The 40,980-nt window shown below is 38.4% G+C and carries 46 protein-coding genes and 2 tRNA genes (1 of these 48 cut by a window edge); 28 read left to right on the forward strand and 20 right to left on the reverse strand.

Going from position 1 to position 40,980, the window contains the following annotated elements; all coding sequences use genetic code 11:
- Positions 1-342, reverse strand: the start of a protein-coding gene (locus BFL47_RS11710) for an LruC domain-containing protein (protein WP_083257143.1). Its footprint begins 2,091 nt before the window's first position; 342 of the gene's 2,433 nt are visible here — the first part of the coding sequence; its start codon is at positions 340-342; its stop codon lies off the left edge, out of view.
- 292 nt (positions 343-634) lie between these two features.
- On the opposite strand from BFL47_RS11710, the gene ypfJ reads away from it, so the two are divergent.
- From ypfJ to BFL47_RS11730, 3 genes are all read left to right on the forward strand, one after another.
- Positions 635-1,513: a KPN_02809 family neutral zinc metallopeptidase gene (gene ypfJ, locus BFL47_RS11720; RefSeq protein ID WP_069659986.1), complete on the forward strand. Its 879-nt coding sequence runs from the start codon at positions 635-637 to the stop codon at positions 1,511-1,513.
- 174 nt (positions 1,514-1,687) lie between these two features.
- Positions 1,688-2,353 (forward strand): outer membrane beta-barrel protein, encoded by a 666-nt coding sequence (locus BFL47_RS11725; protein ID WP_069659987.1) that lies wholly within the window; start codon positions 1,688-1,690, stop codon positions 2,351-2,353.
- A 109-nt stretch (positions 2,354-2,462) separates the two neighbouring features.
- Positions 2,463-3,008 (forward strand): hypothetical protein, encoded by a 546-nt coding sequence (locus BFL47_RS11730; RefSeq protein WP_069659988.1) that lies wholly within the window; start codon positions 2,463-2,465, stop codon positions 3,006-3,008.
- A 10-nt stretch (positions 3,009-3,018) separates the two neighbouring features.
- On the opposite strand, the gene tamL is transcribed toward BFL47_RS11730, so the two are convergent.
- The gene (tamL, locus tag BFL47_RS11735) at positions 3,019-5,403 is read right to left on the reverse strand and encodes a translocation and assembly module lipoprotein TamL (RefSeq protein WP_449371654.1); all 2,385 of its coding nucleotides are present in this window, start codon (positions 5,401-5,403) and stop codon (positions 3,019-3,021) included.
- Between tamL and BFL47_RS11740 the strand changes: the two genes are divergently transcribed.
- From BFL47_RS11740 to BFL47_RS11750, 3 genes are all read left to right on the forward strand, one after another.
- Complete coding sequence (locus BFL47_RS11740; protein WP_069659989.1) at positions 5,388-6,134, forward strand: TrmH family RNA methyltransferase; 747 nt, start codon at positions 5,388-5,390, stop codon at positions 6,132-6,134. The genes tamL and BFL47_RS11740 overlap by 16 nt on opposite strands.
- Positions 6,135-6,198: 64 nt before the next feature.
- Positions 6,199-6,269, forward strand: a tRNA-Cys gene (locus tag BFL47_RS11745).
- A 31-nt stretch (positions 6,270-6,300) separates the two neighbouring features.
- Entirely contained in the window at positions 6,301-6,483 is a 183-nt protein-coding gene (locus BFL47_RS11750; RefSeq protein WP_069659990.1) for a spore protein, read from the forward strand.
- A 178-nt stretch (positions 6,484-6,661) separates the two neighbouring features.
- Here BFL47_RS11750 and BFL47_RS11755 read toward each other — a convergent pair whose 3' ends face one another.
- Positions 6,662-7,708, reverse strand: a complete 1,047-nt coding sequence (locus BFL47_RS11755; RefSeq protein ID WP_069659991.1) for a quinone-dependent dihydroorotate dehydrogenase — start codon at positions 7,706-7,708, stop codon at positions 6,662-6,664.
- 105 nt (positions 7,709-7,813) lie between these two features.
- Between BFL47_RS11755 and mnmD the strand changes: the two genes are divergently transcribed.
- Positions 7,814-8,494, forward strand: a complete 681-nt coding sequence (gene mnmD, locus BFL47_RS11760; RefSeq protein ID WP_069659992.1) for a tRNA (5-methylaminomethyl-2-thiouridine)(34)-methyltransferase MnmD — start codon at positions 7,814-7,816, stop codon at positions 8,492-8,494.
- On the opposite strand, the gene BFL47_RS11765 is transcribed toward mnmD, so the two are convergent.
- Complete coding sequence (locus BFL47_RS11765) at positions 8,486-9,679, reverse strand: BaiN/RdsA family NAD(P)/FAD-dependent oxidoreductase (protein WP_069659993.1); 1,194 nt, start codon at positions 9,677-9,679, stop codon at positions 8,486-8,488. The two genes, mnmD and BFL47_RS11765, sit on opposite strands and share 9 nt — an antisense overlap.
- A gap of 207 nt (positions 9,680-9,886) precedes the next feature.
- On the opposite strand from BFL47_RS11765, the gene hisG reads away from it, so the two are divergent.
- The 9 genes from hisG to BFL47_RS11810 are packed head-to-tail and all read left to right on the forward strand — an operon-like array spanning position 9,887 to position 17,919.
- Positions 9,887-10,738 carry an ATP phosphoribosyltransferase gene (hisG, locus tag BFL47_RS11770; protein WP_069659994.1) on the forward strand — a complete coding sequence of 284 codons (852 nt, stop codon included), beginning with the start codon at positions 9,887-9,889 and terminating at the stop codon, positions 10,736-10,738.
- The gene (hisD, locus tag BFL47_RS11775) at positions 10,738-12,036 is read left to right on the forward strand and encodes a histidinol dehydrogenase (RefSeq protein ID WP_069659995.1); all 1,299 of its coding nucleotides are present in this window, start codon (positions 10,738-10,740) and stop codon (positions 12,034-12,036) included. Before hisG ends, hisD begins: the two co-directional genes overlap by 1 nt.
- A 12-nt stretch (positions 12,037-12,048) precedes the next feature.
- A complete protein-coding gene (gene hisC, locus BFL47_RS11780) occupies positions 12,049-13,104 on the forward strand; it encodes a histidinol-phosphate transaminase (RefSeq protein WP_069659996.1) in 1,056 nt (351 codons plus the stop codon).
- 15 nt (positions 13,105-13,119) lie between these two features.
- Positions 13,120-14,271 carry a bifunctional histidinol-phosphatase/imidazoleglycerol-phosphate dehydratase HisB gene (gene hisB, locus BFL47_RS11785; RefSeq protein WP_069659997.1) on the forward strand — a complete coding sequence of 384 codons (1,152 nt, stop codon included), beginning with the start codon at positions 13,120-13,122 and terminating at the stop codon, positions 14,269-14,271.
- A gap of 14 nt (positions 14,272-14,285) precedes the next feature.
- A complete protein-coding gene (gene hisH, locus BFL47_RS11790; RefSeq protein ID WP_069659998.1) occupies positions 14,286-14,876 on the forward strand; it encodes an imidazole glycerol phosphate synthase subunit HisH in 591 nt (196 codons plus the stop codon).
- 6 nt (positions 14,877-14,882) lie between these two features.
- The gene (locus BFL47_RS11795; protein WP_069659999.1) at positions 14,883-15,641 is read left to right on the forward strand and encodes a 1-(5-phosphoribosyl)-5-[(5-phosphoribosylamino)methylideneamino]imidazole-4-carboxamide isomerase; all 759 of its coding nucleotides are present in this window, start codon (positions 14,883-14,885) and stop codon (positions 15,639-15,641) included.
- Positions 15,642-16,397, forward strand: coding sequence for an imidazole glycerol phosphate synthase subunit HisF (hisF, locus tag BFL47_RS11800; protein ID WP_069660000.1), 756 nt, complete (start codon positions 15,642-15,644; stop codon positions 16,395-16,397).
- Positions 16,398-16,408: 11 nt separating this feature from the next.
- Positions 16,409-16,996 carry a bifunctional phosphoribosyl-AMP cyclohydrolase/phosphoribosyl-ATP diphosphatase HisIE gene (gene hisIE / locus BFL47_RS11805; protein WP_069660001.1) on the forward strand — a complete coding sequence of 196 codons (588 nt, stop codon included), beginning with the start codon at positions 16,409-16,411 and terminating at the stop codon, positions 16,994-16,996.
- An 8-nt stretch (positions 16,997-17,004) separates the two neighbouring features.
- The gene (locus BFL47_RS11810; RefSeq protein ID WP_069660002.1) at positions 17,005-17,919 is read left to right on the forward strand and encodes a WD40 repeat domain-containing protein; all 915 of its coding nucleotides are present in this window, start codon (positions 17,005-17,007) and stop codon (positions 17,917-17,919) included.
- Here BFL47_RS11810 and BFL47_RS11815 read toward each other — a convergent pair.
- On the reverse strand, positions 17,912-18,697 hold the full coding sequence (locus BFL47_RS11815) for a C40 family peptidase (RefSeq protein ID WP_069660003.1): 786 nt from the start codon (positions 18,695-18,697) through the stop codon (positions 17,912-17,914). The two genes, BFL47_RS11810 and BFL47_RS11815, sit on opposite strands and share 8 nt — an antisense overlap.
- A gap of 104 nt (positions 18,698-18,801) precedes the next feature.
- Here BFL47_RS11815 and BFL47_RS11820 point away from each other — a divergent pair, with 104 nt between their 5' ends.
- Positions 18,802-19,278, forward strand: a complete 477-nt coding sequence (locus tag BFL47_RS11820) for a universal stress protein (protein ID WP_069660004.1) — start codon at positions 18,802-18,804, stop codon at positions 19,276-19,278.
- 225 nt (positions 19,279-19,503) lie between these two features.
- On the opposite strand, the gene BFL47_RS11825 is transcribed toward BFL47_RS11820, so the two are convergent.
- Positions 19,504-19,857, reverse strand: coding sequence for a 4Fe-4S binding protein (locus tag BFL47_RS11825; protein ID WP_069660005.1), 354 nt, complete (start codon positions 19,855-19,857; stop codon positions 19,504-19,506).
- A gap of 96 nt (positions 19,858-19,953) precedes the next feature.
- Between BFL47_RS11825 and BFL47_RS11830 the strand changes: the two genes are divergently transcribed.
- The 6 genes from BFL47_RS11830 to BFL47_RS11855 all read left to right on the forward strand — a co-directional run bounded on the left by BFL47_RS11830 (position 19,954) and on the right by BFL47_RS11855 (position 24,767).
- Positions 19,954-20,994, forward strand: coding sequence for an acyl-CoA reductase (locus BFL47_RS11830; RefSeq protein WP_069660006.1), 1,041 nt, complete (start codon positions 19,954-19,956; stop codon positions 20,992-20,994).
- A 24-nt stretch (positions 20,995-21,018) separates the two neighbouring features.
- The gene (locus tag BFL47_RS11835) at positions 21,019-21,222 is read left to right on the forward strand and encodes a hypothetical protein (RefSeq protein WP_040300169.1); all 204 of its coding nucleotides are present in this window, start codon (positions 21,019-21,021) and stop codon (positions 21,220-21,222) included.
- A 1-nt stretch (position 21,223) separates the two neighbouring features.
- A complete protein-coding gene (locus tag BFL47_RS11840; RefSeq protein ID WP_069660007.1) occupies positions 21,224-21,907 on the forward strand; it encodes a cell division ATP-binding protein FtsE in 684 nt (227 codons plus the stop codon).
- 122 nt (positions 21,908-22,029) lie between these two features.
- Positions 22,030-22,626: a nucleotide exchange factor GrpE gene (locus tag BFL47_RS11845; protein WP_069660033.1), complete on the forward strand. Its 597-nt coding sequence runs from the start codon at positions 22,030-22,032 to the stop codon at positions 22,624-22,626.
- A gap of 5 nt (positions 22,627-22,631) precedes the next feature.
- A complete protein-coding gene (gene dnaJ / locus BFL47_RS11850) occupies positions 22,632-23,786 on the forward strand; it encodes a molecular chaperone DnaJ (RefSeq protein WP_069660008.1) in 1,155 nt (384 codons plus the stop codon).
- Positions 23,787-23,840: 54 nt separating this feature from the next.
- Positions 23,841-24,767, forward strand: coding sequence for a Ppx/GppA phosphatase family protein (locus tag BFL47_RS11855; RefSeq protein WP_069660009.1), 927 nt, complete (start codon positions 23,841-23,843; stop codon positions 24,765-24,767).
- Here the strand turns inward: BFL47_RS11855 and BFL47_RS11860 are convergent.
- The 12 genes from BFL47_RS11860 to BFL47_RS11915 all read right to left on the reverse strand — a co-directional run bounded on the left by BFL47_RS11860 (position 24,756) and on the right by BFL47_RS11915 (position 34,264).
- Positions 24,756-25,340 carry a Maf family nucleotide pyrophosphatase gene (locus BFL47_RS11860; protein ID WP_069660010.1) on the reverse strand — a complete coding sequence of 195 codons (585 nt, stop codon included), beginning with the start codon at positions 25,338-25,340 and terminating at the stop codon, positions 24,756-24,758. The two genes, BFL47_RS11855 and BFL47_RS11860, sit on opposite strands and share 12 nt — an antisense overlap.
- Positions 25,341-25,348: 8 nt before the next feature.
- Positions 25,349-25,885, reverse strand: a complete 537-nt coding sequence (locus BFL47_RS11865; RefSeq protein ID WP_069660011.1) for a KdsC family phosphatase — start codon at positions 25,883-25,885, stop codon at positions 25,349-25,351.
- Between the two features lie 36 nt (positions 25,886-25,921).
- Positions 25,922-26,686, reverse strand: a complete 765-nt coding sequence (locus tag BFL47_RS11870) for a Rossmann-like and DUF2520 domain-containing protein (protein ID WP_069660012.1) — start codon at positions 26,684-26,686, stop codon at positions 25,922-25,924.
- Positions 26,687-26,688: 2 nt separating this feature from the next.
- Entirely contained in the window at positions 26,689-29,136 is a 2,448-nt protein-coding gene (locus BFL47_RS11875) for a heme lyase CcmF/NrfE family subunit (RefSeq protein ID WP_069660013.1), read from the reverse strand.
- Between the two features lie 8 nt (positions 29,137-29,144).
- On the reverse strand, positions 29,145-29,558 hold the full coding sequence (locus tag BFL47_RS11880; RefSeq protein ID WP_069660014.1) for a cytochrome c maturation protein CcmE domain-containing protein: 414 nt from the start codon (positions 29,556-29,558) through the stop codon (positions 29,145-29,147).
- Between the two features lie 127 nt (positions 29,559-29,685).
- Positions 29,686-31,107 carry a Glu/Leu/Phe/Val family dehydrogenase gene (locus BFL47_RS11885; RefSeq protein WP_069660015.1) on the reverse strand — a complete coding sequence of 474 codons (1,422 nt, stop codon included), beginning with the start codon at positions 31,105-31,107 and terminating at the stop codon, positions 29,686-29,688.
- Between the two features lie 10 nt (positions 31,108-31,117).
- A complete protein-coding gene (locus BFL47_RS11890; RefSeq protein WP_069660016.1) occupies positions 31,118-31,330 on the reverse strand; it encodes a CcmD family protein in 213 nt (70 codons plus the stop codon).
- 5 nt (positions 31,331-31,335) lie between these two features.
- Positions 31,336-31,995, reverse strand: a complete 660-nt coding sequence (gene ccsA / locus BFL47_RS11895) for a cytochrome c biogenesis protein (RefSeq protein ID WP_069660017.1) — start codon at positions 31,993-31,995, stop codon at positions 31,336-31,338.
- A gap of 111 nt (positions 31,996-32,106) precedes the next feature.
- Positions 32,107-32,394 (reverse strand): hypothetical protein, encoded by a 288-nt coding sequence (locus BFL47_RS11900; RefSeq protein WP_069660018.1) that lies wholly within the window; start codon positions 32,392-32,394, stop codon positions 32,107-32,109.
- 505 nt (positions 32,395-32,899) lie between these two features.
- Positions 32,900-33,289, reverse strand: coding sequence for a DUF2721 domain-containing protein (locus BFL47_RS11905; RefSeq protein ID WP_069660019.1), 390 nt, complete (start codon positions 33,287-33,289; stop codon positions 32,900-32,902).
- Between the two features lie 2 nt (positions 33,290-33,291).
- Entirely contained in the window at positions 33,292-33,696 is a 405-nt protein-coding gene (locus tag BFL47_RS11910; RefSeq protein WP_069660020.1) for a DUF2721 domain-containing protein, read from the reverse strand.
- 28 nt (positions 33,697-33,724) lie between these two features.
- The gene (locus tag BFL47_RS11915; RefSeq protein WP_139125813.1) at positions 33,725-34,264 is read right to left on the reverse strand and encodes a hypothetical protein; all 540 of its coding nucleotides are present in this window, start codon (positions 34,262-34,264) and stop codon (positions 33,725-33,727) included.
- 84 nt (positions 34,265-34,348) lie between these two features.
- Between BFL47_RS11915 and BFL47_RS11920 the strand changes: the two genes are divergently transcribed.
- The 4 genes from BFL47_RS11920 to BFL47_RS11935 all read left to right on the forward strand — a co-directional run bounded on the left by BFL47_RS11920 (position 34,349) and on the right by BFL47_RS11935 (position 36,972).
- Complete coding sequence (locus BFL47_RS11920; RefSeq protein ID WP_069660022.1) at positions 34,349-35,971, forward strand: ABC-F family ATP-binding cassette domain-containing protein; 1,623 nt, start codon at positions 34,349-34,351, stop codon at positions 35,969-35,971.
- A gap of 61 nt (positions 35,972-36,032) precedes the next feature.
- Positions 36,033-36,105: transfer RNA gene (locus tag BFL47_RS11925), tRNA-Lys, on the forward strand.
- A gap of 1 nt (position 36,106) precedes the next feature.
- A complete protein-coding gene (locus BFL47_RS11930) occupies positions 36,107-36,394 on the forward strand; it encodes a hypothetical protein (protein ID WP_139125814.1) in 288 nt (95 codons plus the stop codon).
- A gap of 134 nt (positions 36,395-36,528) precedes the next feature.
- On the forward strand, positions 36,529-36,972 hold the full coding sequence (locus tag BFL47_RS11935; RefSeq protein WP_069660024.1) for a site-specific integrase: 444 nt from the start codon (positions 36,529-36,531) through the stop codon (positions 36,970-36,972).
- A 378-nt stretch (positions 36,973-37,350) separates the two neighbouring features.
- Here the strand turns inward: BFL47_RS11935 and BFL47_RS11940 are convergent, their stop codons facing one another.
- Both BFL47_RS11940 and BFL47_RS11945 read right to left on the reverse strand, forming a co-directional pair.
- Entirely contained in the window at positions 37,351-39,270 is a 1,920-nt protein-coding gene (locus BFL47_RS11940) for a cytochrome c/FTR1 family iron permease (RefSeq protein WP_069660025.1), read from the reverse strand.
- Positions 39,271-39,502: 232 nt separating this feature from the next.
- Entirely contained in the window at positions 39,503-40,198 is a 696-nt protein-coding gene (locus tag BFL47_RS11945) for a haloacid dehalogenase type II (RefSeq protein WP_069660026.1), read from the reverse strand.
- Between the two features lie 634 nt (positions 40,199-40,832).
- Here BFL47_RS11945 and BFL47_RS19300 point away from each other — a divergent pair.
- On the forward strand, positions 40,833-40,980 hold a 148-nt coding region (locus tag BFL47_RS19300; RefSeq protein WP_139125796.1), incomplete at its 3' end, for a DUF2249 domain-containing protein.

Genomic DNA, 40,980 nt, shown 5'->3' on the forward strand with positions numbered 1-40,980 from the left:
GGATCCGTCAGGAGATGTTTTAACCACATACACTTCGGTTAAAGTGGATGGTATATAAATCTTGGTATTAAAAGCAGCGATTAATGTTGCACTTCCTTTTGATAATAAGGAACCGCCATTTGCCGGATCGCCTGCATATATGGAGATCACATGAATGCTGTTTGCGAAACGTGAATCGGTAATGGAGATATTGAAGCTGACATCTCTGGATGTTCCCCAATTGAATGATGATGGAACAACAAGTACGGTTGTGTTTTCTACCTGGTCAGTAATATCGCTTTTCTGGCAGGAGGTGATGAAAACAACAAATAGTATTAGGATTGAGAATAAATATTTGTTCATGGTAGAATTTTACAATTTTATAGAAAGTGTGCAACATATGTGCCAACAGTTATTTCACAGCTTTAAATAACGTAATACCTGTTAATAAGATGAATGTTAACTTTATATGAAGTAAAGATACACAAACTGGGAAATTAATTTCCCTTCAGTTTTTAATTATTTTCCTAACCTACTATTTTGTTTTGAATCGGTAAAGCTTTGATTGACAATAGAAAATTATAAATTTCCTTTTTAGCTTTTCTTAAAACTATACCTTTTAAGTGGTTGTTGCTAACTTTAAAATGAGCTAATTATGAAATGGATGGGCAGACGCGAAAGCGGGAATATTGATGATCAAAGAGGTAACGGAAGGGGACTTGCTGTAGGAGGTGGATTAACAGCTGTCGTAGCAGTTGTTTTTGCTCTTCTGACCGGGCAGAACCCACTGGAATTTATTGGCATGGCCCAACAAGGGGGAACTAGCTCTTCTTCGGAACAGAAAGATCTGTCTACAGATCTTCAGAGTGACGCGAATGCGCATTTTGTAGCCACTGTGCTGGGTGATACGGAAGAGGTATGGGATAGTATCTTTACTGCCAATCAAATGCGTTATGAAAAACCAGTGCTAACTTTATTTACTGATCAGATCAGTTCAGGTTGTGGGGCCGCCAGTTCGCAAACTGGTCCTTTTTATTGTCCGGCGGATAGTAAAGTTTATATCGATCTGAGTTTTTATAATGATTTAAAGGAGCGGTTTGGTGCTCCCGGAGATTTCGCCATGGCTTATGTTGTAGCACATGAAGTGGGACATCATATTCAGCATCTATTAGGTACAACAGACAGAATAGATAACATGCGGGGCAGATTGAGTGAATCGAAATTGAATGAGCAGTCAGTTCGTTTAGAGTTGCAGGCAGATTTTTACGCAGGCGTATGGGCCCATTATATTCAAAAGAAAACTATATTGGAAGATGGGGAAAGGAAAACTGTACTGGAAGAAGGGGACTTTGAGGAAGCATTGAATGCGGCTAATGCAATTGGAGACGACAGACTTCAAATGGAGGCTCAGGGTCATGTTGTACCTGATGCTTTTACACATGGAACTTCTGCACAGCGAATGAAGTGGTTCAAGAAAGGCTTTGACACGGGTGATATGAGTGCGGGTGATACATTTTCTACCTCATCGTTGTGAAATTGTATGGTATGAGGTACAATATGACCTGCAAACGAAACATATTTGCAACATGAGCATTTGTGTATACCTTAAGTAATGCCCTCATTTTTAACTCTTTCTTTATTATTTCGCATTTAGGCTGTGTATTTGCCATACAGGGTAACATACTTAATATGTTAAAAAGTAAATAACATGAGAAAAATAATTCTACTAGCAGCTGTAACCCTTATAGGAGGTGCTGCGATTGCACAGTCTACATCACCAACTAAATTTGGTTTAAAGGTGGGTATAGCTTTACCGAAATATCATTTCACCAATACGGATGGTGATGATTATGAAACAGAAGCTAACACTAATTTTAATGTAACCGGTTACGCTGATCTTCCTATTGCATCTGGCTTTTCTGTTCAACCAGGAATTTCTTTACAAGGAAAGGGTAGTAAAACAACAGGATCCGCTTTTGGTGTAAATGGTGTGTCTAAGGATAATTCTTTATATGTCGAGATTCCTGTAAATCTTGTTGGAAAGGTTCCTTTAGGAGTAACAGGAGCTAGTTTGTATTTAGGCGCAGGCCCTTATGCAGCATTTGCAGTTTCAGGAGAAAGAAAGCTAACTGTAGAATCTGGTGGATCTAGTTCAGAGTCAACAAGTGATCTTAATTTTGGTAATGGTGATAATGATGACTTTAAAAGTGGTGACTTCGGAGTTAACATTTTAGGAGGAATCCAGTTAAATAGTGGTTTTAATTTTGGAGCTAACTATGGAATAGGTTTATCTGATATACGTCCTGGTAATAATAATGACAATGGTAAAATAACCAACCGGGTTTTGTCTTTTAACGTGGGTTATTCATTTTAGAGATTAGGTTAATTTAAACAATCTAAAGCCCTCAAATATTATTTGGGGGCTTTTTCTTTTTATTGCTGATGCTGATTATATTTGTCGGTGCTTTTATAGCACCATAATCATGATAAAAACAAGAATTTTACTTTTCGCTTCTCTGCTCCTTTTGGGCTTTAATAGTATGGCACTGTCCAAAACAGATATTATCAGCAACTTTATTGTAAAAGAGAATCTGTTAAAGAATGATAAGCTTGCTATTATAGCTGCTGATGATCAGGAAAGGCCTGTAGAATCCGTAAATGGGACATTTTTGTTCAGTATTAATGGGTTCAAGCAATCGTTGATTTTTCATGATGGTGTGGCGGTTGCTCCGCAGCAAATTGATAAATCAACGTTCGTGTACCTGAAACATACCAATGAATCCTCCACTCCTGCTAAACTCTATTATGTACTAAAAAAGGATGGTGGACTTAATCCGATCAAAATTAATTGGATGATGCTGGTTATTATACCATTGGCCTTAGTTGTTTTGGCCAGTGTCTTCAGGAAGTTTATTGTATTTGCAGTTATTATCCTTGTGGTTTTAATGGTATTTAACTCCAATAAAGGTTTAGGGATCCCCACCGTTTTTGAGACCATCTTTGATGGTATTAAGAATAGTCTGTTTTAATCAGCTGTTTTTAAAAAGGCATTCCAATTCCGAAGTTGTATTGTAAAAAGCGGTAGGTATCCGGAGAATTTGTAAGATCATACTGGTCTTTGAAATCCTTCCTATCGCTGCTACTGAAAAAATGTTTAATCACCCAGTTATCAGACCCGGTAAATTGTGGGTCTTTTATTTTTGCCCCGACATCAAAGCGGAATACAAAGTATTGAAGATCAAACCTTAGCCCTGCTCCTGCTCCTATAGCCAGCTGATCGAGGAATTTGTTAAATTTAAACTGTCCGCCTGGAACTAAAGTGCTTTCATTGAGTCGCCAAACATTACCGAAATCAGTAAATGTAGCGCCCTTCAGTTTAGAGCCGAAGAAATTATTCATAAGCTTGAAACGATATTCAAGGTTTCCTTCGATTTTTATCTCTCCATACTGATCCAGATAGGTCAGGTTTTTACGTGTTTCTTCGTCAGAAATGGAACTGCGGTTGTAATTTCCGGGACCGATTGTTCTGGCTTGCCATGCCCGTACTCCACTTGATCCACCTGCATAGAAATTGCGCTCGAAGGGAAGTTCAAGGGATTTAGAGTTGCCATAGGGCAATGCTATTCCTGGATTAATGCGTGCCACAAGTTGTCTTTCTCCTCCAAAAGACCGGTAGAGCCGTAAATCTATTTCTGTTTTTGCATATTGCAGGTAAGGAAGTCCTAAAATGTTACGTGATCCGTCTTCGTCTCTATGAAACTTAAATACATTACTCAGTAACCCTAAGCTATTTCCTGCGATGTCTAAGAATCCCCTGAAGTAGGTGAAATTGGTATAGGTGCTTAATTTAGGTGCATTTAGCGTAAAGTTGTATTGGGTTCCCAGGTTTAAAAACTGGCGGTCATTAGTGCGGACATAAAGGAGATTTCCATTATTCTCCAGACTGTCTTTAAACGCTTGAGCCAGACGCCCATCCCGATATTCCAGATTAAAAGGAGTTAAACTATGCAGCTTATTTTTACTTTGTACCCAATCGTAGGTAATAGAGTTAATGAATATGCGGTTTCTGAAGGCACCGGGTTGATCAAAAATCTGCATACTACTGGAAAATGTGGTATGAGGCACACCTGCGCCAATTTTTTCAGGGATGTTTAGGGGACTCACGATACGTGGTATAGTTAAAGTCGCGCCAATTTGAATATCTCTGTTGAAGACATCACTGAATAACTTTTGGTTTTGCCTTGAATCAAACAAGATCCCGTATCTGAATTTTATATCTAACCTTTCAGCGCCACCAAATAAATTGCGGTTGGTGTAGGTGTTTCCTATATTAAACCCATTTCGACCAGAATTGAAAGTGTACTCCCCTTCTATCCTGTTACTGTTCCTCTTTAGCGGGGTAATTTCCATTCTGACATTCAGACTGGTGCTATCAGGGTCTTTCTCGTATGAGATCTTAATATTACGGAATACGTTTAACTCATATAAGCGATCGTAGGTGAGATTTTCTTCTTGTACACTGTAAGGTCTTCCATAATTAAAAAAAATATAATGGGACAGTGCGTTGAAGTTGAATCGGTGCGAATAGTCGCGAAAGAAATACTGCGAATCAACCATTGCGCTGTCGGGCAATCTTCTTCCATGTTGAAGATTACTGTTCGTGATATCTATCTCGGTTTTATTATTGATGAAGTAGCGGGAATGAGTTGACTTTCCAGGGGGATTGTAAATGTGTAATTTCATGTCAACCTGGTTAGTCGACAAGGTGCTATCTGCATCCAGATGAATATAGGGTTTTAGAAAGTCGTAATACCCATTTGACTTCATCAGATTATACACACTATTAATTCCATTCATAATGGAATCTACATCATAACGGCTACCTGCTCTGATCTTCGTTAAGCTTTCCCGGTTTTGAATATAAAGATTTTTTACTGCGGTATCTGAAATGCTGTAAGTCACGTTGCGGACGTGAAATGAAGGCCCCTGAACAGCTGTAAAGGTAATATGCGCCTTTTTGTTTTTAACCCGAATGTCACTGGTCACTTTTGCATTAAAAAAGCCTTTATACACCAGGTATTTCTGAATTTCCCGATTGGAGATGTCTACTAATGAACTGTCCAGCAGATGAGGTGCCTCACCTATATTTTTGATCCGGTCGGACCTGTATTTATTTTTATGGGTATTCAACAGATTATATAAGGCGAGGTTCACCCTTGAATTCGGGCGAATGTCCTGCTGTACATAAAGATAAGAAGCTTCAGCGAACTCGTTATCAATTCCTTTCAGCTTCACGTCTTTAACAAGCGCCTGATCCTCATTCAAATATTTTGTAGCCGAACATCCGCTCATAATAACTGTTAAAAACAGTATACTTGCACGCAAAAAAATACCAACACTATTATTATATGCTTTCAAAATCACAAATCAGTTTTGTAAATGCATTACATGTAAAAAAAAACAGAAAGGACCTAAGTCTTTTTCTGGTTGAAGGGGTTAAATCAATTTCCGAATTCCTGAACTCAGCTTTTATAGTAGAATCAATTTATTGCTCTTCTGCAACGCTCATCAAGTTTAGTAAATTATCTCCTACTGTCAAATTTTATGAGATAACAGATGCTGAGTTAAAAAAGATCAGCACACTTAGCACTCCTCAGGATGCAGTTGCAATTATAAGGATTCCTGTTAAAACCCCGTTACGTCCTGAAAGTTTTAAAGATAGATTTACTATTATTTTAGATGGGATACAGGATCCGGGAAATATGGGTACGATTATCCGGACAGCAGATTGGTTTGGTTTTTCGGAAATAATCTGTTCAGAGGATACGGTAGAAGTATATAACCCAAAGGTAGTTCAGGCTTCTATGGGCTCTCTTTCCCGGGTAGCTGTGCATTATACAGATTTGTCACAATTGGTTTCAAACAGTGGAATTCCCGTTTATGGTACTTTGCTGGCAGGTGAATCGATCTATGAAACTTCTTTTACTGATCCTGGGTTTATTGTATTAGGTAATGAAGGTAAGGGGATTTCAGATGTTGTTATTCCTTTGATTTCCAATCGGATTACCATTCCACGGTTCGGAAATGCAGAGTCATTGAACGTTGCCATATCTGCTGCAATAGTGTGTTCAGAAATAAAAAGAAGAGGGATTTAAATTGTTTTTTCAAATAATTGTTGCGAGGATACAATTAATTATTATTTTTGCACTCCTTACAAAGGGTCGGATGGCCGAGTGGCTAGGCAGAGGTCTGCAAAACCTCCTACAGCGGTTCGAATCCGCTTCCGACCTCACAGGATAAAAAAATATTAAAAAAAAAACAATGGGAGTTACACGTTTAAAGAGAAAAGACAGAAAAAATAAAACGGTTGCACGCCTTGATGTTCAGTTTTTGAAGATTGGCAGCAATATTGAAATTGGTAGCCGTTCTAAAGAATCTGCAAGCAGTCAGGTAGCTAAGAACAACGCCGTTCTTGCACAAGTAATTGCGGCTCAGGCTAAATAAGAATAAGTTCGTCTCTATGGCCGATACATAAAAAAACCAGATAATTAATTGTCTGGTTTTTTTATGTTCTTTATTTTTAAAAATGCGGATCAATTGTATTTGATTTCAGGGAAATGATCGAAACTTATTTTATCTTTTAAATAAGCTCTGATCAAATTTATTACATTGAGTCCCTTAGTTACGCTGATTCGCCTTCTTGTATCCGTTTAAGCAGTGCCTGGTTGATCTTTTTAACCAACAGTGGTCCTTCATAGATAAAACCGGTATATATCTGCACTAATGATGCTCCTGCATCCAGTTTATCCAATGCGTCCTGCGCGGAATGGATTCCCCCTACTCCTATTATTGGAAATGCTTTATTTGACTTTGTCGCTATGTACCGGATTACTTCGGTAGATCGTTTAGTTAGTGGTTTTCCACTCAATCCACCGGTTTCGGATGTTAACGCAGCGGGTGATTGCAAGTTTTCTCTGGATATCGTAGTATTGGTAGCAATTACTCCGGCGATTTTAGTTTCGGTGACAATTTCTACTATGTCGTCCAGTTGATCATTAGTAAGATCTGGCGCGATTTTTAATAGAATGGGACGTGATGCTCCATTTTTATTATTACGTTCCTGTAGGGTGTTTAAAATGTTCTTCAAAGGCCCTTTCTCCTGCAGTTCCCTTAATCCTGGTGTATTTGGAGAGCTGACATTGACAACGAAGTAATCCACCACATCAAATAAGGCATCGAAAGCTTTCACGTAATCATTGACGGCTTCTTCATTGGGCGTTACTTTATTCTTGCCGATATTGCCACCTATGATCAATCCTTTACGTTTTAGAAACTTTAAACGGGTAGCTGCAACATCTGCACCCTCATTATTAAAACCCATTCGGTTGATTAAAGCTTCATCCTGTGGCAACCTAAACATCCTGGGTTGGTCATTTCCCGGTTGCGGCAATGGAGTAACAGTACCAATTTCTATAAATCCGAAACCGAGATGGGATAATTCTTCTACCAGTGTGGCATTTTTATCGAATCCGGCACCAAGACCTACTGGGTTTTTGAATTTTAGTCCGAATACCTCTCTTTCCAGTCTTGGATCTTCCAGTTGGAAAATACTCTTTTGTATATAAGCAACGCCCGGTACCCGATTTCCGTTTTTTAACAGAGAGGTAACCACATGATGTATATTTTCTGGAGCGAACTGAAAAAGTAAGGGTTTTAATAATTGATACATAGCGCAAAATTACAGCAGTTTTAGGGAATATTTCTTTCTTTTTTTATTTATTTAAGGGCAAAGGACTTTTATAATAGTAGTTTTATGGCTTAAGAAGATGGCTTGATGAAAAATTATTTATCACTGGTACAGACAGAAGATGGCTCAACGACAATTTTTAATGCATTAGTTGGGGAAAACTATCATTCTATGCATGGTGCGGTACAAGAGAGTCAGCATGTTTTTATCCAGGCGGGGTTGAATTATTTTATGTCGCAGCATCCTGAAAAGTGTATTTCTATACTGGAAGTTGGATTTGGTACTGGTTTAAATTATTTGCTAAGTGCGGATTATTGCCTGGAGAAAGGAATTGAGTTGTATTATACGGGAATAGAAGCTTATCCCCTTCCTGATGAATTGATCTTTTCTACGGCTTATAATGAGTATGTATCTGAAGCTGTTTGGGAAAGTTTTAAATCTGCTTATCAAAAAGCTTTACTAGCTCCTATGCAAATCAATACAGATGATACGCTGGAAGTAGTGCCTATTATGTTATCGGAATTTTCAACAGAAAAAGTATACGATATTATCTATTTTGATGCGTTTGCAACAGCAAATCAGCCCGAAATGTGGTCGTTGGAAGCACTCACACATGTCACCAGATTTATTAAACCCGGAGGAGTTCTGGTAACTTATGCCATCACCGGAAATTTAAAGCGAATTATGAAGTCATTAAATTTTTTTATTGAAAAGGTCCCCGGTGCGCCTGGAAAAAGAGAAATGCTAAGGGCCACAAAGCTACTCTAAGCTATTGGCGATGACATAACCGGATGCCCAGGCCCATTGAAAGTTATATCCGCCAAGCCAGCCTGTAACGTCTACACACTCTCCGCCAAAATATAAACCTTTAACTTTCTTTGATTCAAGGGTTTTGGATGAAAGCTCATTCGTATCTACTCCTCCGCGCATCACTTCTGCGCGATCGTATCCTTTATCACCTGCTGGTTTTACCTTAAAATAATGAATCTGCTGTTCAACCAGCTGCAGATCGACCTTATTTAATGAGGATAAATTTTTCTCTACAGGAAGGTATTTAGCCATTGCATCTGCAATTTTGCGGGTGTATAGCTGCGACAAGAGATTGAGTAAGGTTTTTTTACCATTCTGCTTTCTCTCCTGCTCAATGAGCTCAAGAATGTTTTGTTTAGGTAAAAGATTGAGTTCTATGGATTCTCCCGGACGCCAATAGGATGAGATCTGCAAGATGGCAGGTCCACTTAATCCCCAATGGGTAAACAGAATATTCTCTTCGAAGCTGATCTGGTCATTGCTTACCCTGCAGAAAATGCTGTTTCCAGATAAACTGGCAAACCAGTCTGCCTCTTTTCCTGTAACCGTTAAGGGCACTAGTGCCGGAGCAGTGTTTATAATATCCAGACCGAACTTTCTTGCCACTTTTAATCCGAAATCAGTGGCTCCAAGTTTTTGGATGGGTAAACCACCAGAAGCGATCACTACGGCAGCTGAACGGATGTTTTTTAACTTGCCCCGCTGTTCATACTGAATGGTGAAGGTGCCATCGGCATCTTTATCTACGGCTTTTACCTCGGACAGTGTCAGGATTTGTTGTCCCAACTGCTCACACAATTGGGTGAAGACTTCGACAATATCTTTTGCCTTGTTACCTTCGGGGAATAACTGGCCTAATGTTTTTTCTTTTCCTGAGATGCCGTATATTTTAAAAAAGCTGATGGTATCTTCGACAGTCCACTGGGAAAAAGCTGATTTACAGAAGTGTTCGTTCTGGGAAATGAAATTGGCTGAAGTACTAAAAAGGTTGGTATAGTTACATCTTCCGCCTCCGGAAATGAGAATTTTGGCTCCGGGTTCCTCATTCTTTTCGAGGATAATTACTTTTTTACCCAAGTATCCGGCCTGGACCGCACACATTAATCCGCAGGCACCAGCTCCTATTATAACAGCATCAAACATGGGGCAAATATAAAAGTTTTGTTTTCATGCTATGATATGTATATTTGTAATCCCGGTTTTAATCAGGAATCCAGTATATGACAACTATGTTTACATGCCATCATCGTCTCCATCATCGCTCCGAAGCGATATAACCAATGCATGGTTTCGAATGAAACAGATGATTCCTGAACAATCCTTATTGGACTGATTAAATAATAAAATATCTTGAAAACACTCAAAATCGCTATCCAGAAATCGGGTAGGTTAAACGAAAAATCGGTAGAGCTTCTTAAAAACTGCGGCCTTAGTTTTGATAATTACAAAAGCTCCTTAATTTCTCCTGTATCAAATTTCCCATTAGAGATTCTTTTTTTAAGAGATGACGATATTCCTGAATATGTACAGGATGGTATTGCTGATCTTGGAATTGTAGGAGAAAATGTCATCAACGAAACAGAAGTTGATGTAGCCTACCTTCAAATGCTGGGTTTTGGTAAATGCTCATTGAAGTTGGCCATTCCAAATAATGGAAAGATTACTAAGCTGGAGGATCTGAATGGTAAAGCTATTGCCACTTCTTATCCAGTTATTCTGGAGAAATTTTTGGCTAATAATAAGATCACGGCAGATATCAGAACCATCTCCGGATCTGTAGAGATTTCTCCGGGACTGGGATTAAGTGATGCAATATGCGACCTTGTTTCTACGGGTGGAACGTTGAAGAGCAACGGATTAATTCCATTTGGTGATGTCATGCATTCGCAGGCGGTATTAATCGGACGAAAAGGTGAGGAAGAAAATCCCCTTATCGTTGAGTTAATGCAACGTGTTCAATCTGTTTTAAGGGCAAAGGAAACTAAATATGTGGTTTTAAACATTGAACGTAAAAATCTTGAAGCCATTAAATCATTGTTAGACGGAATTAAAAGCCCTACGGTAGTGCCATTGGCAGACGAGGGTTGGGTAGCCGTCCACACTGTTATTGCTGAAAAAGATTTTTGGAGTAAAATTAGCCAGCTTAAAGCTGTAGGTGCCCAAGGAATTGTTGTTATGCCTATTGAAAAGATCATTTTATAGTGTTATTAAAAACGTATTCATATTCAGACTTATCAACTGCAGAAATTAACAGGTTAATTTCGCGGAATGCAGATGCAGATAATAGCATCACTGAGCAGGTTGAACAGATTATCTCGATGGTTAAAATTAATGGAGATGAGGCTTTAATTGAACTTGCTGAGCGTTTCGATGGGGTTAAACTGGACAAGCTTTTTATTGATCAGGAAGAGATTAAAAGTATTGCAGCGACTATCGGTGCGGAGCAAAAGGCGGCTATTGATACTGCGTTTAAAAATATTTTTGCCTTCCATCAGAGTCAGCGTCAGCAGGAGAAGCCTGTTGAAACGATGCCTGGTGTAACCTGTTGGCGGGAAGCCCGAGCAATTGAGCGTGTGGGCTTATATATTCCAGGTGGATCGGCTGTACTGCCAAGTACTTTTTTAATGCTGGGGATCCCAGCCAGGATTGCAGGATGTCAGGATATTGTGGTTTGCTCACCTCCACAAAAGGATGGAAGGGTTAATGTATACCTGGCTTATGTAGCCGTTTTGCTCCAGATTGACCGGATTTATTTGGCAGGTGGTGCTCAAGCAGTGGCAGCGATGGCATACGGAACCGCCAGTATTCCTAAAACGGATAAGATTTTTGGCCCCGGTAACCAATATGTCACCAGGGCTAAGACTATTATACAGTCCAGCACCCAAACGGCAATTGATATGCCTGCAGGACCTTCAGAAGTGTTGGTTATTGCGGATGAGCAGGCAAATATTGAATTTATTGCTGCAGATCTGCTTGCGCAGGCAGAACATGGTCCAGATTCGCAAGCTATTTTGGTAGCTACATCCCAATCCGTTATTGACCAAACAAATTTGGCTCTGGAAAGACAAATGCAGGTTTTGCCAAGGAATAAGATAGCAGCAAAGGCTATTGATAACTCTTATGCGGTGCTGACTGCTGATTTAAATGAGGCAATTGCATTTAGTAATTTATATGCTCCTGAACATTTGATACTGGCAACAGGAGATTGGAAAGCACTAATTCCAGGTGTAAAAAATGCCGGTTCCGTATTTTTAGGAAATCTGACACCTGAAAGCGCCGGTGATTATGCATCAGGAACGAATCATACCTTACCTACCAGTGCTTATGCCCGATCTTATTCAGGTGTTTCATTGGATTCCTTCATCAAAAAAATTACTTTTCAGCATATTTCTCCTGAAGGTATTCAGCATATTGGTCATACTGTAGAAGTGCTTGCTGAACTGGAAGGTTTGCAGGGACATAAAAATGCAATGACATTGCGCATGAATCAGGAAGATTAACCAGCATAAAAAATGGAATTTGACTTAAAGAAACTTCTTCGGACGAATATATTGAACCTTGTTCCTTATTCGTCGGCACGAGATGAATATAAGGGAGAGGCCTCCGTTTTTCTGGATGCGAACGAAAATAGCTATGGATCACCATTAAGCAGGAATTATAACCGATATCCCGATCCAATGCAACAAGCGGTAAAGGCAAAATTGAGTTTGATCAAGGGAGTTCCTATTCCGAATATTTTTCTTGGAAATGGTAGTGATGAAGCGATAGATATTCTTTTCAGGGCTTTCTGCAGACCGGGAATCGATAATGTGATCCTGTTACCCCCAACCTATGGGATGTATGAAGTATCTGCCAATATTAATGATATACAAACGAAGAAGGTACTCCTGACGCCTGAATATCAGATTGATATGGAGGGTGTTGCTGAGGCAATTGATGAGTATACGAAGATTATATTTGTGTGTTCGCCAAATAATCCTACGGCTAATTCGATCAACAGATCAGATATTGAAACACTCATTGCAAACTTCAGTGGTTTAATAGTGGTGGATGAGGCTTATATTAATTACTCCAGACAAAAGACATTTATTCAGGAACTGACAGAATATGGCAACCTGGTAGTTTTGCAAACGCTTTCAAAAGCTTGGGGTCTTGCAGGAATACGAATGGGGATGGCTTTTGCAAGTGAGGAGATCATTGAAGTATTCAATAAGGTAAAACCACCCTACAATATTAATGAAGCATCTCAGCAGTTAGCACTTGAAGCTTTAAATAATGTAGATCAGGTAAACGATTGGATACGTGAGCTGATTCTTCAACGAGAGCAGGTTATTTCTAAACTAATTGAGCTTCCCTTTGTCTTAAATATCGTTCCTTCGGATGCAAATTTTATACTGGTGAAGATGGTTGACCCATTGGGAGTTTATAGGTATTTGGTTAATAATGGAATTATTACCAGAGATCGTTCGAAAGTGCAACTTTGTGAAGGCTGTATCCGTATTACTATAGGTACTCCAGAAGAGAATGTGTTGCTAATTAATACGTTAATGGCTTATTTGAAGAGCTGAAAAAGAATAAAAAAAATGGATAGCAACGCTAAACGCAAGTTACTTTTTATAGATAGAGACGGGACACTCGTACTGGAGCCAGAGGATTATCAGGTAGACTCTTTTGCGAAGTTGAAGTTTTATCCAGGTGCTTTTAAGTATATGACCAAGATTGCTGAAGAGTTGGATTTTGATCTGATCATGGTTACAAATCAGGATGGATTAGGAACAGATTTACATCCGGAAGCCAATTTCTGGCCTGTTCATCACTTCATAATGAATTCATTTGAAGGAGAAGGGGTTGTTTTTAAGGAAGTGATCATTGATAAAAGCTTCCCTCATGAAAATTTGGCAACCAGAAAACCCGGTATAGGTTTATTGACCCATTTTTTTGATAAAGAAAAGTACGACCTGCTTAACTCCTTCGTTATAGGGGATAGAATTACAGATGTTTTATTAGCTAAAAATCTGGGAACAAAAGCGATATGGATTAAACAAGACGACGCTTTAGGGATCGAAGAGATAACAGGTAAAGCAGCGGAATTGGATCCATATATTTCTATATCCACTACATCATGGAAGGACGTGTATGAGTTTCTGAAGGTAGGGAAAAGAATAGTTGAACATAGACGAACAACGAAAGAAACGGATATTCTGGTTAAGATAAACCTGGACGGAAAGGGCGATGCAAAGATCAATACAGGTATTCCCTTTTTTGATCATATGCTGGATCAGATTGCACGTCATGGTAATATAGATCTGGAGATTGAAGCCAGAGGTGATTTGCAAATAGATGAACACCACACAATCGAGGATACAGGGATAACTTTAGGAGAGGCAATAGCTCAGGCTCTTGGCGATAAAAGAGGAATTGAACGGTATGGTTTTTGTCTTCCAATGGATGACTGTCTTGCACAGGTGGCTATAGATTTTGGTGGAAGGAACTGGATCGTATGGGATGCACTGTTTAATCGTGAGAAGATTGGAGATATGCCTACTGAGATGTTTTATCATTTTTTTAAATCTTTTAGTGATGCCTCCAAATGTAACCTGAACGTGAAAGCTGAGGGGACAAATGAGCATCACAAAATTGAAGCAATATTTAAGGCTTTCGCAAAAGCAATTAAGATGGCAACCAAGAGAGACGTGGATAATATGCGGTTACCAAGTACAAAGGGGCTTCTCTAATTTAATATTTGTACATGATAGGAATCATTAATTACGGAGCTGGAAATATTTTCTCATTGACTGCCGCCTTGGACAGGCAGTGCATTTCTTATGAAATGGTGGCTTCGGCAGTAGATTTTGATAAATACGACCATTTTATCATTCCTGGAGTAGGACATGCAGGAGCAGCAATGCGGAAGCTGGAAGAAAGCGGGATGGTGGATGCAATTAAAGCTATTGATAAGCCTGTATTAGGGATCTGTGTTGGTATGCAACTGATGACTGAGTTTTCGGAAGAAGGTAATTCTACTTTATTAGGAATTATACCGGTTAAGACTCTGCTTTTTACAAATGACCTTAAAGTAAAGGTTCCGCACATGGGATGGAATCGTGTTTATACGCAATCTGATAATCGCTTATTTAAAGGTATTCAGGATGGAAGCTACTTTTACTTTGTACATTCCTATTTTATAGAATTTAATTCTACTTTTACAGTCGCTTTTGCAGATTACGGTTTGAAGTTTTCTGCCGCATTTAGCAAAAATAATTTTTATGGTGTTCAGTTTCATCCTGAAAAATCAGGAGAGGCTGGAGAGCAGTTACTTAAAAACTTTTCAGAATTATAGAAAAATATGTACATAATCCCTGCAATTGATATTCTGGACAAGAAAGTTGTCCGTTTACGTGAAGGAAACTACGAGAGTGCCACATTCTACGATGTTACTTTAGAGGAAATGATAGAGCGTTATCAGTCAAATGGAACTGAATTCGTTCATATTATTGACTTAAATGGAGCAAAAGGAGACTTCAGTAATCAGGAATATTTGTTTGATATTATCAGGAATACTGAAATGAAGGTTCAGTATGGTGGTGGAGTGAGAAGTATTGATAAGGTGAAAGAACTTATTGATGCAGGAATCCATCGGGTGATCGTAGGAACGCAAGCCATTACTAATCCTGATTTTTTACTTGATTTAAGCAAGGCTTTTAACGGAAAGGATCAGGCAGCGAGTTATCAGGATCAGATCGTGGTTGCTATTGACGTTCTTGATGAGGTGATTAAATATTCTGGATGGATGGAAAGCTCCCCTATTAAACTGATGGATTACGTTGATACGTGTTTGAATCTCGGTTTTTTTCGTTTTTTATGCACAGACATCAATAAAGATGGAAAGCTAGGTGGTGCCGGAGTGGAGCTATATCAGAAATTGCTGGATCATTCACCATTTATCAAGCTTATTGCTTCCGGAGGAATCAGTTCAATGGAAGATATCAAAGCCGTAAAACAATATAAAGTGGAAGCTTGTGTGGTTGGAAAGGCTATATATGAAGGTCATATCTCTATTGATGAAATAAAAGACTGGAATTTAAAATCATTAATTTCTTTTTAGTTGGTATCAAAACGAATCATCCCTTGTCTGGATGTCAAAGACGGCAGAACCGTTAAAGGCGTTAACTTTGTGAATTTAAGAGATGCGGGTGATCCTGTAGAACTTGCTTGGCAATATTCCAGACAGGGTGCAGATGAACTGGTATTTCTGGATATTACGGCTACCAATGAACGTAGAAAAACAATGGTAGAGTTGGTGAAATCAGTAGCCAGACAAGTAAATATTCCTTTTACAATTGGTGGAGGTATAAATGAGTTATCTGATGCTGACGTTCTTTTAAATTCAGGAGCCGATAAAATTTCAATTAATTCGGCAGCAGTACGGAATCCAGATTTAATTAATCAATTAGCGGCTGCTTTTGGTAAGCAGTTCGTCGTGATTGCTATTGATACCAAATATGTAAACGGAAAGAATCTGGTTCATTTAAATGGCGGTCGTATTGCAACAGATATAAATACAGAACAATGGATTAAGGAGGTTGAAGATCGTGGCGCCGGGGAGATATTACTTACTTCCATGGATCATGATGGAACAAAAGCCGGTTTTGATACTCATTTGCTAAAAAAAATAAATCAAACCTTATCCATTCCGCTGATTGCCTCCGGAGGTGCAGGGAGTATGCAACATTTTGCTGACATCTTTTTAGAGGCTAATGTAGATGCTGCCCTTGCAGCATCAGTTTTTCACTACGGTGAGATTCTAATTCCTGATCTCAAAAGGGAGCTAAGGAAGCAAAATATTGAAGTAAGATTATAATAATTATACTAATGTCTATAGACTTTAAAAAAGGTGATGGTCTCATACCAGTGATCATTCAGGATGACAAAACACTTGAAGTGTTGATGTTGGGTTACATGAATGACGAGGCCTTCGCAAAAACAGAAACTGAAGGTAAAGTTACCTTTTTCTCACGTTCAAAGAATCGTCTCTGGACGAAAGGAGAAGAAAGTGGAAACTTCCTATATGTAAAAAGTATCGATATCGACTGTGATCAGGATACGGTGTTAATTAAGGCCGATCCGATTGGCCCAACCTGTCATACCGGCTCAAGAAGTTGTTTTGCTACTTCATACAATCAAAACTTTATCTTTAAATTAGAACAGGTCATCGCAGATCGTTACGACAATCCGAAGGAAGGTTCTTATGTAAACAGGATGCAGGCCAAAGGCTTGAAACGAATTGCACAGAAAGTTGGCGAAGAAGGTGTTGAAACTGTAATTGCTGCTCTAAGTGAAACAGAGTTTGATTTTATAAACGAATCTTCCGACCTGCTATTCCACTTGCTTATGCTGCTTCGTGAAAAGAATATTACACTTGAAACGATAGCGAAAAATTTGGAAGGCAGACATAAGTAGTTTTTTTTATGATAGAGATTGAACAATTCGCTTTATTACCCGGACATCAGAATTCAATTTACAGTGTAGAGCCGGGAATTGAACAAGGGGTATTTTATACTGCCGGGAATGATAAAGGAATAGTTCAATGGAATCTGGAGCATCTTAACCCTGCAGTTTTGCTTCCTGTGAAGAGTTCTGTCTATGCAATGCATGTTTCTGAAAAGAATAGACTTTTAATTTTTGGAGAGCGGAGTGGTCAGATTAGTATCTATAGCTATGATAAAGCTGAGGTAGTAGCCCGGATTACGCATCATCTTAAACCTGTTTTTTGTCTGACAGAACTGACAAGTAAGAACGAAATTATTGCTGCTTCTGAAGATGGAACGGTCTCTGTAATAAGTAGTATTGATTATACTTTGAAGTATAATTTTAAGGTTTCAGAAGATACTGTACGGTGTATGGCACTAAGTTCAAATGAGCAGATTATTGCTTTTGGATGTAAAGACAACACGATCAGGATTTATAATGCAACAAATTATTCCTTTATAACAAATTTAAATGGACATACAGGGCCAGTGACATCATTGGCCTTCTCTCCTTCTTCAGACGATCATCTGCTTTCGGGGGGACGTGATGCAAAACTTATTCTTTGGAATGTCGCTAATTTTACTCCTTTAAAAGAAGTGATAGCTCACATGTCTACGGTATATGATATCAAATTTCATCCCTTTGCTCCCATCTTCGCCACCTGTAGTCAGGATAAAAGCATTAAATTATGGGATTTAAAAACTCTAAAATTACAAAAGATCATCAGCAAAGAAAAAGGATTTATAACCCATTCACATTCTATAAATAAAATTGCATGGACTAAAGATGGTCAATCTTTAGTATCAGTGGGTGATGATAAATTGGTGATAGTATGGAGTGTAAAGGTTAGTTAAAAAACCTTTTTATAATTCTTAACCGATGAGTATGGCGGTTAAGATCTTTGCTAAAGATTCCCTGACCATCGATTAAATCTATCTTTACTCTACCCGAAGCATGAATAATTTCTTGTTCGTTTAGTAAAATCCCGACATGAATGATGCGCCCTTCTTCATTGTCAAAGAAAGCAAGATCTCCCGGTTTAACTTCCGGTAAAAAGTCAACTATTCTTCCCTCTTCTGCCTGTTGCCATGCGTCTCTGGACAATTTAATTCCAAGCATTTTAAATACTATTTGCGTGAATCCTGAACAATCTATTCCGAAGGCTGACTTGCCTCCCCATAGATAAGGCGCATTTAAAAACAGATAAGCATAGGGTTTAATGTTTTGATAAAAAGAATCTGATTCTGCTAATATGTACGGTTTTGTAAACTGGTAACTGGTACTGTTTATGGAAAACTTATTATCACTAATTACAGGTAAGGTACTTCCAGGCAGCAGATGTATAAAATCGCCATGAGGTATTCTTTCAATCGTTTGGTAAAGAACTGGTCCTGTTATCACGGAACTAGCCTGTGCCTCCACGAAACTATAGGGTACATCCTCATACTGCTTTGAATCGATCCATCCGGTATAATCGTCTGATAGGGTCTGTATCTGTGTCCATTTACTGGTGCTTTCTAAAATTTTAAAACCATCACCAAATAATAAAAAAGATAAGATTTCGCTTTTATCTGAGGCTTCTGCCCTTAAGGGTACCAGAGACAGATTACAAATACCAAATTCTGTAGTCATATTTTAATACAAAGAAATTAAAAAAATATCTCTCCACATAAAAAAACTAATACTATCTCATAAGTGTTTAAATTAGTACAATAAATATCATAAATCTTATAATTATGAAAACCCTCAATCAAATAACCAAAATATTAATTGCTGTAGAAGATAGTCAGTACTCAAATCATGCAGCCGGATATGGCTTAGACCTGGCGGAAAAGCTACATGCATCAGTTGCTCTTCTACATGTAAACGAGGTTCCTATTAACACCCCATATATTACAGATCCTTTACTTAATGAATCACAGGTTGTTATTCCAGATTTGATGGAGTTGCAGGAAGAGTCAAGTAAAAAATTATTGGAACGTATCTCTGAATCTTTCGAAGATAAAGTTCCAGTGTACACTTTTACTAAGGTAGGAAGTCCAAAGGATGAGATCCTAGCAACAGCAGAGGAATGGGGAGCCGATCTGATCATTTTAGGAACCCATGGAAGAACAGGTTTTGATCATTTTATTTCAGGAAGTGTTGCTGAAAAAGTAATTAGAAAAGCAAAATGCCCTGTATTGATCATTCCAAACAAGGAAACTGCGCAATAACTAGGAGCAATAGCTGGTGATAGTACTAGGTATAACTGGTGGTAGTAATAAGTAAAACTAGCCATATTACTAATTGAAAATCCTGCTTTAAGGTGTGAAAATTTAGCAATGATATATTAGTTCTCGTAAGAAAAGGAACATAAAAAGAAAGGATATCGATATAAAAGAGAAGAAACCATATAATGATCTCTTCTCTTTTATATCGATATCCTTTAAATTGCTTTTTTAAGCTTCAGAGTGAAGCCAATTCTTTTTAGCCAAAAGCTCTTCTTCAGTTTCTCTAACATCTTCATCATCAATACAACAATCCACCGGACATACCGCAGCGCATTGAGGCTCATCATGAAAACCTTTACATTCTGTACATTTGTCTGAAACTATATAATAAAACTCTTCAGAAATTGCTGCCTGAGTTTCTTCAGCATCCAACGTTGAACCGTCCCCAAAATCTATTACACCCTTTAATGTTGTTCCATCAGAGAAGCGCCATGCAGCACCGGCGTCATAAATAGCATTGTTAGGGCACTCAGGTTCGCAGGCTCCGCAGTTTATACACTCATCTGTTATTTTTATTGCCATGGTCTAAATGTCTTTTCCTTAACTTACTTTTGCAATGTTATATCTGCAAAAACAACGCAAATATAATACAATACTTGATTTTAACATACGACTTACATGTCAACACAACAAATAAAACAAGCTTTTACACAGTTAGGACACTATTTACGCTCAGATGATGCTCAGCTAAATGAGCTCATTAACTCTGCACAGGGTTACAATGCCTGGTTTACCCCCGAACAAGTAAATCATGCGGTACAAGCTTTGGGTAAAATGCTCAATCCATCCGACATTGAACAATGGATAGACTCAGCTTACGTTACTCATCAGCAAGAACATCAGCTAGTTACCGTTGGATTAGTTCTCGCAGGGAACATTCCTCTTGTCGGTTTTCATGATATATTGACCGTGCTGGCTAGCGGAAATAAGGCGATGATTAAGCTTTCTTCACAGGATAAACACCTGACTCCTCACATCCTTTCACGTCTGATTGAATACATGCCCTCACTTCAGGAACACATTATTTACGCCGATCGTTTGAAGGATTTCGATGCTGTAATTGCAACCGGAAGTAATAATACATCCAGATACTTTGAGTATTATTTCAAAAACGTTCCACATATCATCCGTAAAAATAGAAATAGCGTAGCCGTACTCAATGGTTCGGAAGCTAAGGATGACTTTATTGCCTTAGGCCATGATATATTTGATTACTTCGGATTAGGCTGTAGAAATGTTTCTAAATTGTTCGTTCCGGAAGGGTATAACTTTGTTCCATTTTTTGAAGCAATAGAGGAACCTTTTAAAAACATGATTAATCATCATAAATATGCAAACAATTACGACTACAATAAGTCGATATATTTGGTGAATGGAGAAAAGCATCTGGATAATGGATTTTTATTGCTTAAACAGGATGTTAGCATGAGTTCACCTTTAGCTGTATTATTTTATGATACCTATCCGTCAACTACGCAGGCAGAAGAGAAGCTCAATATTCTTAATGAGCAAATTCAGTGTGTTGTGGTTAAAGAAAAACTTGATCTTCAGAATCAACAGGTCATGTTTGGTGAAAGCCAGACTCCAAAGTTGTGGGATTATGCAGACGGGGTCAACACATTTGAATTTTTGTTAAATTATAATCCAACATTGATTTAAATGGAAAATATTAACTTTGGAGCTATGTATATCATCAAAGTAAAGGGAATAGCTAAAATACCTGATTATGTTCAGCTCCGTGATGATGAGTTTACTTTATTGGCCTACTTTAGGGTAGATCGTCCGGATAAAACACTGGATAAAATTGGATTAAGCAGTAAGAAAGAATATATAGTGACGCTGATAGAGAGTCTTCCATTTGGCAAAATAATGAAATTAGAATTGTAATATGATTGGAAATTCGATTGTAAAACTCCATAACGTAGATGTATACCAACAAAAACACCTTGTTTTATCATCTGTGAATCTGCACATTGATAAAGGCGAATTTGTATTCCTTATTGGACAAACCGGTTCAGGAAAAAGTAGTTTGATGAAAATCTTATACGGTGAGCTTCACATCACAGAAGGAGAAGGTCATGCCGGAGGCTATGATTTAAAAAAGCTTTCCGATCACGATATCCCTTTCCTAAGGAGAAAACTTGGGATTGTATTTCAGGATTTTCAGCTCTTAACCGACCGTACGGTAGAAGAAAACTTAGCATTTGTATTAAATGCAACTGGTTGGAAGGATAAAAACCTCATCAATGAACGAATTCGTGATGTACTTGAAAAAGTTGGGTTACGATCTAAACTCCGGAAGATGCCACATGAACTTTCCGGTGGTGAACAACAGCGTGTTGTAGTTGCCAGGGCATTGTTAAACAACCCAGAGCTTATATTGGCCGATGAACCAACAGGTAATCTGGATCCCGAAACCTCAGAAGAAGTGATGCTTTTATTAAAAGATATCAGCAGATCAGGGACAGCTGTCCTGATGGCAACACATAATTATAATCTGATCCGCACCTTCCCTTCCCGTATTGTAAAATGTGAAAATGGAAGAGTGATTGAGGATGTGAAAATGGTTTAATAGGGCTAAATGTCTGATTTAAGTCGCTTGTTGCTGACATACCTCGTATTTTGCTGACACCTTGACTGATTAATTAACTTGGCAAATAATTTGCCTATTCCATAAATATGAACTTTTCAGACATGTTGAAAAACAAGAAGAAAACTACCGAAGAAGAAAAAGTAGCTTTAGAAAATCAGACGCAGTCTGAGATAGAACAAGAAATAGAGCAGGTAAATGAAGCGAGAGCTTCAGAAGTCGACAGCGAAGTTGAAGCAGTGGAAGAGATCTCTGTAGAAGAGAAACTTCAGGCTGAATTAAAAGAAGCTACCGATAAATACCTGCGCTTATATGCTGAGTTTGATAATTATAAGAGACGTACCACAAAGGAACGGATCGAATTGTTGCATACTGCAGGAAAAGATGTTCTATTAAGTTTTCTACCAGTTGCTGATGACCTTGAACGTGCAATAAAGGCTATGGAATCAGTTTCTGACGTCAAAGCCATTAAAGAAGGTATTATTCTGGTAAGTAGTAAACTTAAAAATACCCTTAGCCAAAAGGGAATAAAAGAGATGGAATCTATAGGAACTGTCTTTGATGCAGATATTCATGAAGCTATAACAAACATTCCCGCCCCTTCAGACGATCTGAGAGGTAAGGTTATTGACGAAGTTGAAAAAGGATACTATCTCAACGACAAAGTGTTAAGATTCGCGAAAGTGGTGGTTGGAAGTTAATAATTATGGCAAAAAGAGATTTTTATGATATTCTGGGTGTTACCAGAAGTTCTACTGCGGATGAAATAAAGAAAGCATACCGTAAGCTTGCAATCAAATTCCATCCGGATAAGAACCCTGGTGATAATGCAGCCGAAGATAAATTTAAAGAAGCTGCTGAAGCATATGAAGTACTCAGCAATCCTGAAAAGAAGCAACGCTATGATCAATATGGTCATTCTGGTAATTCACCTCAGGGCGGTGGTGGTGGCCATATGAACATGGACGATATCTTCAGCCAGTTTGGAGATATCTTTGGTGGCGGTGGCAGTCCTTTTGACAGTTTCTTTGGTGGTGGCGGTGGACAGCAAGGTGGAAGCCGGCGCATGTCCCGCGGTAGTAACCTACGAATTAAAGTAAAGTTAACCCTGGATGAAATTGCTAAGGGTGCCGAAAAGAAAATAAAAGTTAATAAACTTATCGTTTGCCGTACTTGTGATGGTACAGGAGCGAAAGATAAATCTTCCGTTCAAACTTGTAAAACTTGCGGTGGCAGTGGAGCGGTTAGGCGTGTAACCAATACGATTCTTGGTCAGATGCAGACTAGTGCAACCTGCCCTACTTGTAATGGAGCCGGAACGCAAATTACATCTAAATGCGAATCATGTCATGGTGAAGGTGTTATTCGTGGTGAAGAAACTATTTCCATTAACATTCCAGCAGGAGTTAGTGAAGGAATGCAGCTTTCTATGAGCGGAAAAGGTAATGCTGCCCCTAATGGCGGTATCTCCGGAGATCTGATTATCCTGATTGAAGAAATCCCGCATGAATCCCTTCAGCGCGAAGGTAATAATGTAGTTTACGACCTTCATATCAGTTTCATAGATGCAGCTCTGGGTGCTTCTGTTGAAGTCCCAACCATAGACGGAAAAGCGAAGATCAAAATTGAACCCGGTACTCAAGGTGGTAAAATCTTACGCCTTAAAGGAAAAGGCGTACCAGAAGTAAACTCGTATCATCGCGGTGATCAATTGGTATATATCAATATCTGGACTCCCAAAGCTATTTCTAAGGATGAGAAAGAAATGCTTGAAAAACTTCAGGCTTCTCCTAATTTTAAACCACAACCTGGTAAAAATGAAAGAAGCTTCTTTGAAAGAATGAAGGAATACTTCGAATAAAAAATATAATTTCTAATTAAACCACCGTATGGTGGTTTTTTTTTATCTTTTTTTATGAAAAAACAAATTGCAGTCCTTGATCTTGGTACGAATACCTTTCACTTATTAATTGCTGAACTCGACTTGGAGCAATCCATAAAAGAGATCTACATGGAAAAAAAAGATGTTAAATTGGGTGAAGGCGGAATTACGGCTGGATTCATCACAGCTGCTTCTTTTCAAAGAGGTGTTGATGCGATGATAGCCTTCAAAAAGGTAATTGACAGCTATTCGATCCCTTCGGTTTATGCTACCGGTACAGCAGCTTTAAGAACGGCCAGCAACGGAAATGATTTCATTAAGAAGGTTAAAGAAGAAACAGGTATTACTATCGAAATTATTGACGGCGATCGGGAAGCCTCATTAATTTATAATGGCGTAAAACAAGCGGTGTCTATTGATCAATGCTCCCTGATACTAGATATTGGTGGAGGAAGCGCAGAGTTTATTTTATGCAACCAACAGGAAATTCTTTTTAAGAAAAGTTATCCTCTTGGTGCAGCCCGGTTAATGGGGCTTTATCATCATTCTGATCCGATCCAGGAAAGCGATATCACGATCATCCATCACTATCTCCATGAGCAGCTTGCTGATTTAAAATTAGCAGCAACAAAATACAAACCACAAATATTAATCGGTTCTGCGGGGGCTTTTGAAACATTCGTAGACCTTGCGATAAAGAAATTTCATCTCTCAGGTCGTCAATCTCTAATTGGATACACACTATCAGTGCTGCATTTTCAATCCATTATAAATGATCTAATCGGGTCTAATCATCAGGGAAGAGCAGCTAACGTAACCATTAGTCCGGTGCGGGTAGACATGATTGTTGTTGCGGCAATTTTAGCGATATATGTATTGGATGAATTAAAGATCCCGGCTGTTGCGCTCTCGACTTATGCGCTTAAGGAAGGATTGCTTTATGAAAAATTAAGCGCTTAAAAGCTTTTGAAGTTCCATAGACAATCTGAAGGTTGGTAAGCCTACCACATTGGTATATGATCCGTCAATTTTTTCTATTGCGTTGTGCCCAATCCATTCCTGGATTCCATAAGAGCCGGCTTTATCAAAAGGCTTATAGTTCCTGATATAAAATAAGATCTCATCGGCACTTAATTCCCGAAAGTATACATAGGTGATGTCGTGAAAAACATTGATCTGGTGTTTATTTAACAAGGCTACAGCAGTAATTACCTCATGTTTCCGTCCGGATAAAAGAGTAAGCATGTCGAAGGCATCCTTTTCATCTTTGGGCTTACCTAGAATAAGACCATCAATGGTGACAATGGTATCCGCTGTAATTACAATTTCTGTTTCATGCAGCACGTCGTCAAATGCCTCTGCTTTCTTCCGGGCAATATACAGGGCAACATCTGCAGGTTTAAGATCTTCAGGATAGGATTCATCCACATCTTTAAGAACCACTTTGAAATGGACATCCATTTGTTGCAAGAGTTCTTGTCTACGTGGCGACTTTGAAGCTAAAATAATAGTTGGCGAAGGAGTTTCAGGCATAGCAAAAATTAAGAAGAAGTAATGGTATCATCCTGTGCAGATGGATCAGGATCGTACCATTTACCCTGAATTTTAAGCACCTTTTCAATCACATCCCGCACACACCCTGTCCCCCCTGATTGAGCAGATATATAGTCACTAATCATCTTTACCTCTTCAACGGCATCCTCCGGACAAGCACTTACACCCACCACTTTCATCACTGGGATATCTGGAATATCATCTCCCATATATAATATATTCTCAGGAGCCAGATTATGCTTTTCTATAAATTGTTGGTAAACTTCCAGCTTTTTGTCAATACCCAAATGGATTTCAGTAATGCCGAGTCCGTTTAAACGAAATAAAACACTTGCCGAATTTCCTCCTGATATTATGCAAATCTGAAAACCGCGTTTCACCGCCAGCCGCATTGCATATCCATCCCTAACATTAAACTTCCTCAACTGGTCGCCCGATTCAGTAACCAGAACAGTTCCATCTGTTAAAATGCCATCAATATCCAGGATAAAGGCTTTAACGGCTTTAATTTTTGTTAAAAACATAGATAAATGAAAATTAAGTAAAAACGTGAATATAGCTTATAATTTGGAACGCATTATACTGTTACTCAAGATTTCGTAAATATCTTTGAGATCAGGATAATTAGTTAACAGTTCTTTATGCTTGGCTAACGTAAATAAGTCATTCCGTATAGCTGGACCTGTTTGAACTTCATTAGGTGGATGATTTTGAATTTTAGCAGCTGTTTCTGCAATTAATGGCTTCAACAAATTAAAGTCCAGGCCCCTTTGCTGAAGTATTTCCGATGAAAGAGAATACAGATGATTGCTAAAGTTACAAGCAAACACGGCAGCCAGGTGGAGTACACTCCGCTCTTCTGAAGACATCTTGTAAGCATGGTTACTTATTGTGCCAGCTAAAGTAAATAGCAGCTCCCCGACCTCCTTAGTGCTACCCTCCACAAGAACAGGAACGGATAAGAATTCCACACTCTTGTTTTTACTAAAAGTTTGTAGAGGATAAAAAACACCGTAATGAGGAGTATGCACTGCTAGCTCGTCTATAGAAACCGTACCAGAAGTATGAACAACTAGTTGATGATCAAAATTGAGTTCTGCAACTACTTGGGAAATAAAGTCATCTTTTACTGCTATAATATAAATTTCTCCCTCAGGATCAACTTTTGTTAAATCATCAGTTGCAGTAGTATGCAAAACATCAGCCAAAGCCTTCCCATGAAGAAAGGTTTTACTCCAAACCTGTAGAATCTCATGACCAGCTTCTTTAAGCGCAATTCCAAGATGAGTAGCTACATTTCCGCTACCTATTAGAACAACCTTCATTTCTAGATAACTTTAATCTCTTTATTTCTTCTGAAAATTGAAAGCAGAAATCCTACCATCATCAATATGTTTCCTGCCCAGAAAAAATTGATGAATGGAAATTTAATGGCTTTCAGTACCACCCACTTCTTCTCAGCCAAAGGTTTTTGATAAACCATTAATTCTAGTTTATTCTTATCAGGATGAACATCAGTGAAACGGAACTTAAGACCCACATCGGCTACTGTTTTTCCAAAATCAAACTTATTTCCACCTTTAAGTAAAAAGATAGGCTCTATTTCGTAGGTCTTATTTTTAGCTATTACTTGAAGTTTAAGAGCAATAGCCACATCATTTTTCCCTAAAGGGATTTTTTCAACAGTGGCATTCCGATTAATTCCTTTAACTATAATTATCCCTTCCCGATATCGAATGGTATCCCCTTGCGCTACCTCGTAAGTCGCAGGTTGGTCATATCCCTCATCTTCCGAATGACCGGTATGGTCATCATGTTCAGCAGTCTCCGTTTTCAAAGGAACACTGCTTACATGGGTATAAATATCATGCAACAGATAATGACGTGTATCAGGAGAAGCTACAATGGTCTGCATTTTTGCATTCTGTTGCGCATTCGGATAAAGATCAAACTCCTCCATCACCTTACGGGTAGTCTGATTAATAGTTTTATAGTTGATTTTATAATACGTATTCACTCCTACCGTAGAATCTCCTTTATAAGTAACAGTATACTGATCCATGCGGACCGGCTCATTTTCATAAAGAATAATATTTTCCTTCGCATTATTGCTTTTGTCAAACTCATCGCCAAAACCAACACCCGAGGTATTAATGGACACTACTTTACTTGTTGCAGCAGCCACAAGAGCCCCCAGCAAAAGGAAAGCAAACCCTATATGTGCAATGGATGCCCCTGCCAATTTCCATTTACCTTTTAGGGCATCAATGAGAAAAGGAACATTACAACACAGCGAAAATACAGCAGCAAAAGTAAGTATCACATACATCACATTATGATACACATCAGCAATATAGGCAAATGCGCTTGTAATCATAACAGCAATGATTATGATCATAACCAGCTTGATGTAAAGCTTACGCGGATCCGTATTCTTGTATTTCAGATACTGAGCGAAACCCGAAATTAAACTGATTACAATAGCAAACGGCACCTGCCATTGATGATAATGCTGAAAAACATTTGCTGGTGGAGCTATTTTTGTTCCAAAAATAGCATTGAATACCGGAATGGAGGTTGTTGCAATCACCTGAATACAGGAAACCGTTAATACCAACGCACCAATGAAAAGCCAAAACTCACGTGAGTAAGTCTCTTCATCCTTTTTTGTAATCGGTAAATCTTTCCATCGTGCAATCAGAAAACCAACTGCCAAGATAAAGAACACGAGCAGATAGGTCAACAAATGCCCAAACATGCCCAGATCGGTAAAGGAATGAACCGACGTTTCACCCAGTATTCCGCTTCTGGTTAAAAAAGAAGCATACAATACCAGGACAAAGCTGATCAGCACCAAAAAAGTAGCCGTGAAATAAGAATGTCCGGAGTTTTTATAGGCAATCATCACATGAACTGCAGCAATCAACGTAAGCCAAGGAATAATGGAAGCATTTTCCACAGGATCCCATGCCCAGAAACCACCAAAGTTTAAGGCTTCGTATGCCCAGAAAGAACCCATGATAATCCCTGTACCCAATACCATCACCGCAAACAAGGCCCATGGTAAGGCTGCAGTGACCCATTCCTTATATCGTTTTTGCCAAAGACCAGCAATGGCATAAGCAAAAGGAACGATCATAGAGGCAAAGCCTAAAAATAAAGTAGGGGGATGAATAACCATCCAATAGTTTTGTAATAATGGATTAAGTCCATTTCCATCAGGAATTAAACTTAAATAATCGGGCCTCGAAAATATTGGTCCTTCTACAGCATCACGTAAAAGAATAAATGGAGAACTTCCAATTCGTAATCCAAGGATCTCAACTCCCAATAACATAGATGATATAAATACCTGGGAGAGCATGATGATGGTCATCACCGGATTTTCCCATGTACGGGCACGCTGTATTAAAACGTTTGTAAGTACCGATTGCCAAAACATCCACAACCAGAAGCTTCCCTCCTGTCCTTCCCAAAAACTTGATATAATATAATAAACAGGTAATGAGCGTGATGAATGTGCCCATGCGTAGTTATACTCAAAGTAATGACTGTAGATAATATAAAAAAGAGAAGCACCAATTCCAACAACGGCGAAGGTATTGACCCAGGCAGACAGACGTGCAATACGCTTCCAGGAATCGTCATTCGTATCTTTTACAGTAGCAAAATAGTAAGAAATGGCTGATATGAGCGCAGAACCAAAAGTAAGTATAATGAAGAATTGCCCAAGTTTCCCTGGTAGCAGGTGTTCTCCCGCAAATTGTATATCCATTTAAAAAATTATCTGTTTAAGGCAGCTGTGTGTTCAACTTCCTGAACCTCCATTTTGTCCTTATTGTATTTGGAAGGACATTTCATGAGAATTTTAGAGGCACTAAACTCATCACCAATCATTTTTCCGGTAAGCACAACTTCTTCGGATCGTTCAAAATCCTGAGGTTTGGCACCTGAAAAAACTACTTTACATTCTTTACCCTGTTTATCTACTAAATAAAAAGCAAAATAATTAGCGTCAACTTTAGGATTGTATATCAAGTCCTTACTCTTGTTTAGCGTTCCCACCACATGGAGCTCAGTTTGACTTTCTCTGGCATCAGTAAAAGAGCCATAAGTACTTGAATCTGCGTACGTACTTATAATAACCCCTATAGCGATGGCAATAATTATAATACCAACAATAGCACTTTTTTTCATTGAATCCCCGATCTAACTATTCATTAAATAGAATAATGTCAAAAATACAAAACAGGAATCATTTGTACCAAATTATTGATCCTCAATTGTCATCTGAAATCAATACTCCTAAAAATTTTACATTAAACTAAGGCCATATTCCCATATTCATGTAGGAAACAGCAACTTTATTAATCGCCCCAACAAAAGCAGCTGTGCGCAAATCGTTTATATTTTTATTCGACATCTTGATCTCTCTGATCTCATGATAAGAACGAACCATCGTTTCCTCTAACCCAGAATTTACTAATTCCAACTCGGAAGGACCTTTAACAATTAGTCCCCTTTGTTCTAATGTTAAATTCATACCCGTCATTTTCTCCACCATCGTTACCAGGTTTGAATTGGCATTTTCCTCATAACGTTTGTCCATCCTGCCAAAAGCAACATGTGAAAGGTTTTTTAACCATTCGAAATAGGAAACAGTTACCCCTCCTGCATTGCAATACATATCCGGAATAATGATTCCTCCATTTTTTACAAAAATAGCAGCAGCTTCAGGTGTAGTAGGCCCATTTGCGGCTTCAGCAATAATTTTAGCTTTAATCCGGCCTATGTTGGTGATCAGAATCTGATTTTCCAATGCTGCAGGTACCAGTATATCGCATTCCTGCTCTAAGCCTTCGCCTGAAGTTACAAACTCTTTTTTTGCCCCTGCAAAACCTAATATAGTACCTGCCTCTTTTCGATGAGCAACAACAGCTTCTAGATCAAGGCCATTTTCATTATAAACAGCACCTTCATATTCGCAAAGGCCTACGATTATAGCACCCAATTCAGCTAAATATTTAGCTGTATGATAACCTACATTCCCTAATCCTTGAACAATTACACGTTTGTTGACAAGTCCGGTTGTGAGCCCTAATGCCTTCATATCCTCAGCCACATTCATACATTCGCGAATAGCAAGAGCTACTCCCCTTCCAGTTGCCTCACGGCGACCATGAATGCCATGTAAAGCAATTGGCTTTCCGGTAACACAACCCATAGCATCCAGTTGTCCGGGATTCATGGTGTTGTACGTATCAGCAATCCAACTCATTTCACGCTCACCCGATCCATAATCTGGTGCAGGAACGTCAATAGCAGGACCAATAAAATTCTTTTTAACCAATTCTACTGTATATCTCCTGGTAATATTTTCCAGTTCAGCTACAGAATAATTCTTCGTATTTATTTTAATTCCCCCCTTAGCACCGCCAAAAGGAACATTTACGATAGCGCATTTGTAAGTCATAAGGGCAGCCAGAGCCATTACCTCATCCTCATTCACCATATCGCTGTAACGGATCCCACCTTTTGTAGGCGACATATGGTGCGAATGTTCAACCCTCCAGGCATCAATAACCTGTACGCCGTTTCCTTTGCGGATCGGAAATCGAAAACGATAAACACTATTGCAGGTTTTTATCTGATCGAGCAAGCCTGCTGAGTGATTTGTAAATTGAGAGGCATGATCGAAAAATGAGCATACATCATTGAAGAAATTTGTAGTTGGAATCGAAGACATAACAGGAAGATTAATTCTTTTTTTCGAGCTTTTTAACTTTTCTGTCGATAGAAAACAGGTAGCCAATTAAAGCCAATAGTATAATAGTAATCACAGCAACCACCACGTAGATTTTTCCTGATGAACGTAATTCATCAGCCATATCCACACCCGAGGTTGATTGTGCCAGAGATGAGATTGCTGTAAATAAAACCATAGAGGCAGTAACGAAATATTTTCTCATCTGTTTTAATTAAGTTGTTTGTTTTGAAGTTTGCGAAGACGATATTGAATGGTAGTAATCCATACACCGATTAAAATCCATCCAAAACAGGCCGGATAAAATACCATTCTCATGCGCGAATCCAGGTCATAGGAACTGAATCCAGGATTGCCACCGTTGCCCGGATGCAAAGAATCGGTTAAACGAGGAAGGATAAAAAGTAATACAATCATGACTGGGAAAGCAAAAATATTATACACCGCAGAGATGCGGGCGCGTTTTTGCTCCTCCTCCAGGGAATTTCTTAGCACGAGATAGGCCAGATACATCAAGGTAGAAATGGCTGCACTATTCATTTTAGGATCATTTGGCCATGGTGAACCCCATGTATAATTTCCCCAGATCATACCGGTTACCAAGCCCAGAAATCCGAAAACAACACCAGTATTCACGCATTCAACAGCAAGCAGATCATGATTTTCATTTCCTGACGAAAGATATTTAATGCTGTAAATAACTGATATTAAATATAATATGACCATGGTAAACCACATAGGTACATGGAAATAAAGATTTCGAATGGTTTCGTGTAATATTGGTAGTTCGGGAACCGCTCCCAGCATACCAGCCCATAAAGAATAGATTACAAGAACTGAGGCTAAAATTTTCCACCAGTTTTCTTTCATATATTTACATTTAGGTATCAAAGGTATAAAAGTACATCAAGCTTCAAAAAATAAAACGAAAAAGCCCGAACTGTTTAGTGTCCGGGCTTTTCATTTATATAAAGAGATGCGTTAAGCTACTTGAGAATTAGTTTGATCTACTGAATCCAGTTCAAAGACTGCTAATTTATTTAAAAGATTATAATGAAGAGTGCCATAAAAGCTAACCAATCCGTCTTTGCCTTTACCTATGATGATCACTTTTTCCTTGATGGTTTCTTTATTTAATAGTTTCTTTTCAGATAATATAAGTTGCTCATCCTGGATGGTGAAATCTGTAGGATCAACTGCATATTCTTTTAAGAGCTCTGTAAAGCTAAAACCGTTTAATAATGAATCTTTTAATTTAATGTTCCCCATAATTAGATGTTGTTTTTTCGTGTTGATACAGAATTTCTTCTCTGATTGACAGGTGTAATTGAATATCTCAATTGAAAGTGTTGAAATCAGAATGTAAGGTATTTAAAAAAAAGAGATAAAAAAAGAAACTGTAAAGTTATTAGCTGTAAACGTAAAATTTTGACCTATCAATGACCGTGCTTAAATAAAAGGCGAAAGTATTAAAGTCAAATATTAAGTAGTATTTGTTCATGTTTCCTTTGCTTTTAATAAGGAAGGATTTTGAATTCAAAGTAATCGGGAGGATAAACAATTTACAGCTTTTCGTTATCAAAAAGCTAAACCAAAATGGCTAAAACGTTCGAGTCACAGAGAGGGTGTGTAGAGGTACGCTTCGATGCTTGTTCGCCCTTTGCAGCTTTGTGCACCCTTGTTCCTTCGCCTCGAGACGAGCGAGCAAGCAACAGCGAAGCAGTTTGATAGCTGCAATTTGCGGTAATAGTATATACCTGACTCCTACGCGACCTCAATCACATACATCTTTTACTACTATCTTTAATGCTTCAGCAGATAACCAAACTTCCTTGAAAGATAAGTATAATGCAATAACCAAAAAGACACTGCTTATACCAAAAAAGGCCTCGCCCGCTATCATCCAGTTATTCAGAAGCATAAACACACTAATAGTACAGAGGCAAAAACTAAGACTACCAAAAGCCTGCATATTTTTTATGAAGTAAATTCGCTTTCTTAAATTCCTGATCTGGATCAGCAATCCCTCGCTTTCATGAATAGTATATTGTTTGTAAAGCGTTCGCGCAAGATTAGAAAGATAGGCCAGCTTGGCTGTGTAGGCCAGCAGAATAAGGGATGTTGCCGGAAATAAAAGCATGGGTGTGGTTAGGGAAATTGCCATTTTTACTTTCCTTTCATTAATTCTTCCAAATCACTTAATTCAATTTCCAGTGCATGAACCGAAATTTGTATTTCGCGAAAAGAGATATAAAGTGAGAGCATGAGTAAGAATAGACTGAATCCGAAAATATATTCTGCCAATAAGTCCTGTGAAATATAGACCAGCCACATCGAAACAACGCAAAGTAGAAATGACAAAATACCGCATGCTTGCATATTTCTCACCTGCATAATACGCTTACGAATATTTTGAATCTGACTGATCAGGTTCGGATTTAAACTTTCAACATATTGAGTTTTAAGGCTTCTAATAAGTCCCGCTAAAGCAAGGAACCGATTTGTGTACGCTAGAAGCAACAAAGCTATTGCTGGAAACAGCATAGCCGGAGTACCTAAAGATAATTCCATTATTATTAAATCAGCTGTAAAATTACACTTATTCTTGGTTAAGCAGGGCTAAATACTTTTTCCCTCTGAATTGGAGAGCAGCAGATCCGTCTTTCATTAAGAGTTCTATTTGCAGCTTCAACTCTCCTTTTATCCAGTCTTCTTCATTCCTTAAATGATAAAGGATTTCTATGCAATTGGCTTTAACGGCTACGGGGATGTTTTTCTCGATGAGCCATTCTGACGTTTGATTGATAATGGTAGAAAGCGATGAACCGGTAAGTTTGTGACCCTTTCTTATGAGCAACAACATTAACTTGGTGTAATGCCTTCGGCAGCTATTGTGTTTTTGAAGGGGATAATATTTTAAGAACAATAGCTGTTCATCAGCCGACGGAAAAGATGAAAACAGGATACTTTCTAAGAGCCATGCAGCCCTAAAGGCTAATCTCGACTCCTTATGGAAGGAGCTAATCTCTAACAGATAGGGTACTACAGATTGTTCCTTTTTGCATAATTCGGCTAGTTTAACCATCTTAACCTTCGTTAAGGGCAGAAATAATAGTTTTTCCAGCTGAATCTTGTCCATAATTATCATTCTAAAATAAAACTTTTTTCGCCTTCTGGCATATGCTATTCCTATTTCTTACCTTTACACCTCATTTATTTATGCATGATTACAGTATCTAATCTATCCTTACGCTTTGGTAAACGTACACTTTTTGAAGATGTTAACCTGAAATTTACACATGGCAATTGCTATGGAGTGATCGGTGCAAATGGCGCCGGTAAATCTACTTTTATGAAAATCCTTTCCGGTGAAATTGATCCTAGCAGTGGATCAGTTAGTTTTACTCCGGGAGAGCGCATGGCTGTGTTAACGCAGGATCACTATGCATTTGATGAAGTACCTGTTATTGAAACCGTTTTAGTTGGTCATAAGGAGCTTTATGGGATCATGAAAGAAAAGGATGCCTTATATGCAAAGGAAGATTTTACTGACAAAGATGGTGAGCGCGCCGGAGAGTTAGAGAATATATTTGCTGAAATGGATGGTTGGAACGCAGAAAATAATGCGGCAACCATGCTGAGTAACCTGGGTATCAAAGAAGAACTTCATTATAAGTTGTTAAAGGAGCTTGATGGAAATCAAAAAGTGCGCGTGTTGCTTGCTCAAGCCCTATTTGGTAATCCAGATATTCTTCTACTGGATGAGCCTACGAATGACTTGGATATAGATACCATTGCCTGGTTGGAAGAGTTTCTGGCGAATTATGAAAATATAGTATTGGTGGTTTCCCATGACCGTCACTTTTTGGATACGGTTTGTACGCATATCGTGGACATCGATTTTAGTAAGATGAGTATCTATTCGGGTAATTATTCTTTCTGGTATGAATCAAGCCAGTTAGCCTTACGTCAGCGTTCCGATCAAAATAAAAAGACAGAGGAGAAGGTTAAAGAACTGCAGGAATTTATACGGCGTTTTAGTGCGAATGCATCCAAATCCAAGCAAGCAACCAGTAGGAAGAAGGCATTGGATAAAATCAGTATCGACGAGATTAAGGCATCCAACCGGAAGTATCCAGGGATTATGTTTAACAATATGACCCGTGAAGCAGGTGATCAGATTTTACAGATTGAAAAGCTTAAGAAAGTTTCAGGAGGCGAAACCTTGTTTTCGGGAGTTGATATTTTAGTGAATAAAGGGGATAAGATTGCGATACTAGCGGGTAATAGTCTTGCTACAACTGCTTTTTACAATGTTTTAAGTGGAAGGGATCCTGATTATACTGGTAATTTCAAGTGGGGAATTACAATAAATGCGGCAGATATTCCAAATGATAGCTCTACTTATTTCGAAGGTAAGAACGATAACCTGGTTGATTGGTTGAGGGAATATTCGGATGGTGATAAAGATGAGCAGTTTATACGAGGGTTCCTTGGAAGGATGCTTTTCTCTGGGGAGGAAGTTTTGAAAAAGGCAAGTGTGCTTTCCGGAGGAGAAAAGATGCGTTGTATGTTTTCGAAGATGATGCTTCAGCAGGCTAATGTGCTTCTCTTTGATGAGCCAACGAATCATTTAGACCTTGAATCGATCACGGCATTGAACAATGGGATGAAAGATTTTAGAGGATCTATCCTATTTACATCCCGTGACCACGAATTAACGAACACGGTTGCGAATCGTATTATTGAGCTTACTCCGAACGGAATCATCGATAAACTAATGACTTACGATGAGTACATCAGTAGTGAAGTGGTTAAAAAACAGCGTGAGGATTTATATTCTTAACAAATAAGTAAATTATGGTTGCAAAAGACAATAAAAAATCGTTTCTTTGCAGCCACAATGAGACTTGGTAGCTCAGCTGGTAGAGCAACTGACTCTTAATCAGTGGGTCGAGGGTTCGAACCCCTCCCAGGTCACTTGTTTATAAGCCCTTTCTGGAAACAGAAAGGGCTTTTTTCGATCAATGAGATCAGTTCAAATATGCTTTATTCTTTTGAACGGTTTTTGAAAACGCCAAGGATCATGCACCGGGCCGATCGGTTTGGTAAATCAGTGACGATTGAAGGAGAAGGCGCCAGCAACAGTAGTATCTATAATTATATAAAGGCCTGCGCACGCTTTTTAATACCGCCTGCACTGCTTATAACAACGATGACCAGGGTATCTATAGGATCAAACACTATCCGTTCAAAAAATATAAAATAGGATCCGCTCCCCTAACCAAGAAAAGAAACATCCGGGTAGAAGAAGTTATACAAATCCGCGATTGCGGGGTCGAGCCTAATAGCCGAGCAGAACTGGCTAGAGATCTTCTTATGCTCAGTTTTCATCTGTGCGGAATGAATGCAGTGGATCTGTATCATTTGGATCTTGGTAAAGTAAAAAAGAAGAGACTGGAGTTCAACCGGTCGAAGACATGCCTTATACGAAAAGACAATGCCTTTATAAGTATTAAGGTAATTCCAAAAGCTAAAAAATTATCAGAAAAATATGCTGGTAGGCTTCAGTCAAGATATAATACGATTAGTAACTTGAACCGGGCAATTGGCAAAGGAATGCTTCAGATCAGAGAAATCACCGGGATTGACTTTATTACTTTTTACTGGGCGAGACACACTTTTGCTAATCTTGCCCGAAACAAATGCCGGATGAGTAAGGATGACGTAGCGCTTGCCCTCAATCATGTGGATGAGGTGCAGGAAAAGCTGGTGGCATTATTGGATCCTGAAATAAAAGATGAGGTAATTGCTATAGATCATAGTAGGGTTATGAAGGTGGTATAGGATTTTGCTTTTAGTGTCCCACAATAAGTGTTAGATTGAACCAATTTATTGAAGATTTGAAGAAGTTACCTATTTAGATCGAATGATAAATTTCAATTTAAGATTGGAAATTGTCAGACAAGTGCTGAAGAAAGTTTACTAGATCGATGTTGATTTAATTGGTATGGTCTTTTTGTTACTTGTTTTAAAAAACCATTTTTAGTTGAATACATGGGTATAACAAAACATCATATAAAAGAGCATGCGAATGGCAGGTTCAAAAAGAATTGACATCAAATTACTATTGTCCCAGAATCTCTCTAAAATAGCAGCAAGTGCTAATATCACTCCATCAACCCAATGGTGCTACTTTTCTAATTTCATTCTTCAAATTCATCTTTATGCTTTCGTAATTAGTACACGATTCCCCTCCGCCCCTTTGTAATTCTGAAACTGCCATAAGGCTACAACAACTACTAATATAGTTAATTGTGCAAATAGTGATTCAAAGGTGGGGTAAATGCCCAAAGCTTCAAATCTAAAAGCATCATTCAATAAAGTTTCGCTGAAATATGCGGCCTCTTGAAGGGCTCGAAATCCTTTTCCAGTTAATACCACAGTTAATACCGCCACTACATATGCAGAAAGCTTAAAAAGCTGTCTTAGTGGTAGCCGTTTGGAATATCGAAGTATAAGTATAGCCGATACGCTAACTAATACTGCGGCTGTCACGACTGCCCAGCCAATGGCGGAGCTACCTTCGTCTGGCACATCCAATTTTAAAGTTGCCAGAAACAGCACGACTTCAAATGCTTCCCTGAAAACAATTATGAAAGAAAAAAACATTAGCAGGTACCAGTTCCCTGACTCGGCAACCTTTTTCATTTTTTGTTCCACGAATTCCTTCCACTTCTTAACCTCTGATTTACTGTGAAGCCATGCGCCCATGTAAATCAATACGGCCACAGCGATAATAGAACCGACCCCCTCCATGAGTTCTCTATTGCTGCCACTCAATTTAATCAGTGATTCAATGAAAAACCAACTTGCTGCACCTACTATCAGTGCTAATATCCAGCCTAAATGGATGTAGTTAATTGCCTTTTTAATATTTAGAGGCTTAAGAACGCTTAAAACTACTGTAATAATTATCAGCGCTTCCAATGCTTCTCGTAATAGAATAGATAATGCAGCTCCATAAGTGAAGGAATATGAATACGCTTTATTTCTAAGTAAAGCATCTGCTTTGTTTACTTCTTGCTTTGCTAAAGCGTTTAATTCTCCTACCAAAACAAGATCATCACCTTTGAGCGCTGCACGATAATTAATCATGGCTCTTTCAACGCTTATGATTAATTTAGAATCAGTTGCCCTTATAGGTGCTTCCACCAGTTCTACCCCTTCTAAATAAGCAGTTAATGCTAAACTCTGCGCAAGAATCTTATCCCTATCCTTATAAGCTTGTAAGGAAGCATCAAGGTTAAACTTAGCCAGCTCTAAAGGCTTCATTACCTTCGGTTGATGATTCCTAACTTGTGCAAGACTAATTTTAAAATTTTGTTTAGTAAGGTAGGTATTTAGCTCTTTATCCGTCAACCTGCTTACTCTGTCAATTCCGGGAACCTTTAAAAAATCCTTTTTAGTTTTTGTACCCTTATGCCTAAGGGACATGAGATAAAAAGAAACGTCCCATAGTTCGGCTTCAGACAATTCGTTAAAAGAGCGCATTGGGGTTCCATCAAGACCCAATTTTATAATGTTGTAAGCTTGTAAAGGTGAAAGGTTAGACATCGCCTCATTATCTTGAAAGTTGGTAGGTTTAGGTGATAAATTTGCAGCCAGCGCACCGTCACCACCGCCTATTGTTCCATGACAGGATACACAGTTCTTATTATATATCACCATACCTGATTTAAGGGAAGGCCAGTTCTTTGGGCTTAACTTCATCAAACCCATAGCTAGTATTTGCTCTTTAATCTGCCTGGACAGATAGGCTATTGATTCTGTGCTAGCTTTATTCTGTACTAATTTTAATAAATGTCTTAGTTCATTCCCAAGACTGCTGAAGGCAGGCTTATTGACTTTCTGTTTTATTTTGTTTTGAAGGATTATACAATTTTTTGTAAACTCCGTGATCTCGAGGTATTCGGTTTCATTGATGATCTTTCCATTAGTAACTGCCCCAGCATAATCTTTAGCGACGTAGTCTAGCAAAGTAACTAATGTCCTAATTTCATTTTCATTACTTTCGGTCTGCGCAAAACTGGGTGAACTTACCCATAAGAGCAAGGCAGTGAAAAATGTAAATTTAAATTTCATTGTATGTGTTGTTTGTAATCATTCTAAATAACGGCGAAGGTATTTAAAATTTACAAGTTAATGAATGTTATTTTTGACCGAACTAATCCTTTTTTTAGATAAAATGGATATATAGCACATTAGAAGCTTTATGGTTTTAGCTAAGGAACTTCATTTTTGGAATGCAGCATTAATGTTAAACTTACCCCATAGTCCTCCTTGGGCCATCGCATGAAAGTTTAGAAACAGAATTTTAATTCGCTATTTTAATAGCAATTTTTAATAAGTCATCCTCAACTATATCGGGTGTAATTGCTAATGGGAAAAGTTGTTGTCCGGGTCTTGCTACAAATGCAGTTTGCCAGCCTGCCCACTTTGCGCCGCTGACATCCCAGCCATGGGCGGCAACTAACATACAGTCTGAATCCTCTATATTCATTTTCCTTGCTGCCCAATGGTAGACCTCTAGATGCGGTTTGTATTTTCCATAATCTTCAATGCTTAAAATATGATTGAAGTATGTAGTGATTCCCGCAAAGTCTAGTTGTTCTTTAATGGCTTTATTAGATGAGTTACTAAATGAGACAAGAATATAACCGGCATTCTTTAAGATGGCTAATGCCTCCTTGACTTCCGGATGCGCTTCCAAAGATAGAATATGCTTTAATGTAGCCTTGGCATCGTCTTCACTTAGCTCAATATTATTGCTTTTAGCCACCATTAATAATGTTGCGGCTCCTATCCTACCAAAATCAAAATATTGTCCGCCCACAGTTGCCACCAAAGAATAGTGAAGCATTGACGTGAACCATAACGTTCCCAATGCCTTATTGCCTCCTAGTTTCGCAACAATTGATTCTTTCAAGGTTTCTAAATTCAATAAAGTTTCATTGACATCGAAGAAAATAATCTTAGGCTTGCTCATTATATTTAATTTCTCTATTCTCATGACTTTTTTTCGTTTTCAAATCCGGTAAAAAGACTTAAACTCAATAATCCTACCTGGGCTACCGCCTTTAAGAAGGTTTTCCTATTTTCCATTTTTATTAGTTATTATTTTGATATCATAATAAACTTCCACCATTAACGTAATCTGGCGGTTTAATCCCATTTAACTGTAGATAAATGATAAGCTGACCTAAGTGTTGTAAGATTAAAATTTGTCTTTGTGTTATTGGCCTGGCAAAGAACTTAATCTTTTCATCAAGTCGTCAAGTAGTAATTACCAAATGGTTCTCTAGTCCTGATTATAAGCATCTGACACTATTTTTAACCATTCTGTTTTTATTAATTTAACCCTGGCTGTTTCCTAGGGAGGTGTTTTGTTAAAAAAGTAAGTGATAGAAAGCCAATCCATAATATCTGAAATAGAGATACCAGCAAATGATGCCCTTGCTACAGAGCATTATCATAAACAAAAGCAACTTTAGGCTATTATTTTTATTTAAACGCTTTTTTATATTAAAAATTCCCTGACTTATCTGACAAATGTAAATTAATCACAATAAAAGAAAGCTAGTGCTAATAAAAGTAAGTTAATACTTTTATTAGCACTAGCTTTGAACATCAAAACACACATAATCATGGAAACACTGGAAACCAATTACATCAACGTCCCTCTTATCGAGCCTAAATTAAAGCATCCAACTATTTTTAAGGTGTTTGATAGCCTGTTAGGGGGTGAAAGTTTAACCATTCACAACGACCACGACCCCAAACCGGTGTATTATC

This window comes from Arcticibacter eurypsychrophilus, assembly GCF_001730525.1.
GTDB classification, from domain to species: Bacteria; Bacteroidota; Bacteroidia; order Sphingobacteriales; family Sphingobacteriaceae; genus Arcticibacter; species Arcticibacter eurypsychrophilus.

Bases quoted from the DNA above. Each gene is read 5' to 3' on its own strand.
- BFL47_RS11765 (WP_069659993.1), bottom strand. From the start codon at position 9,679: ATGTTTGATGCTGTTATAATAGGAGCTGGTGCCTGCGGATTAATGTGT.
- BFL47_RS11725 (WP_069659987.1), top strand. From the start codon at position 1,688: ATGAGAAAAATAATTCTACTAGCAGCTGTAACCCTTATAGGAGGTGCT.
- BFL47_RS11835 (WP_040300169.1), top strand. From the start codon at position 21,019: ATGTATATCATCAAAGTAAAGGGAATAGCTAAAATACCTGATTATGTT.
- BFL47_RS11875 (WP_069660013.1), bottom strand. From the start codon at position 29,136: ATGGATATACAATTTGCGGGAGAACACCTGCTACCAGGGAAACTTGGG.
- BFL47_RS11845 (WP_069660033.1), top strand. From the start codon at position 22,030: ATGTTGAAAAACAAGAAGAAAACTACCGAAGAAGAAAAAGTAGCTTTA.
- BFL47_RS11915 (WP_139125813.1), bottom strand. From the start codon at position 34,264: ATGGACAAGATTCAGCTGGAAAAACTATTATTTCTGCCCTTAACGAAG.
- BFL47_RS11880 (WP_069660014.1), bottom strand. From the start codon at position 29,558: ATGAAAAAAAGTGCTATTGTTGGTATTATAATTATTGCCATCGCTATA.
- hisIE (WP_069660001.1), top strand. From the start codon at position 16,409: ATGTCTATAGACTTTAAAAAAGGTGATGGTCTCATACCAGTGATCATT.
- BFL47_RS11855 (WP_069660009.1), top strand. From the start codon at position 23,841: ATGAAAAAACAAATTGCAGTCCTTGATCTTGGTACGAATACCTTTCAC.
- ccsA (WP_069660017.1), bottom strand. From the start codon at position 31,995: ATGAAAGAAAACTGGTGGAAAATTTTAGCCTCAGTTCTTGTAATCTAT.
- BFL47_RS11885 (WP_069660015.1), bottom strand. From the start codon at position 31,107: ATGTCTTCGATTCCAACTACAAATTTCTTCAATGATGTATGCTCATTT.
- BFL47_RS11815 (WP_069660003.1), bottom strand. From the start codon at position 18,697: ATGACTACAGAATTTGGTATTTGTAATCTGTCTCTGGTACCCTTAAGG.
- BFL47_RS11870 (WP_069660012.1), bottom strand. From the start codon at position 26,686: ATGAAGGTTGTTCTAATAGGTAGCGGAAATGTAGCTACTCATCTTGGA.
- BFL47_RS11920 (WP_069660022.1), top strand. From the start codon at position 34,349: ATGATTACAGTATCTAATCTATCCTTACGCTTTGGTAAACGTACACTT.
- mnmD (WP_069659992.1), top strand. From the start codon at position 7,814: ATGAAAAATTATTTATCACTGGTACAGACAGAAGATGGCTCAACGACA.
- BFL47_RS11820 (WP_069660004.1), top strand. From the start codon at position 18,802: ATGAAAACCCTCAATCAAATAACCAAAATATTAATTGCTGTAGAAGAT.
- ypfJ (WP_069659986.1), top strand. From the start codon at position 635: ATGAAATGGATGGGCAGACGCGAAAGCGGGAATATTGATGATCAAAGA.
- BFL47_RS11740 (WP_069659989.1), top strand. From the start codon at position 5,388: ATGCTTTCAAAATCACAAATCAGTTTTGTAAATGCATTACATGTAAAA.
- BFL47_RS11900 (WP_069660018.1), bottom strand. From the start codon at position 32,394: ATGGGGAACATTAAATTAAAAGATTCATTATTAAACGGTTTTAGCTTT.
- BFL47_RS11730 (WP_069659988.1), top strand. From the start codon at position 2,463: ATGATAAAAACAAGAATTTTACTTTTCGCTTCTCTGCTCCTTTTGGGC.
- BFL47_RS11825 (WP_069660005.1), bottom strand. From the start codon at position 19,857: ATGGCAATAAAAATAACAGATGAGTGTATAAACTGCGGAGCCTGCGAA.
- BFL47_RS11945 (WP_069660026.1), bottom strand. From the start codon at position 40,198: ATGAGAATAGAGAAATTAAATATAATGAGCAAGCCTAAGATTATTTTC.
- BFL47_RS11830 (WP_069660006.1), top strand. From the start codon at position 19,954: ATGTCAACACAACAAATAAAACAAGCTTTTACACAGTTAGGACACTAT.
- BFL47_RS11795 (WP_069659999.1), top strand. From the start codon at position 14,883: ATGTACATAATCCCTGCAATTGATATTCTGGACAAGAAAGTTGTCCGT.
- BFL47_RS11860 (WP_069660010.1), bottom strand. From the start codon at position 25,340: ATGCCTGAAACTCCTTCGCCAACTATTATTTTAGCTTCAAAGTCGCCA.
- BFL47_RS11750 (WP_069659990.1), top strand. From the start codon at position 6,301: ATGGGAGTTACACGTTTAAAGAGAAAAGACAGAAAAAATAAAACGGTT.
- BFL47_RS11940 (WP_069660025.1), bottom strand. From the start codon at position 39,270: ATGAAATTTAAATTTACATTTTTCACTGCCTTGCTCTTATGGGTAAGT.
- hisC (WP_069659996.1), top strand. From the start codon at position 12,049: ATGGAATTTGACTTAAAGAAACTTCTTCGGACGAATATATTGAACCTT.
- BFL47_RS11905 (WP_069660019.1), bottom strand. From the start codon at position 33,289: ATGGCAATTTCCCTAACCACACCCATGCTTTTATTTCCGGCAACATCC.
- BFL47_RS11755 (WP_069659991.1), bottom strand. From the start codon at position 7,708: ATGTATCAATTATTAAAACCCTTACTTTTTCAGTTCGCTCCAGAAAAT.
- dnaJ (WP_069660008.1), top strand. From the start codon at position 22,632: ATGGCAAAAAGAGATTTTTATGATATTCTGGGTGTTACCAGAAGTTCT.
- hisB (WP_069659997.1), top strand. From the start codon at position 13,120: ATGGATAGCAACGCTAAACGCAAGTTACTTTTTATAGATAGAGACGGG.
- hisH (WP_069659998.1), top strand. From the start codon at position 14,286: ATGATAGGAATCATTAATTACGGAGCTGGAAATATTTTCTCATTGACT.
- BFL47_RS11840 (WP_069660007.1), top strand. From the start codon at position 21,224: ATGATTGGAAATTCGATTGTAAAACTCCATAACGTAGATGTATACCAA.
- BFL47_RS11865 (WP_069660011.1), bottom strand. From the start codon at position 25,885: ATGTTTTTAACAAAAATTAAAGCCGTTAAAGCCTTTATCCTGGATATT.
- BFL47_RS11935 (WP_069660024.1), top strand. From the start codon at position 36,529: ATGAATGCAGTGGATCTGTATCATTTGGATCTTGGTAAAGTAAAAAAG.
- BFL47_RS11910 (WP_069660020.1), bottom strand. From the start codon at position 33,696: ATGGAATTATCTTTAGGTACTCCGGCTATGCTGTTTCCAGCAATAGCT.
- BFL47_RS11810 (WP_069660002.1), top strand. From the start codon at position 17,005: ATGATAGAGATTGAACAATTCGCTTTATTACCCGGACATCAGAATTCA.
- BFL47_RS11890 (WP_069660016.1), bottom strand. From the start codon at position 31,330: ATGAGAAAATATTTCGTTACTGCCTCTATGGTTTTATTTACAGCAATC.